Origin of the sequence: Streptomyces sp. NPDC002057, from assembly GCF_040296665.1 — a bacterium.
Lineage (GTDB): Bacteria > Actinomycetota > Actinomycetes > Streptomycetales > Streptomycetaceae > Streptomyces.
In genome coordinates this window covers 1-57,007 of record NZ_JBEOXR010000049.1, presented here as the reverse complement: position 1 = coordinate 57,007, position 57,007 = coordinate 1, and the positions used below count along the sequence as shown (strand labels likewise).

The window sequence follows — 57,007 nt, the reverse complement described above, 5'->3', positions numbered from 1 at the left end:
CGTCCTCGCCACCGCCCGGCTCACCGCGAGCGACCCGTCCTCCCTCGGCACGCTGATGGAGCTCTCCGCGATCACCGCCGTGGTGGTCGGCGGCACCCCGCTGAGCGGGGGATCCATCCGGGTGCTCGGGACCGTCGCGGGGGCGCTGCTGATGCAGTTGCTGCGCGCGACGCTCGTCAAGCACGACCTGCCCGACTCCACCGCCCAGATGGCCCAGGCGGCCATCATCATCGCCGCCGTCTACGTCGCACGGGAGCGCCGATCCCGATGAACCCCACCTCCTCGCTCGCCTCACCGGGTAAGGGCACGACCTCGTCCGCGCCCCTCGGCGGCGCCCCCGGCCGCACGGGGCCGGGTGTCTCCGGCCGGGAACGGCTCGCCGCCCTCGTGCGGAGTCAGGGCGTGCTCGCCGTCCTCCTCCTCGTCGTCGTGATCGCCTCCTTCGTCTACCCGACCTTCGCCACGCTGGACAACGCGCGCGGGGTGACGGTGCAGGCCTCGTTCCTGGCGATCGTCGCCCTCGGCATGACCCTGGTGATCATCACCGGTGGCATCGACCTGTCCGTGGGCTCGGTCTTCGCGCTGGGCGGAGTGCTCGCCGCGTGGGCCTCGCAGTGGGGCATCGTCCCCGCGCTGCTCGTACCGCTCGTGGTGTGCGGGGCGATCGGCCTGGTCAACGGGTTGCTGATCGCCCGGGCCGGCATGGCGCCGTTCATCGTGACGCTCGCCTCCCTGCTGGGGGCGCGCGGGCTGCTGCTCGCCCTGACCGACGAGGGCGCCACCACGTATCTCGTCCCCAAGGGTTCGGCGTTCGCGACGCTCGGGCAGGGCAGCGTCGGCGGCTTCGGGTACCCGATCCTCGTCGCGCTCGTCCTGTTCGGCGCCGGCGGGCTCGTGCTGCAGCGCACGTCGTTCGGCCAGACGCTGTTCGCCGTCGGCGGCAGCGCCGACGCCGCCACGCTGATGGGGCTGCCCGTCGCCCGCGCGAAGGTGACGGTGTACCTCCTGAGCGGGCTGCTCGCGGGACTCGCGGGTGCCGTCAACGCGGCCCGGCTCTCCTCCGGTGTCACGATCGTCGGCGCCGGCATGGAACTCGACGCGATCGCCGCCGTCGTCATCGGCGGAACCCTGCTCGTCGGCGGCGCCGGATCGGTCAGCGGCACCCTGTGGGGCGTGCTGCTGCTCGCCGTCATCCAGAACCTCATCAACCAGATCGGCTCGCTCAACTCCTCGTACCAGTCGGTGGTCAGCGGTGGCTTCCTCGTCCTGGTCGTGGTCGCGCAGCGCTCCCTGTCCCGCGGCCGAAGTACCGTCTGACGATGGACGGATCATGCCCGGGTGCCCGGTTCGCCGGGCTCCCCGGCGCACCGCCGGCGCGTCCCCGGGGTCCGGGGTCCACCGGGCCCCGGGCGGTCCCCGGTCCCTTACCGATCAGAGCCGAACCAGAGGAGTGCCGTGGGCGTCAGCCTCAAGGACGTCGCGCAGCGGGCGGGCGTGTCGATCAAGACCGTGTCCAACGTGGTGAACAACTATCCCCACGTCACACCGCAGATGCGTGCCAAGGTGCAGCGGGCGATCGACGAGCTCGGCTACCGGCCGAACCTCACGGCCCGGCACCTGCGCAAGGGGCGCACCGGCATCATCGCCTTCGCCGTGCCCGAACTCGGCAACCCCTACTTCGCCGAGCTGGCCGGCGCCATCATCGACGCCGCCGCCCAGCACGACTACACGGTGCTCGTCGACCACACGGCGGGGCTGCGGGAGCGGGAACTGCTGGTGTGCCAGGAGTTCCGGTCCCATGTGATCGACGGGCTGATCCTCAGCCCCATCCATCTGGAGACGGCGGACCTGCTCGCCCGGCAGGAGACCTCGCCGCTGGTGCTGCTCGGCGAGCGCGAGTACGCGGCCCCGTACGACCAGATCGCCATCGACAACGTGGCGGCCGCGCGGGACGCGGTCCGCCATCTCCTCGACCTCGGCCGGCGCCGTGTCGCGTTCCTCGGCTCGCGCACCGGCCGCGAGCGGCAGCCCGCGCACCTGCGGCTGCGCGGCTGGCGGGAGGAGCTCGCCGCGGCCGGGGTGGAGCCCGCCGAGACGCTGGTCGTCGCCACGGACGGGTACGGCCGGGCCGATGGGGCCGCCGCCATGGCGGCGCTCCTGGACCGGGGGGAGCGGCCGGACGCGGTCTTCGCGTACAACGACCTCATCGCGCTCGGCGCCATGCGTACCCTCCGTGAGCGCGGCCTGCGGGTGCCGGAGGACATCGCCGTGGTCGGCTTCGACGACATCGAGGAGGGTCGTTTCGGCGCGATCAGCCTCACGACCGTCGCCCCCGACAAGCACGCCATCGCGCGTCTCGCCGTCGACCGGCTCGTCGAGCGGCTCGGCGGGGGGTCCGTCTCCGAGCCGCGCAGGATCAGTCCCGGGTACGAGCTGGTCGTCAGGGAGTCCACCGGACGCGGTCTCCCTCCAGGGCGGAGCGGTACGCCGCCGGAGACGACGGGCTGACCCGCTCCCCCTCCCCCTCCCCCTCCCCCTCCCGCCGCCTCCCCTCCTTCCCTTCGTCTCGTCCCCTCCGTCCGGTCATCCGCTCGCCCCGAGGACTCGCCATGCCCCGACCCACCGTCCGTCACCGGCCGTTCGGCACCGCCCCGAGCGGAGAGGAGGCCGACCTCTGGCGGCTGGACTCCCCCTCCGGCGTGTACGCCGAGATCCTCACGTACGGGGGCGTCCTGCACGCCCTCGGTGTGCCCGACACCGGGGGCCGGACGGCCAACGTCGTCCTGTCGCTGGCCTCGGTGGAGGAGTACGCCGGGAAGAGCCCGTACCTCGGCGCGCTGGTCGGCCGTTACGCCAACCGCATCGCCCACGGCCGCTTCACGCTGGACGGAACGACGTACCAGGTCCCCCGCAACGACCGCGGCCACGCCCTGCACGGCGGGCCCGAGGGCTTCGACACCCGGGTGTGGGACGCGCGTCCCGGCGTGGAGGGTGACACGGCGGTGCTCCGGCTGTCCCTGCACAGCCCCGACGGCGACATGGGGTTCCCGGGCGCCCTCGATGTCACGGTGACGTACGCCCTGGACGCCGAAGGCACCCTGTCCTACGCCTGCGCGGCCGTCGCCGACCGCCCCACCGTCGTCAACCTCACCAACCACGCCTACTTCAACCTGACGGGCGGCGGGGACGTCCTGGACCACACCCTGCGGGTCGACGCCACCGCCTATCTGCCGGTCGACGCCGAGGGCATTCCGCTCGGCCCGCTCCACGACGTGACGGGTACGCCCTTCGACCTGACGAGCCCCCGGCTCCTCGGGGAGGGCGTCCGGGCGGCGGACGAGCAGATACGTCTGGCCGGCGGATACGACCACTGCTGGGTGCTCTCCGGGAGCGAGCCGGGGCCCGTGCGTCCCGCCGCCCGGCTGACGGCACCGGCGGAGAAACGTGTCATGGAGGTGTGGACCACGGCACCCGGTGTGCAGGTGTACACGGCCAACCACCTGGACGGCTCCCTCGTCGACGGCGCGGGGCGTCCGCTCGAACGCCACGGCGCGGTCTGCCTGGAGACGCAGCACCTTCCCGACGCGCCCAACCGGGCCGACTACCCCAGCGCCGTGCTGCGCCCCGGGACGACCGCCCGTCGCCGTACGGAGTTCCGCTTCCCGCACCTGGCCGGCGGGGCGGGCCGCTGACGGGCGGGCTCGTGACGATGTGACGGCCGTGCGGAGGAATCCCGGCCACCCGACACCGGGTCTGCCGATCTCCGTCACCTCTCCTCGACGGATCGGGGTCCGGGCTCGCCCCGAGGTGGCGATTTTCCCCCTTCCGTCCTCAACTGACGCTCTCATCGGTGCTGTTGACTGTGTCACTTACACGTTTGCGCTGCGCGCGAGCGTTCTGGAACTCTCCGTTCGACTTGTCCGGCACAGGAACAACGGAGGCAATCCCCCATGCCCACACGGCGCATACGTCGCGCTTGGCTCACGGCGGCCGTCGCGGCCTCGCTCGCGTTCACCGGCCTCGCCGCTCCCGCCCAGGCGGAGGAGGCCTCGACCAGCGCGTGGACCGCGCCCGGCGGCGCGGCCTCGCCCGGTGACTTCACGATGTCGCCCGGCGCGTTGAACGCCGACACCACCGCGCGGGTCGCCCGTCTGGACGCCGTGCTGCCCAAGTCGGGCGTGCAGGACCTGCTGGCCGGGGCGAACCGCACCGTCCAGCCGTGGTGTTCCCGCGACCCGTTCGGCACCGCCCCCGACCCCGACGTCAAGTACTGCCTGCAGAGCGACGACTCCACCTCGCGCGAGTGGGTCCCCCAGGGCATGACCGGCGTCTCCGACGCGAAGAACAACGAGCTGTGGGGCGAGGCGGCGAACATCCAGCTGTTCGCCTCCTACGACGGCTGGGACCCGGGCCGGGAGGACGACCCGCTGCCGACGGCCGGCGACTGCACCACGGCCGAGCTGGAGAGCAACGACGCCTGCAACCAGAAGGGCGTCCGGATCACCTTCGTGCAGAGCCGGACCAACCCGGCCACCGGCAGCCCCGAGGTCAAGTACCGGCACGTCCTGCTGGGCTGGACGTACGTAAACTCGGCCGACCACGTCTCCTTCGACGGGCTGCACGCCGCCGAGTACCCGATCCAGAAGGGCGTCCACGCGGGCGGCATCGTCTGGTACGGCAACTACCTCTACGTCGCGGACACCCGCAACGGCCTGCGCGTCTTCGACATGCGCACCATCATGGACCTGGACCCGGACGGCGACCCCGCCACGCACGACGCGATGGGGGCCGACACCGACGGCGTGAAGACCACCGCGAACACCGAGGACAGGACGAAGGTCGGCCGGCACGACAACGTCTGGTACAGCTTCGGCTACCGGTACGTGATGCCGCAGGTCGCCGCGTGGAAGTTCAAGGCGCCGCAGGGCAACCCCAAGGGTTCGTACGCCTGCGTCGACACCGGCGCCCCGAAGGCCTCCTACATCTCGCTGGACCGCAGCACCGAGCCGGACCGGCTGCTCATGGGCGAGTACTGCCGTCCGGAGAGCGGCCGCCCGTCCACCGGCCGCATCGCCTCCTACCCGGTCGCGGCCCTGGAGGGGCGCTCCGCCGACGTGAGCGCTCAGGGCTGGGCCAACTACCTGCCGATGGCCGGCGGTGGCGCCCAGGGCGCGGCGGCGTACGACGGCACGCTGTACGTGAACGAGTCGAAGGGCACGGACGAGCCGGGGAACCTCTGGCGCTACCGGTGGAGCGACGGCCGGTTGGTCCAGGACGGCCAGGCGGTCAAGACCGCGCGGGGTGCCGAGGACCTCTACATCGAGCGCGGCACGGGCCGGCTGTGGTCCCTGTCCGAGCACCGTCCGGGGGTGGACTCCGACTGCGAGGCGAACCCGGGCGCCGGCGACCCGGACGGGACGGACTACTGCCAGCGGGTGCTCTACGGGCACAAGCTGAGCTGGCTCGACGCCCAGCCGTAGCGCGGACCGCCGCTACCTCACGGCGGTCAGGGAGGCGTAGACGACCGTGTTGGCCTGGTATCCGGTGCGGTCGGACCAGCCGCCGCCGCAGGTGATGAGCCGCAGTTCGGGGCGGCCGGATTCGCCGTAGACCTTGTCGTCGGGGAACCGGCTCTTCGCGTGGTCCTCCACCGCCTCGACGGTGAAGAGGGCCGTGCGGCCGTCCGCACGGGCGATCGCGATCTCGGCGCCCCGTTCGAGGGCGCCGAGATCGTGGAAGACGGCGGGACCGGCGGGGGTGTCCAGATGTCCGGTGACGACGGCCGTCCCGCGTGATCCGGGCGCGGTCCCGTCGGCGTACCAGCCGGCGAAGGCGGGGAGGTTCACCGGCGGCGGCTCCAGCGCCCCTGCCTCGTCCAGGGCCAGCCGCATCAGGTGGGCGTCGACCCCGATGGCCGGGATCCGGATCCGCAGCGGGTCCGACGCGGGCAACGGCGCGAGGGCCGGGCGCTCCGGCGCGGCGGCCCGTACGGGGGTCCGTGCGGCCTCCGACCGGACCTGGCTCCCGGGCGGCGGAGGGTCGTCGCGCAGGGCGTCGGCGAGCAGCAGGGTTCCGGCGAGCGCGGTCCAGGCGAGCAGCTTGAACGACGGGGTGTACCGCGACGACGGGCCGCCGGCCCTCGTCCCGGAGTCTTTCCTCATGGTGGCGATGCCTTTGCTCGGTGCCGGGACGCACTCCGTCCCCGGGCCCTCGCGGGGCCGGGGACGGAGGCACGGGGCGGGTGGACGGTCAGGCCGGGCTCCCGGCGGCCGTGGCGCGCCGGCGCATCTTGACGGCGCCGCCCGCGACGGCGGCGCCCACCAGCAGCCAGCCGAGGCCGAACTCGGTGCCCTTGTCGGCGGTGCCGCCGAATCCGGCGTCGACGGCGCCGTTCGGGCGGCCGGCGATCTGGTAGGTGGCGGTCAGCTTGACCCGGGGCGGGCACTTGAGGGTCAGGGTGTCCGTGCCCGAGACGGAGTCCTTCGGCAGCTTGAACTCACCCACGAGGACGCCCGGCCGTTCGCCCGCGAAGAGGTGGAAGTTCCCGGCCGCCTCGGAGACGCCCTTGCCGTAGGTCTCCTTGCCGCAGGCGGTCGTGGTGACGGTGACGGTGCTGCCGGGGGCGGCGTTGCGCGGATGGACGCGGACGTCCCTCGACGCGGTCGAGGATTCGCCCTCGGCGGCCAGGGCGGTGGGGGCGGACAGGGCGAGGGTGCCGGCGATCAGGGCGAGCTGGAGACCGGTACGGGCGAGACGCATGGTTTTCTCTCCTCCGAGGGAGCAGTTCTCGGCCGGCGTGTCCGCGCGGCTCCTGTGCTGTGCTCCGTGCCCGAGGGAATCCCCGCTCCGGGACCGCCGCAACGCGAGAAGCGCGCGGGGGTGTCGCCCGGTCGGGCTCTTGACCGCCCTTCCCTGGTTCGTCACCGCAGGTCACGGTAGCTGACCCACCGTGACGAGAAGGTCCGCACCCGGGCGGCGAATGGGCTAGGGCGGCGCGGGGCCGGGGCGGCGGCCGCCGCGTGGGACTGACGGTCGCTCAGGTGAGGTGCGGACCGGTGCCGTTGCCCGCGGGCACGGCACGCTTCCGGGTCCGTTCGACATTCGGGTGGACGGGGCGCCCGAGCGGGTGATCACCGGTGGCGGGCCGGTGGGCCCGCTCATAACTTCGCCATATGACCAGACGACAGATTGCCTACCTGGCATGCACCGTGGCCGTGGTGACGACCGGCCTCGGCGCCGCCCCCGCGTCCGCCTCCCGGACGCTGCATCAGGTGAAGCCCGGCGAATCGATCCAGAGGGCCGTGGACGCCGCACGGCCGGGGGACACCATCGTCCTGTCCCCCGGTACCTACCGTGAGAGCGTCACGATCACGACCTCGAACCTGACCCTGCGGGGCTCGACCGTCTTCCCCACCGTCATCGTGCCCGGCGCCGCCGCGGCCGGCGACGCCTGCGCCAAGGCCGGTCACGGGATCTGCGTGACCGGCACGGACAGCCGCCCCGTCGAGGGCGTCACCGTACGGTCGCTGACCCTGAGGAACTTCACCAAGAACGGCCTGTGGGCCTCGCGGACCGACCGGCTGAGGGTCCACCGGGTGACCGCCGAGAAGAACGGCAACTGGGGCATCGCCCTGGAGCGGTCCGTCCGCAGCACGCTGAGCGGGAACACCGCCCGGGACAACGCCGACGCCGGGCTCTTCGTGTCCAACACCACCGACACCGAGTCGGGGGCGGTCGACGCCGAGGGGACGGTGATCAGTCACAACCGTCTCTCCGGCAACCGCATCGGCCTCACGGTGCGGCGTCTGCGCAACCTCACCGTCCAGTACAACGAGGCGACCGGGAACTGCGCCGCGGTGTTCGTGGTGGGTGACGAGTCCACCCCGCGCGCCGGGGCGATGACCCTGCGCCGCAACCACGTCCACGCCAACAACAAGCTCTGCCCCAAGACGCCCCGTCTGCCCTTCCTCCAGGGCTCGGGCATCGTCCTCACCGGCGCCGAGGAGACGGTGGTGGCGGAGAACAGGATCGTGGACAACGTGGGCGCCTCCCCGCTCTCCGGCGGCATCGTGCTGTTCAAGAGCTTCGTGGGTGCCCTGAACGAGCGCAACGAGATCCGCGACAACGTGGTCCTCCGCAACGGCTCGGCCGACCTGGCCAACCGGGACACCGGCAAGGGCAACACCTTCCGCGGCAACACCTGCGAGGTCTCGGAGCCCGCGGGAATGTGCTGAACGGTCCGAGGGAGCGTGCGGCACGGCACGTGGCGCACGCTCCCCCTCCCCTCCCCCACCCACGGCACGACAGAAGAGACAAGGCGACAGATGACGACTGTTGATCCGGCACCCACGACCCTCGAACCGGCGCCCCCGGCGCCCATGCGGCTGCGGGAGCTCGTCTTCGGGGCGGCGCGCGCCGCGGCCGTCCGCGCGGCCGTCCGCCTCGGCGTCGCGGACGCCCTCGGCGACACCCCCCGCACCGTCGAGGAGCTGGCCGCCGCGGTGGAGACCGAGCCGGGCACCCTGCGCCGACTGCTGCGCGCGCTGGTCGGCCAGGGCGTCTTCGAGGAGCGGCCCGACGGCACCTTCGCCCACACCGAGATGTCCCGGCTGCTGCGCGAGGACGACCCGCACAGCCTCCGGTACATCGCGCTGTGGTGCACCGAGCCGTGGACCTGGGACGTGTGGCCGAAGCTGGACGAGGCCGTACGCTCCGGCCGGGGCGTCTTCCAGGACGTGTACGGCAAGGAGTTCTTCCCGTACCTCAACGAGGACGCCCCCGAGTCGGCGTACGTGTTCAACCGGGCGATGACGACGTCGAGCCGGCAGTCCGCGCAGGACGTCGCCGACCTGCTCGATCTGACGGGGGTCTCCTCCGTCGCCGACATCGGGGGCGGTCAGGGGCACGTCCTGGCGAGCCTCCTGGAGCGCCACCCGGATCTGCACGGCACGCTGCTCGATCTGCCGGGGGTGGTGGAGAACGCCGATCCGCGCCTCCGGGAGGGCGGCTCGCTCGCCTCCCGGGTCCGGATCGTGCCCGGGGACTGCCGCGAGTCCATCCCGGTCGAGGCGGACGTGTACGTCATCAAGAACATCCTGGAGTGGGACGACGACAGCACCCGCAGGGCGCTGGCCAACGTCCGGAAGGCGGCCCGGCCGGGTGCCCGCGTCGTCGTGATCGAGAACCTCGTGGACGACACCCCGTCGATGAGGTTCACCACCGCCATGGACCTGCTGCTGCTCCTCAACGTCGGCGGTGCGAAGCACACCCGGCAGAGCCTGGTCGACCGGCTGACCGAGGCGGGCCTCCTCATCGGCGAGATCCGGCCGGTCAACGCGTACCTCCACGCCTTCGAGTGCACCGTCCCCGCCTGATCCCGCGGGGCGTACGGAAAATCCCGAGGCCGCCGGCCCCGTGTTCTCACGGAGTCGGCGGCCTCGGGATGTCCGCTGTGGCCTCGTTCAGGAACCGGCGTCCCGCTCCCAGCGGTAGAAGCACTGCGCCATGGCGTCCTTGGGGCTGCGCCAGGTCTCCGGGTCGTACGCGCTGACGTACGCCGACAGTCGCTCGCTGGCGCTCCGGAACTCGGGGTGCCCGGTCAGCTTCGCGATGGCGGGCGCCGGGTCCCGCTCCGACTCGATGAGGTGCAGGTAGACGTCGCCGAACTGGAACAGGCGGCGCCGGGAGACGCCGACCAGGTGCGGCAGTTCGCCGCGGTCGGAGTCGGTGAAGACGTCGGCGATCGCCGGCGCCGAACCGGGCGCCATACGGGCGACGATCAGGGCGTGGTGCATCGAGTGTCCTTCCTGGGTGTGGGGGTCAGCCGGGCAGGACCGGTGCGTGCCGGCGCTCACGGGCGACCTGCTCGATGCGGTCCCGGATGAGGGCCATCTGGGTGCGGGAGTTGCGGTTGATGTTGTCCGTCATCCAGTCGTCGTCGACCGGGGCGTCGGGCTTCATCGCGAAGTCCTGCACCCAACGCATGTGGACGCCGGCCGGTGTCTCCTCGTACTCCCACCGGATCCTCATGTGGTCGAACGGTCCGGTCTCGACGCGGCGGGCGTTGACGGTGCGCCTCTCGCGGTCCACGGTGCGTTCCGACACCCAGCTCCAGACCTTCCCGGACTCGTCCGGGTGCATGGTCAGGCGGAAGGTCGTCGAGTCGCCCTCGCGGGAGAGCACCTCCAGGGAGGCGTACTCGCTGAAGAGCCGGGGCCAGTTCTCGATGTCGTTGGTGATGTCCCAGACGAGGTCGAGGGGGGCGTCGATGGTGACGCTGTTGTCGGTGTGTCCCGGCACGTCAGACTCCCGTCCTGAACGAGTTGTTGACGAGGCCGATGAACTCGGCCGGCGTCTTGCAGCGCTCCGCGTCGGTGGGGAGCGACCGGCTGTACCGGTTCTCCAGCTCGCCGACGATGCCGAGCAGGCCGAGCGAGTCGAGGCCGATGACGCTGAAGGGCGTCTCCGACGTCCTCTCCAGCTCCCGGGGGTCGACGGTGACTCCGGCCGCCTGCTTCATCAGCGTGGCGAGTTCGTCGAAGGTGACTTCGGTGGTGATCATCTCTGTTCTCCTTCCCGCCCGGTCTACCGGGCGGTGTCGCCGCCGCGGCGCACTACCAGCGCCGCGTTGGATCCCATGAGTCCCCTGCTGAGGACGAGGGCCGTGCGCAGCTCGGCGGGGCGAGCGCGGGACATCACCAGATCGAGGTCGTGGTCGATGTCGAACACGTGGGGGGTGGGGGGCACCAGGCCGTGTTCCATCGCGAGGACGGCGGCCGCGGTGTCCAGGACGGGTGCGCCGCAGTAGGCGCGGCCGAACCCGGTCTTGGGCGCCGTGACGGGCACGCGGCGGGCGTGTGCCCCCAGGGCGTCGGCGATCGCCAGCGCCTCGGCGCGGTCCGCCTCGGGGACGCCGAGGGCGTCGGCGAAGACGACGTCGATCTCCTCCGGGGCGCAGTCGGCCTCGGCGAGCGCGACCCCGATGGCGCGGGCGAGTCCCTCCCGGGACTCCTCCCAGCGGGAGGCGCCGGTGAACGTGGCGCCGTGTCCGGCGACGACGGCCCGGACGGTGGCTCCCCGGTCGCGGGCGCGGTCCTCGTCCTCCACGACGAGCATGCCGCCGCCCTCGGCGGGCACGAAGCCGCAGGCTCCCGCGGTGAAGGGGCGGTAGGCGCGGTCGGGTTCCTCGACGGTGCTGAGCTCGGGGTAGCCGAGCTGGCACACCATCGAGTACGGGGCGAGGGGCGCCTCGGCGGCGCCGACGACCACGGCGCCCGTGCCGCGCCGTACGGCGCGGGCCGCGTGGGCGAGGGCGTCCAGGCCGCCGGCCTCGTCGCTGGCGACGACGCCGCACGGTCCCTTGAAGCCGCTCCGGATGGAGATCTGGCCGGTGCTCGCGGCGTAGAACCAGGCGATGGACTGGTACGGGCCGACGAACTTGGAGCCCTGGCCCCACAGCTTCTGGAGCTCACGCTGGCCGAACTCGCCGCCGCCGGACCCGGCGGCGGTGACGACTCCGATGGAGAAGGGATCCTCGGGGTCGTCCCGGCCGACGCCCGCGTCGTCGAGCGCGAGCTGGGCGGCGGCCATGGCGTAGTGGCTGAACCGGTCGGTCTGGACGAGGAAGCGTTCCTCGATGAGGGCGGCGGCGTCGAAGCCGCGGACCTCGCCCGCGACCTTGAGCGGAAGGTGCTCGCAGCCCTCGCGGGTGATCCGGTCCAGGACGCCGATGCCTTCCTGGACGGACTTCCAGTACGTCCCGGCGCTCAGTCCGTTGGGGGCGATCACCCCGATGCCGGTGACGGCGGCGCGCCGTGGGCGCTCGGTGCTCATGGTGTCCTCCCTGCCGGCTCCGTCAGGAGCACCGCGGACTGGAACCCGCCGAAGCCGCTGCCGACGGAGAGCACGTTCCTGAGCTTCCGGGGGCGGGCGGTGCGCGGCACGTAGTCCAGGTCGCACTCGGGGTCGGGGATCTCGTAGTTCGCCGTCGGCGGTACGACCTGGTGCTTCAGGGCGAGGACGCAGGCGGCCACCTCTATCGCGCCGATCGCTCCGAGCGAATGTCCCACCATCGACTTGATGGAGCTCATGGGCGTGTCGTAGGCGTGGGCGCCGAGGGACCGCTTGACGGCGGCCGTCTCGTGCCGGTCGTTCTGCCGGGTGCCGGAGCCGTGCGCGTTGACGTAGTCGATCAGTGTGGGGTCGAGCCGGGCCTGGTCGAGCGTGCTGTCGATCGCCCGGGACATCTCGAGTCCCTCACCGGTCAGACCGGTCATGTGGTACGCGTTGCCGAAGGTGGCGTAGCCGCCGATCTCGCAGTAGATGTGCGCACCGCGGGCCCGGGCGTGCTCGTACTCCTCCAGGACGAGGACCGCCGCGCCCTCGCCCATCACGAAGCCGTTGCGACGGTTGTCGAAGGGCTTGGAGGCGTGGGCGGGGTCGTCGTTGTCGGGCGACGTCGCCTTGATGGCGTCGAAGCAGGCCATGGTGATCGGCGATATCGGGGAGTCCGACGCCCCCGTGATGCAGACGTCCGCCCGGCCCTCCTGGATGGTGTGGAAGGCGTAGCCGACGGCGTCGAGACCGGAGGTGCAGCCGGTGGAGACGGTCTGCACCGGGCCGCGGGCGCCGAACCGTTCGGCGACGACCGAGGCGAGGGTGCTCGGGGAGAACGCCATGTGGAGTTTCGGGTCGGCGGCCCGGTGGTCCACGTCCCACCGCTGTCCGCCCGCGCTGACCAGGACGTAGTCGTGTTCGAGCCGGGTGGTGCCGCCGACGGCGCTGCCGAGGGAGACGCCGACGCGCCACGGGTCCTCCGTGTCGGTGTCGAGGCCGGAGTCCTGGACGGCTTCTCCGGCGGCGACCACGGCGAACTGGATGTACCGGTCGGCGTGGGCGCTGAGCTCCGGGTCGAGGCCGTGCGCGAGCGGGTCGAAGTCGCACTCGGCGGCGATGCGGGAGCGCAGGCCCGCCGGGTCGAACAGGGTGATGCCGCGGGTCGCGGTACGGCCTTCGGCGAGGAGGTCCCAGAACGCCGCCGCTCCGGTGCCGCCCGGGGCGACCACGCCGATCCCGGTGACGGCCACGCGCCGGTTCACTCGATCGCCCCGCTCCGCTCGGCCGGCTGCCCGGGATCGCCCACGGTCAGGTGCGGCCCGGCGGCGGCGAGCTCGGCCTCATCGGTGTCCTCCGTGTCGACGTGGCCGAGGCTCGGCCGGGGTGCGAGGGGGCCCAGGTGGAAGACCATCCGGGCCTCCTCGTCGCCGACGTTGCGGAAGCGGTGGCGCACGTCGATGGGGATCAGGAGCCCCTGCTCGGGCCTGAGCGCGTACGTCTCCCCGTCCAGGTCCACTTCGAGCGCGCCGGAGACGACGTACACGAACTCCTCGGAGTACGGGTGGTAGTGCTCACCGATGCGCTCGCCGGGCTGAACGATGGCCAGGCCCATGAAGCCGCTGGTGGAACCCACCGTGGCCGGGGTGAGCATGGCCCGCAGGTCACCTCCGCGCCTGCGGTTGGGCTCCGTCTCGCTCAGTTTCACGATGCGGGGACGCTGATGAAGCATGGTTGATACCTCCGAGTGTGGCGGTGACGTCCGGGAGAACGGTCACGGGTTGGGCCGCGGCGGCACGTCGGGAACCCTCAGGATTCCGCCGAGGTGCGGTCGGTGACGGGCAGCATGTCGGCGTGCGACAGGAGCCGGTTGATGTTGCGGTCCGTCGTCAGGGAGCCCTCGACGCCGATCGCGGCGCCGTCGAGGAGCCGCTCCAGCTCGGCGGCCTTCCGCGGGCCCTTGAGACCGAGCGAGGCGACGGGGTCGAGGTCGAGGTCGCCCGTGATGTCGATGAGGCGCACCACGATGTCGTCGCGGTGGAAGACGGTGCTGCCGTACACGGGGCTGTCCGGGTCCTCGGCCGCCTCGGCGTCCTGCCGGGCGAGGAGCTGGGCCAGCTCCATGCCGTGGCCTTCCTTGGCCGGGTAGTACAGGGCGTGACGCCGCAGCTCGGCCGGGGCCGGGCGGCTGGACACCACGTGCTGGACGGCCGGGAGCGCGGCCCGGGTGAAGAAGACGCGCGCCGATTCGGGGTCGGTCAGGTCCCGGTCCTGCTCCAGGTACGGGTTGATGGCCTCCTCGACCGCCCGCACCTCGGGCTGGCGGGCGACGTGGCGCAGGGCCACCAGGAGGTCGCCCTCCACCTCCACGGCCCGCACGACGCGGTTGCCGTGCATGAAGAGCGAGGTGCGGCGCAGCCGGGTGGTCTCGTCGACCTGGGCCTTCGGCGACTCGTACCCGGCCAGGAGCTCCGCGACCTTCGACTCGGAGCCCGGCTTGACGGTGAAGGTGAGGGCGTGGCGGGCCACTCCGTCACCCACGCGGGGCGCCACCTGCACGCCGGCCGAGGCCTGCGCGAGCGGTTCGCGGACTCCGGTCTCGCGCAGCACGCTGTAGCGCATCGACCGGGTGTCCCGGACGCAGCTGTGCATCGGCTTGACGGTTTCGACGTGCTCCTCGCTGTTCACCCAGGCGAGGAACGGCGGAGCACTCTCCCACTCGCTGGTGATGAGCCACTGCGAGGGGTTCTCGATGGACTGGCAGAGCTGGTCACTGATGTGACCGGGGACGGTGGCGACCTGGCGGCGCATGAGGTCGTACGCCTCCAGGAACTGCTGCTGCGCGCCCTCGTACAGGTCGAGCAGCAGGATCACCCGCAGCCTGGAGCCGTCGAACGCCGACTGGGAGATACGTGCCGACGTGGTCATCCGGCACACCTCTTCTCTCTTCGGGGAGGGTCGGAAGGATCCGCCCTGCCCGAGGAGGGCAGGGGTCGTCATGTGCCGATCGTCGGCGTGCCTCGGCGAGTCGCGCGAGTCCCACGGGGCGGATGAGTGAACCGCGCGTCATTCGGGTGCTCCGAACGCGGGAAGCGGTCCGCGCAGGGCATGGATCTCCTTCCCACCCCCGACTCGCGTCACAGGTGACGCTGGAGGCATTCGATGAACCGATTCGAAGGGACCGGCGAGGTCGGTCACCGCACGCCCGTGCTCATCGTCGGCGGCTCTCTGGTCGGCCTGTCCACCTCGCTGTTCCTGGGGCGTCTCGGTGTGCCGCACACGCTGGTGGAGCGCCACTCGGGCACGTCGGTCCATCCGCGCGGGCGTGGCAACAACGTGCGCACGATGGAGGTGTTCCGGACGGCCGGGGTGCAGCGGGCGATCCAGGAGGCCGCCTCGGTCCTGTCGGACAACAACGGCATCCTCCAGGCGCCGAGCCTGGTGGGTGACGCCGGCGAGTGGCTGTTCAAGGAGATCGACCCCGGGGGCGGACTCGCCCGGTTCAGCCCCGCCGGGTGGTGCCTGTGCAGCCAGAACAACCTGGAGCCGGTGCTGCTGGAGAGGGCGCGTGAGCTGGGCGGGGACCTGCGCTTCTCGACGGAGCTGATGTCGTTCGAGCAGGACGGCGACGGGGTGGTCGCGCAGGTCAAGAGCCGCGAGACCGGAGAGCACACCACCATGCGCGCGGAGTACCTCGTCGCGGCGGACGGTCCGCGCAGCCCCGTGCGCGAGCGGCTCGGCATCGCGCAGAACGGCCCCGGCGACCTGTTCCACAACGTGAGCGTCACGTTCCGCTCCCGCGGCCTCGCCGGCGTCGTCGGCGACCGGCGCTTCATCGTCTGCTACCTCACGGATCCCGGCGCCGACGGCGCCCTCCTGCCGGTCGACAACCAGGAGCGCTGGGTGTTCCACGCCCCCTGGCACCCCGAGCGCGGCGAGACCCTGGAGGAGTTCACCGACGAGCGGTGCCGGGACCACATCCGGCGGGCCGTGGGAGTCCCGGACCTCGATGTGGAGATCACGGGCAGAGCCCCCTGGCACGCCGCCGAGAGGATCGCCGAACGGTACGCGGACAGGCGGGTGTTCCTCGTCGGCGACTCGGCCCACGAGATGCCGCCCACCGGGGCGTTCGGCTCCAACACGGGCATCCAGGACGCGCACAACCTCGCCTGGAAGCTCTCCGCCGTCCTGGGCGGATGGGCCGGCCCCGGCCTGCTCGCGTCCTACGACGCGGAGCGCCGCCCCGTCGCGGAGGCGACCAGCGCCCGCGCCTCCTCACGCTCGGTCGAGCACAGCCACCCCGGGTACGCCCCCGATCCCGGGGCCGGCGGCCCGGCGGGCCGCAAGGGCGGGATCCTCAACGTGGTGCTGGGCTACCGCTATCCGCGGGGCGCGGTGGTGGACGGCGACGGCACGCAGCCGGTCGTGCCCGACGGGCTGCGGCTGACGGGCGAGCCGGGGACCCGGTCGCCCCACCTGTGGCTGGAGCGCGACGGCGAGCGGATCTCCTCCCTCGACCTGTACGAGCGGTCCCTGGTGCTCCTGAGCTCCGCGGGCGGCACGGGCGCCTGGCACACGGCGGCGGGGCGCGTCGCGCGACGGCTGTCCGTCCCGCTCGACTCGTACCGGATCGGTGCGGGACCGGACGCGGAGCTGTCCCCGGCGGCCGGCACCGACTGGGCCGAGGCCCACGGGGTCACCGCGGAGGGTGCGGTGCTCGTCCGTCCCGACGGGTTCGTCGCCTGGCGGTCCCCGGAGGCCTCCGCCGATCCCGAGACCGCGTTGCGGGAGGCCCTGACCGCGATCCTGGACAAGGGCTGATCCGATGGGCGAGTACGTCGACCTCTCCGGTGTGAGGACCTGGTACGAGACCCAGGGCGACGGCGATCCGCTGGTCCTGCTGCACGGTGGGTTCTGCACCAACGACACCTGGGGTGCCCAGCGTGCCGACCTGGCCGGGGAGTACCGCCTCTTCCTGCCGGAGCGGCGCGCGCACGGGCACACCCCGGACGTGGCGGGGCCGCTGTCGTACCAGGACATGGCGGACGACACGGTCGCGTTCCTGGAACGGGTGGTCGAGGGTCCGGCGCATCTGGTCGGGTGGAGCGACGGCGGCGTCGTGGCGCTGCTCGTCGCCGCCGCCCGGCCGGACCTGGTCCGCAGGGTGGTCCTGATCGGGGCGACCTTCCGGCCCTCCCCCGAGTGCTTCGCCGATCCGGGGATGCTCGACGCGATGACGTCAGACGGCCCGGACCTGGAGTTCTTCCGCGAGCTGTACGTGGCCGCCACACCGGACGGCGCGGACCACTGGCCGGTGGTGGCGGACAAGGTGATCGACATGTGGCGGACCCAGCCGACGCTCACCCCCGAGGACCTGGCGCGGGTGCGGGCGCCCACTCTGGTCATGTCCGGCGACGACGACATGATGACCCTGGAGCACACGATCGCCCTCTACCGCGCGGTCCCGGGGTCCCAGCTCGCCGTGGTGCCCGGGGCGTCCCACCTGGTCCCGCTGGAACAGCCGGACCGGGTCAACCGGATGATCCTCGACCACCTGGCGCAGGACGCGGTGGAGACGATGATGCCGATCCGGCGCGCGGTGTCACAGGGCGGGTAGTCACCGCCGGACGCGGGACGCGCTCGTCCCGTCCCTCGGCCTCCGCCCGGTCCGGGCGGAGGCCGAGGGACGGGGCGGGCGCGTTCGCCGTCGTCCTGGTCGCGCCGGGCGGGTCGACGGTGCCTCAGGGGGTCGTGCGGACGGGGAAGCTGAAGGTGCGTCCCTGCTCCTTCAGCCAGGGCAGCACCTGCCTCAGGGCGGCGACGGTCTGCGCGCGGTCGCCGCCGCCGTCGTGGAAGAGGATGGTCGGCCCGTTGGAGAGCTCGTTCTTGACGGTGCCGACGATGGCGGCGGTGCCCGGCAGTTCGAAGTCCTTGGTGTCGACGTTCCACCCCAGCGGACGCATCCCGGACAGGGCCGCGATCCGCCGGCTGTCGGGGGTGAACGCGCCGCCCGGCGCCCGGTAGTACTCCACCGTGGCTCCCCCGGCCGCGTCCTCGATCATCTTCTTCGCCTCCAGGATCTGCTGCTTCTGGTAGGCGACGGACTTCTTGTCCATGGTGGTGTCGTGGGAGATGGTGTGGTCGCAGAGGCGGTGGCCCTCCGCGACGACCCGCTTGACCAGGTCGGGGTGCTCCCGCGCCCGGGGACCGACCATGCAGAACACGGCCTTGACGCGGTGTTCCTTGAGGATGTCGAGGATCTGGGGCGTCCACCGGGGGTCGGGACCGTCGTCGATGGTGATGTTCACGGCCGTACCTCCGGCCTCGGCGGCGTGGGCGATCCCCTCGGGCATCCTCACCTTCGAAACCGGCGGAGGTGCCTGCCCGGGCTTGCCGTCCCGTTCCGCGGGCGCGGTCCCGTGCGAGCCCGTCCCCGCCCGGGCGGCGGCCTCGGTGTTCGTCAGCGCGGTGGCTCCCCACGCCGCCAGGCTTATCCCCACCGCCGAAGCCGCCACGGCCATGTGTGCGGTGTACGTGCCCTTCAGCCCCATGTCAGTGCCACTCCTCGTCCGTTCTTGACGCTCTCCCGGAGGGGAGGACGGAAGAGACCACCACGAGGTTTCACCCGTTCGGCGCTGTTCCGGTCCCGTGACACAGCGGTGCGCCGGCGCCGTTGTCCCAGGCCGGGTGAACGGGCGTGAAGTGGGCGACGTCACTCAGACGGAAGATCCGGCCCGCGCCTGGACCACGGAGGGCGGCATCAAGGGCGCGTACCTGTGCGTGGACGGCGTGTGGAGGGACCCGGCGGCCATCGGTTCCTCGGCCGCCCGGGACCGTGCCGGAGCCGGCACGGTCCCGGGCGGGGGCGACGACCGCTAGTCGCGTTCCGAGGTCTGTTCCTCCCGGCCCACGCCGGGGGTCTGACGCTTGGCGCGGTGGCCGTCCTCGCCCTCCCGGTCGGTGTCACCCGCACGGGAGGCGACGGCCTCCTCGGCGTCCTGGCGCGCCTTGCGGTCGCCGCTCTCGCCTTCCGCGTGCGCCGGAGTGGTCCGGGCGGGGCGGTCGTACCGCCGCTCGTTCTCGTTCATCGTGTCCTCATTCCGTCGTGTCCGGCCGCCGCTCACCGGTCCGGCCGGTCCTCCGGTGCCGTCCAGGAGTCCCGCTTCGCCTCGGCCGCCGGTGGCTGGGCGACGGGGGCGGACGCGCGGCGGCGGGCCGCACGCCGTGAGCCCCACCAGAAGGCGGCGACGAGCAGGAGGGCCACCACCACCCCGATGAGCATCAGCAGGAGCGCGGGTGACCCTTCGGCGGCCAGCGCGGGGGCGGAGAGAGTCGCGACATGCATGGAGCACCTTCCTGTCGTGACGGACGAAACGGATCAAACCGTCTGGCTCCTCCGGCTACCCCTTCGTCGGGGAATCAATCACCCGTCCCCCGCGCAGACTCATGACCAGGTCGCGGGGCAGTCCATGGGTGTCGTGGAGATAGCGCAGGTCGTCCTCCTCCAGCGGGCGCCGGAACCGGGGGCGGGCGAGGACCCGCCGGCCGCGTTCGAGGAGACGCACGAACCGCCGTTCCTCGTCGAGCAGCGTCCCGCGGACGTCTCCCGGGTCCACGTCCTGCCGGAAGTGGTCCAGGGTGTGCTCGATCAGCTCGGTCGGCAGGTCCTGGAGGGTGCGGGTGGGGTCCTCGCGCCACAGCACGGTGAGCACCCGGCGGACCAGGCGGCGCAGCACGTACCCCTGACCGGTGTTGCCCGGGCGCACCCCGTCGCCGATCACCACGACGGCCGACCTCAGATGGTCGTAGGTGACGCGCAGGGACGGCTCGTCCAGCGGCCACAGCGGGGGGACGAGCCGGCGCCACGGGTCGAAGACGTCGCACTCGTACACGGACCGCTTCCCCTGGAGCAGGGAGGCGAGCCGCTCCAGGCCGAGGCCGGTGTCGATGTTGCGCTGGGGCAGCGGCACGAGGGAGCCGTCGTCGAGGCGCCGGTGGCGCATCATCACGTGGTTCCAGACCTCCACCCAGCGGTCGTCCCGGGTGGGTGTCGAACGGGGCGGGGTGTCCCCGCTCCACAGGAAGATCTCCGAGTCGGGGCCGCAGGGGCCCGTCGGCCCGTTGGACCACCAGTTGTCGCGCACGGTGCGCTCGACCGGGACGCCGCGGCGCTGCCAGAGCTCCAGGGAGGCCTCGTCCGGGCCCGTCCGGTCGTCCCCGCCGAACACGGTGGCGTGGAGGAGGCCCGGATCGACGCCGAGCCCCTCGGTGAGCAGGCCGTATCCCCAGTCGAGGCTCTCGGGGCCCTCGTAGTCGCCGAGCGACCAGGTCCCGAGCATCTCGAAGACGGTCAGATGGGTGGCATCGCCGACCTCCTCCAGGTCCGTCGTCCGCAGACAGCGCTGGACGTTGACGAGACGTCTGCCGTCCGGGTGGGGGCGCCCCTCCAGGTACGGGGTGAGGGGGTGCATGCCGGAGGTGGTGAAGAGCACCGGGTCGCCGGGCGGGGGCAGGAGCGTCGAGCCGGTGACGCGGCGGTGGCCGCGCTCCTCGAAGTACTCGACGAACGTGCGGGCGATGTGTTCGGTCTTCATGGGGTGACTCCTGTGCGTGACGGCGAGGGAGGCACCGGAGAACGGACCGGCACGGTCGTCGTACGGGCGGAGAAGCCACGGAACCACCGGCGGGCCGTTTCCGGTCGCCAGTGGGAAGGGGGGAAGTCAGACGGCGGCAACCGGCGAGCTGGTCGCTCGCGCGGTGGCGGTGAGGCTTCGGCCGGTGACGTTCATGGGACCGACGATAACCCGTCCCCGTCCGGCGGGCACGCGGTTTTCCGCCCCGCCCCGCCTGGCGCCGCCGGCGCGGCGACCGTACCGGCGAGGCCCTCGCTCGTCCGCGCGATCATGACCCTCATTCGGGTGGATCTTTCTCCCTTACGGGGAACGGTGCTGGTCAGATGGGGTGAAAGGGGCGCGTGGCTCGTTTCCTGGCACCGGGAGGCAGGCGTTGATGGGGATGTGAGCACCTCAAGCACCGCACCGATACTGTCCGACACTCTCGTGATCGACGCTCTTCCCTCCGTGCACGACTCGGGCGCGGACACCGCGCCCGGCGTCATACTCGTCCGCTCCTGCACCACGCTCGGCCCCACCCTGGTCGTCCACGTCGCCGGGGAGGTCGACCGCTTCAGTTCGGCCCCGCTCCGGGCGCTCCTGGCCTCGGCGGCGGCCGACGGGTACACCGGTCTCGTGCTGGACACCTCCCTGGTCACCTTCTGCGATTCGGGGCTCCTCGCCGCCGTCGCCTGGTGGCCCCGGAAGGGACGCCGCCTCCGGCTCGTCAACAGCTCCCGGGCCGTGAGGCACCTCCTGGCCGCGGCGGCCTCGGGGTCACGGCGTGCGTCCCGGCGGGGCGCACCGACCGCAACGACCGCGGCGGCGGGGCCCGGCCGCGCGGCGCTCCCGCCGCGGCTCGTGGGCTCCCCGGCCTAGCGGACCGGCGCGGAAGTCGGCGCGGGTCACCGGTGACGGCCGGCCGCGCCGCGCCTCCCACCGGTCCCGGCCGCCGGTCCCTCCCACCGGTCCCGGCCGCCGGTCCCGGCCACTTCCACGGCCGGTCCCGGCCACTTCCACGGCCGGGACCGGCGGCTCCCCGGCCGGGCCGGTGGCACGCGGGCCGGACCTGCGGCGCGACGGGCGGGGCCGGTGGCGCGACGGCCGGGGCCGGTGGCGCGACGGCCGGGGCCGGTGGCCGCGCATCTACTTGCACATCCGGATTCCGCATGCATGCTGCGCCGGGAACGCTTCCGGTGCATGCTGTGGACCAAGAGGCGTCGAGTGGGTGTCGGGAGGCCGAAAGAGTGTACGGCGGCAGCAGAAAGCGACTCCTGACCAGCCGGGCCTCGGCCGGGAGGAGCGCGGCGGCGCATCGCTCGGCCGCCGCCCGTCGACGCCTCGACCGGAGCGGCGGCGGTGACTCCGTCGACCGGCTCACCACCCGCGGCCGACTGGCCTGGCTGAATACCGCGACCGCCCGGATCGGCACGACGCTGGACCTGGAGCGCACCGCCCAGGAGCTCGCCGAGTTCACCGTGCCCGACCTGGCCGACGGCGCCGCCGTCGACATCCTGGAGAGCATCCTGCGGGGCAACGAGGGCTCGCGGTGGACCGGCACCGGTGTCCCCCCGATGCGGGCCACCGCGCTCTGCGCCGTGGAGGAGCTGTCCTCGCTGGAGCCCACACCGGTGGGCGAGACCTTCGTCCGGGCCGAGCAGCAGCACGAGACGCTGCTCCACCGGTACTGCCTGCGGCAGGGCAGGTCGGTCCTGCTCAGCCGGATGCGGAACGACGACTTCATCAGGGTCGCCCCGACCCCGAGCGCCGCGTCGCAGATGCGTGCGGCCGGGGTCCACAGCTACATGGCGGTGCCGCTGATCGCCCGCGGGCTGCTGCTCGGCAGCGCGGACTTCGTCCGGGGCCCCGGATCGCCGCCGTTCTCCGCCACGGACCTCGCGCTCGCGGAACAACTGGCCTCCCAGGCCGCCGTCTTCATCGACAACGCCCGGCTGTACGGCCGTGAGCGGGAGCACGTCGTGTCGTTGCAGCGCAGTCTGCTGCCGCGCGCGACACCGGTGACGCCCGGACTGCGGGTGCACGCCGAGTACGCGCCGTCGACGGCCCATCGGGGGGTGGGCGGGGACTGGTACGACGTCATGGCCCTGCCCGGCGGGCGCACGGCCCTCATGGTGGGCGACGTGATGGGGCACGGTCTGTCGGCCGCCGCCACCATGGGCCGCCTGCGGACGGTCGCCCGCACCCTGATGACCCTGGACATGGCCCCCGAGCGCGTCCTGGCACGGCTGGACCTCGCCACCCGTGACCTGGAGGACGAGCAGGTCGCCACCTGTCTCTATGCCGTCCACGACCCGGCGGACTCCAGCTACGTGCTGGCCAGTGCCGGACACCTGCCGCCGCTGCTCCTCGACGGGCGGGGCGCGGCCGATTTCGTCGGCCTCCCGATCGGCGCGCCGCTCGGCGCGGGCGTCATCCCGTACGACCCCGTCCGGCTGCGGGTGCCGGAGGGCGGCGACCTGGTGATGTACACGGACGGTCTCGTCAAGTCCCGCCACGCGGACCTGGACCACCAGCTGGACCGGCTGCGCACGGCCGCCCGCGACCTGGCGCCCGAGGCGCTCGAAGGGGGCGGCCTGGTGGAGTGCGCGCCGGCCGGCGCCGCCCGTTTCGACGAGGCCGTGCTCCTCACCGCGACGACCACCAAGGCCGGTTCCGCCGACCTCCAGGTGTGGCCCCTGCCGCGGGAGGGGCGCGCCGCGTCCGTCGCCCGGGGGCTGGTCAGGGACCAGCTCGCCGCGTGGCAGCTCACGGAGCTGGTGGACGTCTGCGAGCTGGTCGTCTCCGAACTCGTGGGCAACGCCCTGCGCTACGGCAACGGCCCCGGTGAACTCCGGCTGCTCCGCGGCGACCGCCTCGTCGTGGAGGTCTCCGACACGGGCCCCGACCTGCCCCAGATCCAGCACGCGGAGCTGAGCGACGAGGGCGGTCGCGGCCTCCAGCTCATCAACATGCTCTGCCGCAGATGGGGTTCCTGCCGGACGGCCACCGGCAAGGTGGTCTGGGCGGAGCAGAACCTGCCGGACTGAGGCCGCGTCGGCGCGACGGGCCCGTCACTTGTGGAGGGGCGCCCACGCCCCTTCGCCGGTACGACCGCTCGCCGGGGACTCCTCGACCGCAGGCGCGGTGGCGACGCGGGGCAGGGCGTACGGGTGGCGGCGGGCGAGCCAGGCGACCAGCTGCTCGCGTACGGCGCACCGGGTGGTCCACAGGTCGTCGGGGTCCTTGGCCGTGACGACGGCGCGGACCGTGATGCCCGTGGGCGTGGTGTCGGTGACGGCCAGGTCCCAGCCCCGGCCGTCCCAGGTCGGGCAGGCTTCGAGGATCGTGCGCAGCTCCGTACGCATCAGGGACACGGGCGTGGAGTGGTCGCAGTGGACCATGACGGTGCCGGTCATCTCGATGCCGCCGCGGGACCAGTTCTCGAACGGTCGGGCCGTGAAGTACGAGACGGGCATGGTGACCCGCCGTTCGTCCCAGGTGCGGACCGCGAGGAAGGTCAGCGTGATCTCCTCGACGGTGCCCCATTCGCCGTCGACCACCACGGTGTCGCCCAGGCGGACCATGTCGCCGAAGGCGATCTGGAAGCCCGCGAAGAGGTTGCCGAGGGTGGACTGGGCGGCCACGCCCGCCACCACGCCGATGATGCCGGCCGAGGCGAGGAGCGAGGTGCCCAGGGCACGGAAGTTCGGGAACGTCACCAGCATGACGGCGGCGGCCACGACCCCGACGGCCACGGTCACGACCCGCATGATCAGGGTGACCTGGGTGCGGACGCGGCGCACCTTGGCCGCCTCCCGGCTCCCTGACGCGTAGCGCGCGTAACTCGACTCGACGACGGCCTCGACGATGCGGATCGCGAGCCAGGCGCCCGCGCCGATCAGCACGAGCAGCAGCACGTGCCCGATCAGCGCCTGGTGCTCGCGCACCGGGGGCCAGTCGATCGCCCGGTGGGAGCCGCGGAGCAGCGCCGCGAACAGCACGATCTGGAAGGCGGTGCGGCAGCGGCGCAGCAGGCCCCACAGCGGGGTCTCGCGGTGGCGGGAGTCCGCGCGGCGCAGCAGGAGGTCGGCGAGCAGGCCGCCGGCGACGGTGACCAGGAGCGAGCCGCCCACGACGACGGTCAAACGAAGAACGCTGTCCATGTCTCCTCGGCAAGGGTGTCGGATGGGTACGTCTCCTCGCCTGCCCAGCTTCGGCGCGGGGAACCGGCATCGGTCCCGGCGCGGTTACCGCGTCGCCGACCCGCGCGACGCCCGCCGTGTCGTCCGCCGCCGAGGGGTCACCCGCCGAATCCCCCGTACTGTTGCCGTGATCACCATCGGAACGACGACACACGGGGCACGCATGACCATCCACCGTCCGGGAGTACCGGAGGACCTTCCGCCGGGCGAGGCGCTCTGGGCCCGGTGGGCCCTGCTCGCCGCCGTCGACGCGACCACCGAGGACGAGCGGCGCGGGAGCGGCTACCGCACCGGTCTCTGGATCGACGACGAGGGACTCCACCACGACGACTCCGGCTGCACCTGGTGGACCCTGTCCCGCATGGGCCAGGGCCGGTTCGTGCTCTACGGCGAGGACGAGTCGAGCGGCGTGAAGTGGCACGAGCCGCCGATCGACATGCTGGCCGGGGCACCGGAGTGGCTCCCGTACGAGGAGCTGCGCGACCGGCTCCAGGGGGACGAACTGGGCTGTGTGTACTGGTACGAGAACGGTGCCTGGGCCCGTGCCCCGTACCCCGAGGACCTCGACGACGACGGTCTGGACTGCGGCCTGACCGGTTTCGTGGACCGCGAGCAGGTGCTCGGCGTGCTCTCGGACCGCGTCGACGCCACGACCGGCGGGCCGGGCGCGGACGTGCTCCTGGCCGACGCCGAGGCACACCGCCTCGACCCGGCGCTCCTGCTGGACCGCCTGCTTCCCTCCCATCCCGAGGAGCCGCTCGACCTGCCGGCCGTCGCCAGGGCTCTCGCCCTCGCGGATCTCGGCCCGGGCACGCCCGACCCCACGGGCCCGGTCGTGGCCCTGCCGATCGGAGGCACGAAGTGACCCCGACGGTGGGCGGGCGCGTGAGGCTGGCGGTGGAACTCGCATGGCCGGGTCCGGTCGCCCTGGCCGCGGAGTCCCCAGCGGAGCCGGGCGCTGTCGTCGGGTTCCTGTCGCTGGCGGCGGGCACCGAGGGCACCGTCGAGCGGGTGGACGTCGACCGGTCCCAGAGCCAGGAGGTCCGCGAGTACGAACGGCTCAAGTCCCTCCTGGACGACTTCGGCCACCAGATGCCGTCGGGGAGCAGGGGGCAGCTGGAGGAGCGGATCGGCGCGCTCGAACCCGCGTGGCTCGCCCACCAGGAGCGCGGGCTCCTGGCCACCCTCCGGGTCCGCCTCGACAACGGGTTCGTCCTCCGCGACATGCCCGAGGACGTGTTCACCGCCGTCTGACGGGGCGCCTGCCGGACCGCCGTCGGACGGGGGCGGCCGGACCCGTCGTCCGACGAGGGCCCGGCCGCACCCGCCGTCAGACGAGGGTCCGGCGGCACCCGTCTTCTGGCGAGGGTCCAGCCGCACCCGTCTCCTGGCGAGGGCCGGTGGGGGCGGCGGGGGCTGTCGCGGACGCCCTGGGGGCGGACGGCGCAGGACGCGGGTCAGGGGCTCCCCTTCGGCACCGGTCGCCGGATCAGGTACGCGGCGGCGGAGACGACCAGCACCAGCATGCAGCCGATGAAGACGAGCCCCGCGCCTTCGAGGCCGAGCGGATCGGCGAGGAGACCCACGCCGATCACCGGGATCGAGATGCCCGTGTACGCGACCACGAACAGGGTCGAGATCACCGCGGCGCGCCGGTCCGCCGGAGCCGCCGCCGCGACGGAGGACAGGGCCGCGCGGAAGGCGAGGCCCTGTCCGACACCGCCGACGACGGCGGAGAGGACGATGAACACCAGGAGGTCCGTGGCGAGCGCGACCCCGAGGAGGACCAGGCCGGCGAAGAGCACGGCACAGCCCAGGGGCAGGGAGCGCCTCACCCCGACGCGGTCGACGGCCAGTTGTCCGGCGGTGGAGGCGAAGAAGGCCAGCGCCACCACCAGCCCGCTGACGGCGTGGTTGTCCACGTGCAGGAACCTGGCGAGGAACGCGGGACTGACCGAGGTGAACACCCCGAAGAGGGCGAAGCCCGCGAACGAGGCGATCGCCGCCGGCACGAACACCCCTCTCACCTGAGGGGGCAGGGCGGGCCTCCGCGGCCGTACGGCGGACAACCCCCGGCGCTCCCGCACGGTCTCGGGGAGCCACAGCAGGACGGCGAAGCCGACGGCGACGAGGCCGAGGTGGACGGCGAAGGGGAGCAGGAGCGGCTCGGGGGCGTACTCCGCGAGCAGCCCGGCGAGCAGGGGGCCGCAGCCGAGCCCGCCCATGTTGGCGGCCGTCGCGACGAACGTCGCCCGGGACGCGCCGCCGCGCGGGGCGAGTTCCATGACGTACGCGGTCGCGGCGCCGGTGAAGAGACCGGCCGAGAGGCCCGAGAGCAGCCGTCCCGCGTAGAGCCAGCCCAGGGAGTCGGCGACGAGGAAGCAGACGGCGCTGGCCGCCGAGAAGCCCAGGCCCCAGAGGAGCGTGGGGCGTCGGCCGATGGTGTCCGACGCGTTGCCCGCGAGGAGGAGGACGCCGATGACCCCGAAGGCGTACACGGCGTACACGACGGTCACGGTCAGCTCGGAGAACCCGAACTTCTCCTGGTAGAGGGGGTAGAGCGGGGTCGGCAGGGTGGTGCCGGCCATGCACACGACGAACACGGCCCCGGCGAGCAGGCACCGCAGCCAGCCTTGACGCTCAGCTTCCATGCAGCGGACCGTAACCCCGGGGGCCGTCGCCCCGGGGGCACGAACTGCGGCGACCGCGAGAACGTCACCCGCCTCGCCCCGACGACGGCCTTCCCGCGGGTCGGCCGGAAGCCGGCGGACCCGGGTGGTCCGGTCGCCCCCGGCCATGACGGACGTGGCCCCACCCGCCGTTCGTACCGGGGTCGTTCCGTCGAGGTCCGCCGTTCACCCTGGTCACGGCCGCACGTGGCGCGAAGCCAGGGGTCGGCGCCGCCCCGCACGGCCGCCACGGCTCACTTCGGGTGGTCGGAAAAGAGCCATTCTTCGGCTGGGAGGCACCCCGCCGGACCTCCGTCCGGGGGTGAGGCCGCTTCCCGGCCGCCGTCCGGATAACGGACCCCAGGTGTCATGACCTCACCAAGTCCTCACGCCGCCCCCACCACGCCCGCGTCGTTGCACGGGCGCCCCACGCCGTCAACCGCGCACCCACAGATGTCCGGAAGAACGCAGGCCCCGTCCCCTTTCCGCCACACCCCCTGTACCTTCCTCCTGACCCTGGCGCCGACCGGGGTCACCCCCACTCCCGCTCCCCCGCCCAGGCCGCCCGTTCGGCCGCAGCCGCCCAGCGCGTCGCCCCTCCCCCTCTGCCTTCCCCGGTGGTTCGCCATGCCCGCTGCACCCGCCCGGCCCCCGACCCCTCGCCCCCGGCCGTACGACCACGGCCGCCTCCGGACGCGCTGAACGGCACGAGCGCGTCGCGGCACCACATCGTCGGGGGCCCGCCGAGGCCCCACCCGGCACAAGCGGACGAGGAAGGCGAACACGACGGTGCGATTCCAACTGCTGGGGCCCCTGAGCGTCACCGACGGACGGGACCTCGTGGTCCTCCCGCCCTCCAAGCCGACGGCCCTGCTCGCCGCGCTGCTCCTCCGCCCCGGTTCCATCGTCCCCACCGACCGCCTGCGCGACATCGTCTGGGGCGAGGAGCACCCGCCGACGGCGAAGACCGCCCTGCAGAGCTGCGTGCTGCGGCTGCGCCGGCTCTTCGCCAAGTACGGGATCGAGGACCAGGCCGTCGTCGCGGTGGCCGGCGGGTACCGCATCGACGCCGACGCGGAGACGCTCGACCTGCTCCACTTCCGCCGGCTCGTCGCCCGGGCCGGCGCGTCCGGAGCCGAGTCCGAGCTGTACGCGCTGCGGTCCGCCCTCGCCCTGTGGCAGGGCGGCCTGCTCTCCAACGTCCCCTCCGACCTGCTGCACCGCGACGAGGTGCCCCGTCTCGCGGAGGAGCGGCTGAGGGTTCTGGAGCGGGTCTGCGACATCGAGCTGGAGCGGGACCGATGTCGCGAGGCACTCGTCGATCTATGGGAGGTTACGCGCGTATACCCCGCCCACGAGCGGTTCGCCGAGCAGCTGATGGTGGCCCTCTACCGGACGGGCCGGCAGACCGAGGCCCTGGCGGAGTACCGCAGGGTCAAGGGCCATCTGCGGGACCGGCTCGGAGTGGATCCCCGGCCCGAACTGAGGCGGCTGGAGCTGGCCATCCTGCGGGGCGAGGACCTCGGCCCCCTCGACCCGGCACACGGTCCCGTCACGCTCGCGGCCTCCCCGGAGGAGCCGGACCACGACACCCCCGCGACGCCGCCCGCCCCCGCCACACCTCCCACCGCGCCGCCGCCCACGGCGTCGCTAGCCACCGTGCGACCGCCCACCGCGCCGCTTCCCACCGTGCCCGGCTTCACCGGACGGGGCGCCGAAGTCGCCACCCTGGTGGGCCTGTTCACGGACCCGCCCGAAGGCGGTGGGGCGTCCGGCGGGAGCGCGGGCGGCGGGTCCGAGCGGTCCCCGTTCGCCGTCCTCTCCGGAGCCGCCGGCATCGGCAAGACCGCACTCGCCCTGCACGTCGCCCATCTGGTGGGCGCCCACTGTCCGGGCGGCCGCGTCCTGGTGCCGCTCACCCACCCGGACGGCACTCCGCGCCGGGCCGAGGAGGCCGCCGAGGATCTCCGCCGCGCGCTGCCCGGCGCGCCCGGGACGGGCCGGGGCCGCGCCCTGCTCGTCCTGGACGACGTCGTCCACCCCGATCAGGTGCGTCCCCTGCTGACCGCGTACGCGGGCGACGCCGCGATCGTCACCAGCCGGATGGGGCTCGCCGCCCTGGTCGCCACGCACGGCGGCGCCGTGCTGCGGCTCGGCGCCCTCGGTCCGGAGCAGTCCCAGGAGTTGCTGACCGCCGTCCTCGGCCGGGAGCGGGTCGCCGCCGAACCCGCCGCCGCGCTCTCCCTCGCGTCCGCGTGCGGACACCATCCGCTCGCCCTGCGGATCGCCGCCGCCCGGCTGCTCACCCGGCCGCGGCTGCGCCTCGCCGACTACGCCGACTGGCTCCGGCACGACCCCGTCGGCCGGCTCAGCCTCGCCGACGACCCCCGGATGTCCGTGCCGCACCGGCTCGACGAGGCCCTGAGGCGGCTCCCCCCGGCGCTCGCCGACGCCCATCTGCGCCTCGCCGCCTCGCCCCACGACCCGCTCACCACCGCCCGGGGCTCCTCCGTCCTCGGCCTTCCGGAGGAGACGACGGAACAGCTCATCGAGCGGCTCCTCGACGCCGGATTCCTGGAGGAGGGACAGCCGGGCGCCTTCTGGACGCACGACCTGCTGCGGGCCCACGCCCGCCGTGCGGCGGCTCCCTCGTCCGGCCACGCCCCGGCCCTCCTGCGCCCGCCCCGGCACGGGGAACATCCCCAACTCCCCCACCTGCCCCGCACGGACGGTGCCAGGCCCGCCGCCCTGAGGTGACGGCGGGACCCCTCCCGCACCTGCCGCCGACCGGACCGGGCCCCACCGGACCGGACCCGGAACCCCTGTACCCCCGCACCCCCGCACCCCCGCACCCCCGCACCCCCGCACACCCGGCACCCCCGCACACCCGCACCCCACCAGCACCAGTAGGCCCCCCACCCCCGGGCGCCATCTCGCCCCGCAACGAGAGGTGTGACGCACGCATGACCGCAACGTCGTACGCGGAGATCGCCGCAACCCGGCCACGAGTCCGTCGCGATGTCCTGTTCACCCAGACGCCCCACGGCGTGATCTTCCACAACGCCGACGGCGGCTTCCAGCTCACCGCGAAGTCCGGCTACCGGTTCGCCACGCTCCTCATGCCGTACCTGGACGGCAGCAGACCCGTCGAGGAGATCTGCGCGGGATTCGGCGACGCCCAGAAGGCGATGGTGGGCGAACTCGTGCAGGCGCTCTACGCGCGGGGATTCGCCCGCCCCGTACCGGCGCCGGAGGAGACCGCCGCCCCGCCGGAGACACCCCCCGCCGTCGCGGCCCGCTTCGCCCCGCAGATCGCCTACATCGACCACTACGCCGACGCCGCCGACACCCGCTTCGCCCGCTACCGGGGGACCAGGGTCGCGGTCCTCGGCGACGGCCCGGTGGCCCGCTGGTGCGTGCTCTCCCTGATCCGGAACGGCTGCGCGGTCGTGGGAGTCGAGAGCGCCCTCGCCGAGGGCGGCGGCGCCGTCACCCCGGAGGAGTTCGCGGCCGTCCACGGGGAGGCCGCCGCGCTGGCCGGGGAGGGCTGCCCCGTCGAACTGCGGCTCCTGCCGGGGCCGGACGCGCGCCGGGGTCCGGCGGGCTGGCCGGCGTACGACGGGTACGACGTGGTGGTCGCCACCGGGCCCGGCGTCCCCGGCGTGGTGCTGCCGCTGCTGCGGGAGGGCGTGCCGCGGGGCCGCACGCTGCTGCCCGCCTGGACGTTCGGCGGCTCGGCCGTCGTCGGCCCGGCGATGACGGCCGCCTCGGCGTCCTGCTGGGCCTGCGCCGCCCTTCGGCTCGGTGCCGCCGACGGCACGTCCGCCGCCGACGCCGCCGAGCTGTGGAGCGGTCTGGCGCTGGGCACCGGCACGCCCGGGGCCCAGCCGACCGGGCCGCTCGCGGCGATGCTGGGGAACCTGCTCGGGTACGAGGTGTTCCGCCTGGTCACCGGAGCCCTGCCGGCCGAGACCCGGGACCGGGTGCTCGTCCAGTCGGCGGCCACCTTCGACGTCGCCTCGGAGCCGCTCCTCGCCCACCCGCGGTGCCCCTTCTGCGCCTCCCCCGCGGGACGTCCCGAACCGGTCGACCTGACGTCGGCCCCGGCCCGCCCCGCGTTCCTGCCGACGGTCGGCACCGCCCCCGACGACGACGCCGCCCAGGGACCGCTCGCCGCACTCGAACGGCGCTCGGCACTCGTCCGCCCGTTCACCGGGGTCTTCACGGCCTACGCCGACGAGCCGCTGACGCAGACCCCCCTCAAGGTGGGCTCGGTCGTCCTCGGCCTCGGTGCGCGGGGCACCCGGACCGTCACCGCCTTCGACGTGCACCACACGGCCGGGGCCCGGCTGCGGGCCCTCGACGCCGCCGCGACGGTCTACGCCGAGCACGTGGTCCCCGCCGTCCGCCCCGTCGAGGGGGCGCTCGACGCCCTGCCCGCGGTGGCCCCGGAGACGCTCACCCTCGCGTCGGGGACCGGCGGTTCCGGCGGTGCCACCGCGTGGACCCCCGCCACCTCCCTGATCACCAAGGAGGCCGTACGGGTCCCCTCCGGCGCCGTCCGTCCCTTCGGGCGGGACAACGCCGACCGCCGGTTCGAACCGACCCGGGCCGGGGCGGGGGCCGGTTCGGACCTGCCTGCGGCGGCGGCCGCCGGTCTGCTGTCGGCGCTCGCCCACGACGCCCTGCGCCGGGCCGTCGCGGGCGCCGGGGACACCGCCCGGATCGCGCCCGAGGCCTTCGGCGAGGACCCCGAGACGACGTTCCTCCTCCGGTCGGCCGCGCTGCTCGGGCTCACGGTCGAGCTGCTCGACCTCGGCGAACGGGCGCACTCCGGGGCCGGTGTCGTCCTGGCGAGGACGACCGGTGCGGCCGGCGGGGGACGTTGGGCCGTGGGAGCCGCCCTCGACCTGACCTCGGCCGCCGTCGACGCGGTGCGGGACCTCCTCGGGGAGGCCCAGCTGGCCGGGGAGGGCGTCGTCACCGACGACGGCGATCCGCTGCTGCGGGACCTGGTCGCGGCGCTGGTGCCGGTCACCCGCGCGGAGCCGGTGCGGAGGCCGGGCGAGGCCGTGGAGTGGACGCGGGTCCTGGACCGCCTCGCCGCCGCCGGCCGGGACGCGCTGGTCGTCCCGACGCACGCCGCCGACCTGCCGACCGCGGGCATCCACACCGTGCGCGTCCTGCTCACCCGGGCGGCCGCCGATGAGAGCTGAACAGGTGGCCCGGGTGCGCGCCGAGCACGTGGCGCGCCTGAAGGCCGGGGGCGCGGCTCCGGCGGGCACCGGTCGGACGGACGGCGCCGCCCCGGCGGACACGCGCACCGTCGGCCTGTCACCGGCAGGTGCCGAGGGCACGGACCGCGCCGACCGTACGGCCCCGCCGCGCGCCGACTCCCCGGACGGAGCGGACCCGGCGGACGGAGCGGACCCGGCCGCCGCGCGCTCCGCGTGCTCCTCCCGCTTCGCCGATGCCCTGCGCGTGGCGCTCGGAGAGATCCCGTTCCCCGCCGGGACGCCGGTTCCCGAGGTGTCCGTCGGCCCTCTCGGGGTGCGGGACGCCTACGCCTCCGGCGGGCACGTGGGCGGGCGGCTCCCGGTCCGTCTGTACGGGCGTCAGGTCGTCGTCGGCCCCTGGCCGGCGGACGGGGGCGCCGCCGGGTGCGCGACCTGTCTGGAGCGGCGGTGGCAGGGCGTGCGGTCCGTGCCGCTGCGCGAAGGGCTCGAACTCGGTTCGCAGACGCGGGCGGTGGGCGCCTGGCCCTACGACGTCCCGTTCACCGCCACCGCGGTGGCCGCACTCGTGGCGCGGGTCGCGGAGGCGGGTCCGGAGCCCGGCCCGTACCCCCGGGTCCGGCTGCTCGACCTGGACGCCCTGACCGTGCGGAGCCATCCGCTCGTGCCCGACCCGGAGTGCCCCTCGTGCGGGACGCCGGGGGCGGACACGCCCGAGGGCGCCGCGCTGACCCTGCGGCCGGCGCCCAAGTACCGGCCCGGGGTGTTCCGGGTGCGCCGGATCGAGGACTACCGGCTGCCCGTGGACGCCTTCGCCAACCCGCACTGGGGGGCGATCGGCCCCTCGGTCGTCTGCGACGTCGCCTCGACCACCACGTCGGCCACCGTCGGCTGCTTCTCCTCCCGCTCCGGGGAGTACCTGCGGGAGACGTTCTGGGGCGGCCACGCCGACACCTTCGCGCGCAGTCAGCGCATCGGGGTCCTCGAAGGGCTCGAACGCTATGCGGGGATGCGTGCCCGGACCAGGCCCGCCCGGCTCACGGCGTCCCTGGACGAGCTCGGCGCGGTGGCCGTGGACCCGCGGAGGACGGGCCTGTACGCGGACGGCTTCCACCGCGACAACCCGCGGGTGCGGCCGTTCGCCCCGGACCGGCGGATCCCCTGGGTGTGGGGCTGGTCGCTGCGTGACGGCGAGCCCCGCGCGGTGCCCGAGATCCTGGCGTACTACCACGCGCCCGGTCTCGAGAACCGTTTCGTGCAGGAGAGCTCCAACGGGTGCGCGTCGGGCGGCAGTACGGAGGAGGCCGTCTACTTCGGCCTGATGGAGGTCGTCGAGCGGGACGCCTTCCTGCTCGCCTGGTACGGGCAGGTCCCGCTGCGCGAGATCGATCCGTCGACCAGTGTCCGGGCGAGCACCCGGCACATGGTGGACCGGCTGGCCATGTACGGCTACCGGGCGCGGTTCTTCGACACCCGGCACGACCTCCCCGTGCCGGTCGTCACGGCCTGCGCCGAACGCTTCGACGGCGGGGTGGGCCGCATGTGCTTCGGGGCGGGGGCCGGGCTCGACCCCGAGTCGGCCCTGGACGCGGCGCTCTGCGAGATCGCCACCGACTCCGTCAACCTCGTCGGCCGGACCCGCCGCGACGAGGCCCGGCTGCGGGCGATGGCGGCCGACGTCACCCGGGTCACCACGCTCCACGACCATCCCCTGGTGTACGGCGTCCCGGAGATGGGCCGGCACGCGGACTTCCTGCTGCGGCAGGAGGACCCGCGTCCGCCGCTGGCCGTCGCCGACCTGGCCTGGCCGGACGCGGACGGGGCCGCCGTCTCCACGGACCTGCGCGAGGACCTGTCGCGCGCGGTGGGGGCGGTGACGGCGGCCGGCTTCGACGTGGTGGTCGTGGACCAGACGCTGCCCGAACAGCGGGCCCTCGGGCTGCACACCGTGAAGGTGCTGGTGCCCGGTCTGCTGCCCATCGACTTCGGCTGGTCCCGGCAGCGGGCCCGTCACATGCCCCGGACGCGTGCGGCGCTGGGCGCCGCCGGTCTCCACCCCGCACCCCATCCCTTCCCGTAGCGGAGTGCGTCCCGCCCGCCGTCCGAAAGGAGCCGACCCCCATGGGGTACGCCCACGAGTACGCCGACGCCGTCCTGCACCGCGGCCGCGTCCCGATGGAACCCGCCGACTTCGTCCCCGACTGGCCCGACGGCCCGCGCAGGGGGAAGTTCTATCCGGGGGTGGAGTCCTACGCCCTGCCGGACGGTGACGGGCTGCCCGACGCGCCCGCGCGGGCCGGTCTCCTCCCGCCGCCGGGCGGGGACGCCCGGGCCGGCCGGGACGGCGGATTCACCCTGCCGCTGCTCTCCGCGATGCTCAAGGACTCGTACGGGATGACCGGACGCCGTCTGGGCGTCCAGGCCAACAGCGACCTGTCCGGGCTGCCGTTCTACACCCACGCCAACTGGTCCCGGGGCACGGCGGGCGGCGGCGGTCTCTATCCGGTCGGCGTCTACTGGGCGTCGGGCCCTTCCGGCCCGCTCACCCCCGGCATCCACTACTACGACGTCCACCGGCACGCCGTGCAGCGGCTGTTGACGGGGGACGTCACGGCGCGGGTGCGCGAGGCGCTGGGGCCGGACGCGCCGCCCGGGGCGCTCGACACCGACCAGTACCTGATCCTCGGCGTCAAGTACTGGCAGACGGCGTTCAAGTACAACAGCTTCGGCTACCACGTGGTCTGCACCGACGTGGGGACCCTCGTCCAGACCTGGCGGATCTGGGCGGCGGCCCACGGGCTGCGCACCGCGCCGGTGCTGTGGTTCGACGAGCCCCGGCTGAACGGTCTGCTCGGCACCGTCGGCGAGGAGGAGGGCGTCTTCGCCGTCGTGCCGCTGCGCTGGGAGGACGACGGCGGGCGGCGCACGGCGGTGACCGACGGCCCCGATCCGGCGGTGCGGCACCGGGACGTCGAACGCTCCCGTACGGTCGTCGCGTTCCCCACGGTGCTCGCGATGCACGCGGCGACGGTGGCCGGCGCCGCCGACCGGCCGGAGCCCGGGGCGCTCGCCCCCGCGGCGGCGCGTCCCGTCCCCGCCGGGGGCACCCGGGTGGCCTTGCCCCCGCCCGTCCTCCCCGAGGTGCCGGTGCGCCGCGTCCTGCGGAGCCGGCGCAGCAGCTTCGGACGGTTCGACGCGGCCCGTCCGGTCACGCCCGGGCAGCTGTCCGCCGTGCTCGCGGCCTGCGCGGCGACCTCGCTGGGCGGGGAGGCGGACCCCGGCGGCACGGCACGGCAGGTACGTCTGTACGCCTTCGTCAACCATGTCGAGGGCATCGCGCCCGGGGCCTACGTCCACGACCCCGACGCGGGCGAGCTCCGGCTCGTCGTCCCCGGCCCGCAGGGGGCGTTCCTCCAGGAGAACTACTTCCTGGCCAACTACAACCTGGAGCAGGCCGGCGCGGTCCTCGTGCCGACGGTGCGGACCCCGGCCGTCCTGGACGCGGTCGGCGACCGGGGCTACCGGCTCGCCGTCGGCACGGCGGGGGCGGTGGCGCAGACGTTCTACCTGGCGGCCTCCGCGCTCTCGCTCGGCGCGGGGGTGGCCCTGGGCTTCGACAACGTGTCGTTCGTGGAGAGGCTCGGTCTGGAGGGCACCGCCGAGGCGCCGCTGCTGATCATGCCGCTCGGCAACGAACGCCCGGCGCCGGCCGACTTCCGCCACGAGATCGCCTGAGGGGAGAGCCGCGATGACATCGGGAAGAGCACACGTGACACTCCTGACCACCGACACGGGCCGTCCGCGCCCCGCCGCGTGGGAGGTCGGCCGGCGCTTCCTGCTCCGGGCCGCCGGACTGCCCGTCGAGACGGTGCACGGGCTGCGCTGCCCGCGCACCCGCGCCTGGGCCGACGACGTCCTGGCGCGGGAGGAACGTCTCGCCGACGGCGGCGCCGCCCTGAGCGACGCGCTGCACGCCCTCGTCGAGGCCGCCGACGCGGCCGGCGACGAGGCCCGCCGGGAGCTCCTCGCCCTGCGCCGCCAGATCTTCAACAACCGGCTGCCCGCCGACCCCGGTGCGGCCGTGCGCCTGGTGGCCGGACTGGACGGGCCGACCGGCGCGCGGGTCTCCGCCTGGCTGGACGAGCGCGTCCGGCACGGCGAACTCCTCACCGCTGGACCCGCGCTGCTCGCGGAGGAACTGCGCCTGGCACGGGCCGGGTTGCGGGCCGCGCTCGCCCAGGAGCCGCTGCGCCGGGGGCTTCTCCTGGCCTCGCCGACGCTCGACGGCCGGCTCGACGCCTATCTCGACGCCCCTCTCGGCGACGCGGGCGCCGGGGCGGGGAAGCGGATGCGCAAGATCGAACGGTCGGCGCTCACGTACCTGTACCGCACGGCGTGCAAGACCAGTCCGTTCAGCACGCTCACCCCGGTGGCGGCCGGAGTCTTCGACGCCGAGCCCGGGGCGGACGACGGCGCCGCCCTGCACGTCGGGGACGCGTGGACGGCGCACGTACGGCTCAACGTCGTCGCCCTGGGCCGGATCGCGGAGCTGATCCTCGCCGACCCCGTGCGCCGGCAGGACCTGCCCGTCGTCCTGTCCCCCGGCTGGGGCCGTGACGAGGACCGGATCCGCTACGTGCGGCAGTGGGTGACGAGCGGCGACGACGACGCGTCCGTCACCTTCGACTCCGTCCGCGACCGGCTGTTCTACCTGCGCGGCAGCGGCACCCTGGAACGGCTCCTGGCGTTCCTCGGCGACGGCGGCCGCACGGGGCTCCGCCACCGCGATCTGGTCGCCTGGCTGCGGGCCGAGCACGGCGCCGACCCGGCCGAGTGCGAGCGGTACGCCGCAGCGCTGCTCCAGCTCGGCATGGTCCAGGTGCCGTGTCTGCGGACCGACGTGCACAGCGCCGACCCGCTGGGCTCCTTCCAGCGGGCCCTGCGCGCCCTGGCGGCCCCGTGGGCCGACTCCGTCGCCGAAGCCCTGGACGGCCCGGCGGCCGCTCTGGCCGCGTACCCCGCCGCCGGTCTCGCCGAGCGGCGCGGCCTGCTGCGGACCCTGCGCGAGCGACTCCTCGACGTGCAGCGGGAACTGGGCGCCACTGAGCCCACGCTCCCCCGGACCCTCGTCTACGAGGACGTGAGCGCGGGGGACGACCTGGTCTGCGGTTCGGGGCTCCTCGCGGGTGCGACGGGGCGGGCGTTGCGCGCCGTCGAGGGCGTCCTGCCGATGTTCGACCTCACGCTGCCGCAGCGGATCACCCTGCACGGTTTCTTCGTGGCCCGGTACGGGCGGGGCGGCCGCTGCGACGACCTGCTCGGCCTCGTGCACGACTTCCACGAGGACGTCTTCGACCAGTACGTCTCCTTCACGGCCAAGCGCACGGCCTTCGACGAGAAGGGGGAGTACGTCCCGGAGGAGAACTGGCTGGGCCGGCCGGAGCTGCGGAGCCTGGACGAGGCCCGGCGCCGCTTCGTCGGCGGCATGAGGACGTTGTGGGAGGGGCACGGCGACCCGGCGGACGAACTGCGCCTGCCCGCCGGGCTGCTCGCCGAGGTCGCCGCCGAACTGGAGCAGCTCGCGGCCGACTTCGTACCGCAGAGCCATCACCTCCAGGTGGCCGCGCCCGCCCCCGGCGGGGAGGCGGGTCCCCGGGTGGTCCTCAACCGTTCGTACGGCGGACTCGCCTTCCCCTTCAGCCGCTTCACCCACGTGTACGACGGGGAGGCGGAGCCCGGACGGCCCGCGCGGGGACTGTTCTCGGGGCAGCTGCGCGCCGAGCTGCGGGCCCGGCAGCCCCGGGGGGCCGTCTTCGCCGAGCTGACCGGCGGTCCCGTCACCAGCAACCTCAATCTGCACGGGCGGCTGACGGACCACCAGATCGTGTGCCCGGGCGAGACGGCCACGGTTCCGGAGGACGCCCGGCTGCACCTGGACGACCTGTACCTGGAGCACGACGCGGAGGCCGACCGGCTCGTCCTGCGGTCGCGCCGGCTCGACCGCGAGGTGATACCCGTCTACCTCGGCTACCTCGTGCCGGTGGCCCTGCCGGCCATCCCCCGCACCCTGCTGCTGCTGTCGCCGAGCACCATGACCCCGACCGACGTGTGGGGCGGTGTTCCCGAGGGGGAGGCCGTGGACGGGGTCACCCGCAGACCGCGGGTGGTCCACGGGGACGTCGTCGTGAGCCGTCGCAGCTGGACGGCGCAGGCCGCCGTGCTGCCGGTGCGCCGCCCGGGCGCTGACGAGGCCTCGTGGTTCCTGGAGTGGCGGCGCTGGCGGCGGGCGCACGGACTGCCCGACCAGGTGTTCGCCACGGTCCTGCGTGACGGCCGCCGGGCCCTGGGCGCCAAGCCGGTGTACGTCGACTTCGCCAGCCCGCTGTCGCTGACCGCGTTCGACGCCCTGGTGGACCGCGAGCCGGGCACCGGCGTGACGCTGCGCGAGGCGCTCCCGGCCGAGGACGCCCTGCATCTGACGTCCCCCCGGGGGCGTCACGTGGCCGAACTGGCCGTGGAGACCTTCACTTCCCGCCACCGCACCGAGGACGGCCCGACATGCCGGAACTGATCTCCCCCACCCCCCTGCCGGGATCCCCGTCGTCCGGGACACCGGCGACGGAGGCGGAGCCGGGGGCGTGGATCGCCCTGCACGTCTTCTACGCCGCGAGCCCCCGGCCGATGCTGGTGGACTGCGTCCGGCCGCTGGTCGCCCGGCTCACCGAGGAAGGCCTGATCACCGGTCACTTCTTCATCAACTACTGGCTGGAGGGCCCGCACGTGCGGCTGCGGCTGCGGCCCGCGAGCCCGGCGGCGGCCCCCGAGGTGCGGCGTCGCGCCGGGGAGGCGCTGACCGCGTTCCTCGCGGGCCGTCCGGCGCTGTACGAGGTCGACTCCGGGTTCCTCAAGGATTTCTACAACGCCCTGTTCGACATAGAGTTCCCCGGCGAGGACCGGGGGCGGTACATGGGGGAGGACGGCCGGATGAGGCTGCGGCCGAACAACTCCTTCAGCGAGGAGCCGTACGCCCCCGAGTACGCCAAGTACGGCGGTCCGGCGGGGGTCGAGCTCGCCGAGTGGCACTTCCGCCACTCCAGCGAGCTGGTCGTCGACGCCTTCCGCACCATGAACCTCCACCTGCGCACGGTGCTGCTCGGCACCTCCGCCCAGCTGATGATGGTGATGTCGAGCTGCTTCCTGCCGGAGGAGGACCGGCTCGCCGACTACCTCGACGGCTACTACGCGTTCTGGCACCGCGCCTTCCCCGGCACCGGGTTCATCGGGTCGGAGGAGTACGAACGGAACTACGCGGAGATGGCGCCCTCCCTGGGCCGCCGGTTCGCGGCCGTCCGGGCCGCGGTCGCGAGCGGCGAGCTGGGGCGGCTCCCCTCCTTCCTGCGGGGCTGGGCCGAGCACTGCCTGGAACTCCGCTCCCGCGTGGTGGAGTCGGCCGGGCGGGGCGACCTGCTCTTCCCGGTCCACGAGGGACCGGCCCGCGAGGACACCGGGCAGCCGCGCGCCGAGCCGGCGGGCGCCGCCGCGGTGGAGCCGCTGACCCATGTGCCGTCGGTGCTGCCCCGGCTCCTCTCCCCGTACATGCACATGACCAACAACCGGCTGCACGTGACGATCCGCGACGAGGCCTACCTCTCGTTCGTCCTCGGCCAGGTCCTCCGGGACCCGCGCGGCGGGGCCGCGGACGGACGCGCGGTGCAGGCGGCGGGCGCGTGACCGCCGCCGCCGCCGCGCGGGCCCACCGTCCGGCGCTCCGGCCCGGCGTGCTCCTCAGCACGCCCCTGCTGCGCGGGCCCCGCACCGTCCACCTCGTCAAACACCCGGTGACCGGGGCCGCGTTCGAGGTCGGCGTCAAGGAGTACTTCCTGATCTCCCGGCTCGACGGGACACGGAACCTCGACGACCTCGCACCCGCCTACGCGGACCGGTTCGGCCGCCGGCTCGGCGAGGAGCACTGGTACCGGCTGCTCGGTCTCCTCGGCACCCGGGGCCTGCTGGCCGGGGCCCCCGAGCCGGCCGCCCCCGAGCCCGCCCCGAAACGCCCCAACACCTTGTGGCGCGGCAGCCGGCCCCTGGTGGCGGACGCGGACGCGACGACCGCCCGGCTCCACCGCGCACTGCGCCCCCTCCTCCACCCCGCCGTCCAACTCCCCCTGCTGTCGGCCGTGCTGGTTCTCGTCGCGGCGCTCGTGTGGCAGGCGGGCGCGCTGCTCGACGGCACGGCCACCATGGTCCGGCAGCCGGTGGCGCTCCTGGGCGTCGCCCTGTTCCTCTGGGCGAGCATCACCCTCCACGAGCTGGCGCACGGCGTCGCCGCCCAGCACTACGGGGGACGCGTCACCGAGATCGGGCTGCGGTGGCGGTTCCCCGCCGCCCTGCTCTCCTGCACCGTCGACAACTACCTGTTCCTGCCGGGCCGGCGCGCCAGGCTGGTGATCGCCGGAGCGGGCGCCCACCTCAACATGGTGCTCCTGCTGCCCTTCGGGCTCTGGTGGTTCCTGCTCCCCGCCGGAGCGCCGGAGCGGTCCCCGCTGGCCGGCCTGCTGGTCCTCGGCACCGTCCAGGCGCTGAGCAATCTCGTACCGCTGCCGCCGCTCGACGGGTACCGGATGCTCGGCCACGCCCTGGGCACCGCCCACCTCGCCCCCGAGACGCGGGCCTATCTGGCGCTGCGCCGCGGTGGCGGGGCCGGGGCCGTCGCGGGCTATCCGGCCCGGGCCCGGCGGATCTACACCGCGTACGCGATCGGCTCGGCGGTCCTCGTCCTGCTCGCCGCGGCGGCCGCCTGCGCCTTCGTGCTCGTCCTGCTCGGCTGACCCCGCGCGGCCGGGCTCCGCCACGCCCTCCCCTCCCCCGACCACAAGGAATCCACGCACCACATGAGTGAGGTATCGGCCATGCCAACCACATCCGCCGCGGACGGTTCGCCGCCCGCCGCCGTCCAGGTCCGGGGCGTCTCCAAGCGGTACGGAGACCGACAGGCGGTGGACGACGTCTCCCTGGAGATCCGCCGGGGCGAGTTCTTCGGCCTGCTCGGCCCCAACGGTGCGGGCAAGTCCACCCTGATCGAGATCATGGAGGGACTGCGCAAGGCCGACTCGGGTACGGTCGCCGTCCTCGGGGAGTCCCCCTGGCCCCGCAACACCGCGCTGCTGCCCCGGCTCGGCGTGCAGACCCAGAGCTCCGCCTTCTTCGTGCGGCAGACGGCCGACGAGCACCTGCGCACCGTCGCCGCGCTCTACGGCGCCCCGAGAAGCGCCGTGGACGCCACCTTCGAGTCCGTGGGCCTCACCGCGCAGCGGGGCGTCCGGGTCGAGAACCTCTCCGGCGGCCAGCGGCAGCGCCTGGCCATCGCCTCCGCCCTCGTGCACGGACCCGAGCTGATCTTCCTCGACGAGCCGACGGCCGCCCTCGACCCGCAGGCCCGGCGGGCCCTGTGGGAGGTCCTGCGCGGGCTGAAGGCGGAGGGCCGCACCATCGTCCACACCACCCACCACCTCGACGAGGCGGAGGCCCTCTGCGACCGGATCGCCATCCTGGTGGACGGACGGATCGCCGTGACCGACTCCCCGCACAACCTGGTCGGCGCGTCGAAGGCCCCCAGCCGTCTCCTGCTCCCCCTGGGCCGTCTCGACGAGGGGCGGGCGGCGGCCATCGAGGGCGTCGAACGGGTCACCGTCGAGGGCGGTTCGCTCGTCCTGGAGACCCACGCGGCCGGCCGGGTCCTCGCCGCCGTCGACCGGCTCGCCGGACTCGACGGCGTCCAGACCCGTACCGCCAGCCTCGAAGACGTCTACCTCGACCTGACCGCCCGCCTCACCGGCGCCGGGCGGTCCGGCCGCCCCCACGCCGAGACCACGGAGCCGTGACCATGAGCGCCTACGCCGCACTGACCGGGGCGGGCTACCGGGCCCAGGTCCGCGACAAGACCACCCTCTTCTTCACGTTCGCCTTCCCGCTCCTCTTCCTCGTGGTCTTCGGCCTGATCTTCAAGGGCCGGGCCGTCGAGGAGAGCGGCCTGTCCTACCTCTCGTACACCGCGTCCGGGGTGCTCTCCTGGGGTGTCGCCAACGCCGCCGTGTTCGGCATCGCGTTCACCCTCATGCAGTGGCGCAACGACGACATCCTGCGGCTGATCCGGATGTCCCCGGCCCCGCTCCCGGCGGTCATCGGCTCCCGGTACGCGATCGCCCTGGTCGTCGGCGCCGTCCAGTCGCTGCTCTTCGTCGGGGTCGCGATGCTGCCGGTGTTCGGCCTGAGACCGGCCTCCGGCTGGCCGCTGCTGATCCCGGTCCTCCTCCTCGGCATCACCACCTTCCTGCTGCTCGGCGTGATCATCGGATCCCTCGCCGACACCCCCGAGTCCGTCGCGGCCGTCGCCAACTTCCTCATGCTGCCGATGGCGTTCCTGTCCGGGTCGTTCTTCCCGCTCGACTCCATGCCGTCCTGGCTCCAGAACATCTCGCTCGCGATGCCGCTGCGCTACCTCAACGACGCCGTGTCCCACGCGCTCGCCGGCCGCGGCGACTCCTCGGACGTGTGGGTGGGCTGCGCCGGACTGCTCGTGTTCGCCCTCGTCTTCGGCGCGGTCGCGGCGAAGACCTTCCGCTGGACCAGGTCGTCGTGACCACCGCCGAGTGGGACCTGCCGCTGCCCATGGACCGGGCTCGGGCCTCCCTCCGGTCCGCGCTCGCCGGGCGCCTCGGCCGGGACGTCCCCGTCGTCCCGGTCGGCGCCACGGACGCCGCCGCTCCCACCGGCGGCCGGGGCGCACCGGACCCCTGGGCGGCCGAGCGGGCCGGGGCGCGCGTCCACCTCACCGCCTCCGCCGTGCTCGTCGGCCCCTGGGGCGGCGACGGGAGCGCGCCCGCCTGCGGACGCTGTCTGGCGCTGCGCTGGCAGCGACTGCGCAGCCGCAGCGAGCGCGACGCCCTGGAGACCGGCGGTCCCGAGGGCCCGCGCCCGGCCGGCGTCTGGCCGCTGCTCACCGACCATGTGTACGACACGGTCGCGGCCCTCTGTCAGGCGGTCCTCGACGGCCCCGGCGCCGAGCCCGCCGCGTCGGAGCCCGCCGACCGGGCGCTGCCGCAGGTGTCCCGGATCGACCTGGCGACGCTCGCGGTCCGCACGTACCCGCTGCTCGCCGATCCCCTCTGCCCCGACTGCGGCCCGGCGCGGGTCCCGGCCGCACCCCGCTCCCTGGACCTCGTCGAACGGCCGAAGCCCGACCCGGGGACGTACCGGCTGCGCGCCGCGTCCTCGTATCCGCTCCCGCGCGAGGCCCTGGCCAACCCGGTCTGCGGCGCGCTCGGCGGCGGCACCTGGATCAGCGTCACCTCGCCGACGACGGCCCCGGTCGCGGGCAGCGTCTTCGTGCGGGGGTACGCCGGTCTCAACGACGTCACCTGGAGCGGCCAGGAGAACGCCTTCTCCACCAGCCGCACCCTGGCCTTCCTGGAGGGTCTGGAGCGGTACGCCGGCACCCACCGGCGCGGCCGGCACACCCCCGTGACCGGTTCCTGGAACGAGCTGCGGGACCACGCCGTCGACCCCGCCGCGTGCGGTTTCTACGACCCGCGCACCTACCGCGACGACCCGCTGGTCGACCCGTTCGACCCGGACCGCGCCATCCCCTGGGAGTGGGGCTGGTCGCTCCGCGACGAGCGCCCGGTCCTGGTCCCGTCCCGGCTCGTGTACTACAGCGCCGGGCTCGCGGCCGACAACTTCGTCTTCGAGTGCTCCAACGGCTGCGCCATCGGCGGCTGTCGGGAGGAGGCGGTCCTCGGCGGGCTGCTCGAACTCGTCGAGCGCGACGCCTTCCTCAACGCCTGGTACGGCGACGCCCGGCTCACCGAGATCGACCTGTCCACCGTCGGCGGCCCGACCGCCGCCGCCATGGCGGAGCGCGCGGCGCTCCAGGGGTACGACGTCCACGTCCTGGACAACCGCATCGACCTGCCCGTCCCCGTCGCCACCGCGGTGGCCGTCCGCCGCGACGGAGGCCCCGGCACCCTCTCCTTCGCGGCGGCGGCCTCGCTGGATCCGCGCGCGGCCGTGGAGGGCGCCCTCTCGGAGGTGCTCACCTACATCCCGCACCTCTCCCGCCAGACCCTGGAGCGCGGGGCCGAACTGGAGGCCATGGCCGACGACTTCCACCTGGTGCGCCACCTCAAGGACCACGCCCAGCTGTACGGGCTGCCGCGGATGGCGGAGCACGCCCGCGGCTATCTGGAGCCCCTGGCGGTGCGCCCGTTCGACGAGGTGTACCGGGAGTGGGAGTCGGACGGCAGGCCCCGCACGGGCGATCTGCGGGACGACGTCCGGGCCGTGACGGACCTGCTGGCCGGGGCGGGACACGACGTGATCGTCGTCGACCAGACCACGCCCGAGCAGGAGCGCATGGGGCTGTGCACGGTCAGCACCCTCGTACCGGGACTCCTGCCGATCGACTTCGGCTGGAACCGGCAGCGGGCGCCGCTGATGCCCCGGCTGCGCACGGCCCTGCGCCGCGGCGGCCACCGCTCGACGGATCTCGCCGACGGGGAGATCCGCATGGTCCCGCACCCGTTCCCCTAGGGGGTGGCTCGTCGGTCGCGCCGCGAGCCCGGCCGGACCGGCACAGCAAGGGAACGCGCCCGGCGGCCGGGGAACCGGCTGCCGGGCGCGTGTTCCGGCCGGCCGGGGGCCGACCGCCGGTGATCAGGCCGAGCAGGAGGTGGTGCTGGTCGTGGAGCTGCACGTCGAGGTCGAGCTGGTGCTGGTGGAACCGGCCAGCACGACCTCGCTGGCGTCCGAGTAGTCGGAGATCTCGAAGGTCTCGGCCTCGAGCTCGAGGATCTCGTCGGCGAGCGTGCTCAGGTCCTTGTTCATGGCGCCTCCTCATGACCGCGGTCCCGCACCGGGACCGACCGGGGTACGTCACCCATTCCACCGCCCGCCGCTCACCGTTCGGCACGTCTCCCGCACGCACATCGCTGGCGCGCGACGCCAGCGACCCGCCTCCTCCCTCCTTGGAGCCCCGTGAACCGGCCAGCCCCCCTCCCCAGCGCCTCCGCCGTCCCCGCCGTCCTGGCCCCGGTCGACCGGGTGGTCCGCCCCGCCCTCACCCTCTACCTCGACGTCCACCGCACCCCCGAGGTCTCCGGCGAGGAGCGCCGGACGGCCGCGCTCCTCGCCGACCGGCTCGCGGCCCTGGGCCTGGAGGTCACCCGGGGCATCGGCGGCCACGGCGTGGTGGGCGTCCTGCGCAACGGCGAAGGACCGCGGGTGTACCTGCGGGCCGAACTGGACGCCCTGCCGCTGACGGAGCGGACCGGTCTGCCGTACGCGAGCGGGAACGGCGCCATGCACGCCTGCGGCCACGACCTCCACCTCGCCGCGGCGACCGGTGCGGCGGAGCTCCTCGCCCGGGCCGCCGCGCACTGGCGGGGGACGCTCGTCGTGCTCGGCCAGCCGGCCGAGGAGACCTTGACCGGCGCCCGCGCGATGCTGGAGGACGGCCTGTACGAGCGCTTCGGCAGACCGGACGTCGTCCTCGCCCAGCACGCGGCGCCGCTGCCCTCCGGCATGGTCGCGCACGGCACCCCGTACGGTCCGGTGACGGCGGCGAGCACCGCCCTGGACGTCGTGCTGCACGGGCGCGGCGGCCACGCCGGCACCCCCCATCTCGCCGTGGACCCCGTGGTGACGGCGGCGGCCGTCATCACGCGCCTGCAGACGGTCGTCTCCCGCGAGAGCTCCCCCGCCGACCAGGTGACCCTCACGGTCGGCACGCTGCGGGCGGGCACGGCGGTGAACGTGGTCCCGGACACCGCGGAGCTGGGCATCGGGCTGCGGGCGCTGACGGACGCGTCGCTGGACCGGGCGCTCACGGCGGTGGAGCGCATCGTCAGGGCCGAGTGCGCCGCCTCCGCGTGTCCCCGGGGGCCCGAGATCACGACGGTCTCCCGCACCCCGGCCCTGTGGGGCGACACGGCCGCGACCCTGGCCGTCAGGGCGGCGCACACCGCCCTCCACGGCACGGCGCGGGTGGTCGACTGGCCGCCGTCGCTGGCCTCGGAGGACTTCCCGCTCTATGGCGACGGGGGCGTCACGTCCCACGGCGAGAGCGGTGTTCCGCTGGTCTACTGGATGGTCGGCGCCGCGGGCCCCCGGCAGTGGGCGGACTCCGCCGGACAGCTCCCGCCCAATCACTCGCCGCTCTTCGCGCCCGACGTGCGCTCGGCCCTGCCGCACGCGATCACCACCCTGACGGCGGCGGCGCTGGACCGGCTGGGCGCGGAACCGGTCTGACCCGTCCCCGCCCCGGGGGACGGTCGCGGGTATATCCGGTGCGGTGCGGGCCGGTGGCGGGGCAGACTCACCGCATGGTGGACCTGACGCATGGCACGGCGGAGATCGGGACGTTCAGGGACGCGGTCGACCGGTGGGCGGCCGGCGGTCCCGGCGGACCGCCGGGTGAGCTGGCCGGGCGCCTGGGCCTGCGCACGGCCGTCCTGCTCGAAGGCCCCAGCGACCTCGCGGCCGTCGAGACCCTGGCCGCGAGGCTCGGGAGGGACCTGGTCGCCGAAGGGGTGTGCGTGGTGTCGATGGGCGGCGCGATGAACGTCGCCCGCTATGCCGGCCTGCTCGGCCCGCCCGGTCTCGGCCTGCGGCTGACGGGACTGTGCGACGAGCGCGAGCAGCGCTACTACGACCGCGGCCTGGAGCGCGCCGGGGCGTCGGACGGGCGGTTCTTCGTCTGCGTGGCGGACCTGGAGGAGGAGCTGATCCGCGCGCTGGGGACGGAGACGGTCGAGGAGATCGTCCGGGCCGAGGGTGACCTGCGTGCCTGGCAGACCTTCCTGAGCCAGCCCGCGCAGCACGGTCGGCCCCGGCGGCAGCAGCTGCGGCGCTTCCTCGGCACGAAGAAGGGCCGCAAGATCCGCTACGGCCACCTCCTGGTGGCCTCCCTCGACCCCGGACGCGTACCGGCCCCGCTCGACGGCCTCCTGACGAGTCTGTGACCCGGGGACGCGACCCGAGCGAGTGGTTCGGGGCGGGAGGGCGCGCGGCCCGAGCGGCTCGTTCCGGCGGCGCGGCCCCGGCCGGCGGCGGTCAGCGGCGCTCGGCCGCCCTGTCGAGTTCCTCGTCGAGGGCCATCGCCGCCGTGATGAGGGCGAGATGGGTGAACGCCTGCGGGAAGTTGCCGAGTTGTTCGCCGGTCGGTCCGATCTCCTCGGCGAAGAGCCCGACGTGGTTGGCGTACGTCAGCATCTTGTCCATCGCGTACCGCGCCTGTTCGAGGCGGCCCGCGCGGGCGAGCGCCTCGACGTAGAGGAAGCTGCAGAGCGAGAAGGTGCCCTCGGAGCCGCGCAGTCCGTCGGGGGAGGCCTCGGGGTTGTAGCGGTAGACGAGGCTGTCGGTGACGAGGACGCGGTCCATGGCGTCCAGGGTGGACAGCCACGAGGGGGCCTTCGGGGAGATGAAGCCGACCAGGGGCATGAGCAGCAGGGAGGCGTCGAGCACGTCGCTGTCGTAGTGCTGGACGAACGCCCCGAGTTCGGGGTTCCAGCCGCGTTCCATCACCTGGATCAGGATCGCGTCGCGCTGCGCGGTCCAGCGGGGCACGTCGGCGGGGCGGGCGTACTGGGTGGCGAGGCGGATGCCCCGGTCGAGGGCGACCCAGCACATCACCCGGCTGAACGTGAAGTCCTGGCGGCCGCCGCGGGTCTCCCAGATGCCCTCGTCGGGACGGTCCCAGTTGCCGGCGAGCCAGTCGAGGACCCCCGCGATCCCCTTCCACCCCTCGTAGCCGGCCAGGTCGGCCAGGTCCGGCGAGTGGGTCATCGCGTAGGCGAACTCGCCGTAGATGTCGAGCTGCAACTGGCCGGCCGCCCCGTTCCCGGCCCGTACGGGGAAGGAGTCGCGGTAGCCGGAGAGGTGGTCCAGGATCTCCTCGGACAGCTCGGGGTCACCGTCGATCCGGTACATGATCTGCATCGGTTCGCTGCCGGGCGGGCGCGGTTCGCGGAAGCGGTCGCCGAGCCAGCGGCGGAAGGCGTCGGCCTCCTCCACGTATCCGAGATCGAGGAGGACGCGTACGGAGAGGGAGGCGTCGCGGATCCAGGTGTAGCGGTAGTCCCAGTTCCGTTCGCCGCCGATCTGTTCCGGGAGCCCCATGGTGGCGGCGGCGATCGGCGCGCCGGTCGGGGCGTAGATGAGCAGTTTGAGGGTGATGGCCGAGCGGTTGACCATCTGCTGCCAGCGGCCCTGGTAGAGGCACCGGCGGATCCACCGGTGCCAGAACGCCTGGGTCTCCGCCATCGCCGCCCTCACCGAGTCCTCGGTGAGGGGTTCGGGGCCCGTGCCACCCGGGGAGCAGGTCTCCAGGACGATTCCGGCGGTCCCGCCCTGCTGGAGGGTGACGGTGGCGTGGACGTCCCGGCCGTCGCCCTCCAGGGGGACGGAGCTCCTCAGGTGGACGTCGAGGCCGGGGCCGTGGAAGGTGGCGGCGGCGCCGTCGAGGGTGAGGGTGTGCGGGGCGCGGCCGTAGTCGAAGCGCGGCCGGCACCGCACCTCGAAGGTGAGGGTCCCGCGCACCACGCGCAGGGCCCGCACCAGGCGGTGGCGGTCGGTGGGGGCGTCCGGCCGGTCGCTCACCGGCATGAAGTCGACCACCTCGCCCACCCCTTCCGGGGTGAGGAACCGGGTGATCAGGACGGCCGTGTCGGGCAGGTAGAGCTGTCGGACGGTCACGTCGTCGCCGACGGGGGCGATGGTGAAGTGGCCGCCCCGCTCCCGGTCGAGCAGCGAGGCGAAGATGCTCGGCGAGTCGAACCGGGGGGCGCAGAACCAGTCGACGGAGCCGTCGGCGGAGATCAGGGCGGCCGTCTGCAGGTCGCCGATGAGTCCGTGGGCTGCGATCGGGGGGTACTCGGGCACGAGCGACCTCGATTCTCCCGCGGCTCCGGACCGTCGGTGCCACTCCTCGGATCCACGCAACCCGTCGTCCGCCGGCCCGGCAAGGCGGCGGGACCGGGCGGGTGAACGCCGTCGGCTCCCCGGGCGGCCGGTGTGCACCTCCCTGTCCGCCGGTCCTACCCGTCGGTAGGCCGCTCGCGACCGCCGAGCGACCCGGAGTCGGGGGTCTCCCTGGGGTACGTGACGAACCGAGGGGGCCCGAACATCGCTGACGGCCGCCGGAAAACGACGCCGATCGACGCGGTCCACGGGGCTCTCCGACGAGATCCGGACACCCGGTCGGCCGGGACGGAAGGGAAGGATCGAGGCATTGGGGGGCGTCCGCCCCCGTGCCGCGGGACCGGCGGTCCCCCCTCCCTCCGCCCCGGACGGCACGTCCGGCCGGCCCGGGCCGGACCGAGGACGCGGCCGGTTCTGTGCGCCCGCTACCGCTCCGCCGGGCGGGCCGGCGCCCCCGTCCGCCGGGCCGGGCCGGCGCCACGGGCGGGGGAACCGGATCAAGGTGAGGGCGGACCGTCCCGGGCGGTTGAACTGGTGAAACGGCACAGCCCCTTCCGCTTCTCCCGTAGCGCCCGAGAGCCCATCCCCCCTAGCGCCCGGGCCTCCTGAAGAAGCGTCAGTAATTTGCTGCAAGCGTTTGCGCGACCCGGCGCCGCCCCACCCGCCGGAAGCGCACCGCCGGGCCCGGCCGGAACCCGCCACGGCCGAGGCCGAGGGAACGCGCGTAGATCGGCCGAAAGGCGTCCTTGCCGCAAGGTGGGCCCGGATTCGAGGATTCCCCCTGTCGGATTTGACAGGTCCATGTCGATCACCCACTCGTCCGGACCCGTCCGCTCCGCGCCGAGGGATCGCCCACCCAGCGATTCCCCCCACTCCCCCACCGGAGGATCAAGTGAACCTCAAGCGTCTGTCCCCCTTCGGCGGCGCCGCCAAGGGCGCACGGCTGATCGCCGTGGCCTCCGCGCTGCTCGCCGCCTCAGCGCTTGCCGTCCCCGCCTCGTCCGCGGCCACCGCCGACACCGGTCGAGCCGGCGCCGCCCACCTCGCCGCCGCCGACGCGGCCGTGCGCGGAGCCGACGTACCCGGCACCGCCTGGTACACCGACCAGGCGACGGGGAAGGTCGTCCTCACCGTCGACTCCACCGTCTCCGCCGCCGAGATCGCCACGATCAAGAAGGCGGCCGGCGACCGTGCCTCCGCCCTGGAGATCAAGCGCACGCCCGGCACGTTCAACAAGCTCATCGCGGGCGGCGAGGCCATCTACGCCGGCGGCGGGCGCTGCTCGCTCGGCTTCAACGTCCGCAGCGGCTCGACCTACTACGCCCTGACGGCCGGCCACTGCACCAACATCGGCAGCACCTGGTACACCAACTCGGCCAACACCACCGTGCTCGGCACCAGGGCGGGCAGCAGCTTCCCGACCAACGACTACGGCATCATCCGCCACTCCAACGCCTCGGCGGCCGACGGGCGGGTCTACCTCTACAACGGCACCTACCGTGACATCACCTCCGCCGGCAACCCCTCCGTGGGCCAGTCGGTGCAGCGCAGCGGCAGCACCACCGGGCTGCGCGGAGGCACGGTCACCGGGCTCAACGCGACCGTCAACTACGGCAGCGGCCAGATCGTCTCCGGTCTGATCCAGACCAACGTCTGCGCCGAGCCGGGCGACAGCGGCGGCGCGCTCTTCTCCGGCACCACCGCGCTCGGCCTCACCTCCGGCGGCAGCGGCAACTGCTCCTCCGGCGGCACCACGTTCTTCCAGCCGGTGACCGAGGCCCTCAGCGCCTACGGCGTGAGCGTCTTCTAGCACCACGGGTACAGGCACCACCGGGACCCGCGGAGTCGGTGGCCTCCAGGGATCCCCACGCACCACCGCGCGGACTCACGGGCCGGCGGTCCCCTCGGGGGCCGCCGGCCCCCTCGCGCTCGCGGCCCGGCGGGGCGCCGGCGCCGGCCACGCCCGCGGGTAGGGCACGCGCAACGACGCCGCCGTCACGGGGGCGTGGTCCGCCGCGGCGTGCAGCCGTCCTCCGCGCAGGACGACGGCGCCGCTGCCGAGCATGGTCTTCACCAGTTCGGCGGCGAGGTCCTCGGGCGCGCGGCCCAGCAGCCGTGCGGCGTCGGTCAGCCACGCCCGGCGGTGCAGGTACGGCTCCACCTCGTCGGCCGGGATCCCCTCACGGATCATCAGGGCGAAGGCGAGGATCCGGCGGGCGCCGTACCAGACCGCCCCGTCCGGGTCGTCGACGAGCCGCTGGGCCCTGCGCAGGGCGTCGGCGAGGGCGCGGCCCGCGTCGGCGGGGATCGCGCCGTGGGAGGGGAGGACCACGCGCGGGGCGAGGTCGGCCATCCGCCGGAGGGAGGCGAGGGCGGTGGTCGCCGCGTCGGGGCCGTCCAGCGCGAGGTTCACCCAGCCGACGTCGTAGGCCGACAGCGCGTCCCCCGCCACGAGGAGCCGCTCCTCCGGCTGCCACAGGGCCAGATGGCCCGGCGTGTGCCCGGGGGTGCCGACCACCTCCCAGTCGGCGTCGCCGAGCCGCAGCGCCTGCCCGTCGGTGAGCGGGACGTCGACCGTGTACGGCGCGACCGGCTGGTCGAGGTACTCCGCCGCGCAGCATCCCGGGTCCCTCCGCGCGATCGCCTCGGCCTCCGGGGCTCCGGCGGCGACGGCGGTGCCCCCGGCCTGGAGGGCCGCGTTGCCACCGACGTGGTCGGAGTGCCAGTGGGTGTTCACCACCAGGTCGATGTCGCCCGCGTGCGCGTGGGCCCAGGCGGCGGTCTCGGCGGCGTGGCCGACGAAACCGCTGTCGACCAGAGCCGGCCGCCGCCCGTGGAGCAGGAGCGTGTTGGCGTCGGGGAACGGCCGCTGCCACCAGGTCGCCCAGGGCGGCAGCTCCGGCCGGGGGCTCACGCTCCGGTCCTGTTCACCGGGACACGGCCCGGCTCCGCCTGTTCCCGGTGCGTCGGGTCTTCCACGTGCACTCCTTCGGGTCCGTCGGCCGCGCGGGCCTTCCGTCAGCGGGGATCCGCCCCGACGGTCATTCTCTCCCCGGGAGCGGCAGTGCCCCCGGGTCGCCGGGTCAGCGGTCCAGCCGCTTGTGGGCGGTCTCCGGCAGGCGGAGGTAGACCGCCGAGGACACGAGGCACAGGACGGCCACGTACCAGGGGAAGAGACCGGGCCGGTCCAGCTCCTTGAAGAGCGTGCCGACGTACGGCGCCGTGCCGCCGAAGACGGCGACGGTCAGCGAGTACGGGAAGCCGATCCCGGCCGCCCGCACCCGCGCCGGGAACAGTTCGGCGTTCACCGCGGCCGAGATCGAGGTGAACCCCGTGAGCAGCACCATGCCCGCGCACTGCACCAGGAGCAGGGAGAGGAACGAGCCGTCGAGGGCGCGCAGCAGGGGCACGCCGAGGGCGGCGAAGCCGAGGCCGAAGAAGAGCAGGGACGGTCTGCGGCCGAAGCGGTCCGAGAGCAGCCCGCCGACGGGCTGGAGGAGGGCGAAGAACCCCAGGGACAGGGTCCCGGCGAGCAGCGCGTCCGCCTTGTCGATACCGGTGTTGAGCACCGCGTACGTCGGCAGGTAGGAGGTCCACGTGTAGTACGCGAGGGTTCCGCCGGCCGTGATGCCCGCGATGAGCAGCGAGGCGCGGGGGTGGTCGCGCAGCGCGTCGAAGAGCCCCGGCCGGGGCGCCTGGCTCTGCTCGGCGCTCCGGGTCTCCTCGGCGCCCCGGCGGATCCAGAAGCCGGCGAGGCTGAGGACCGCGCCGATGAGGAACGGGATCCGCCAGCCCCAGCCGTTCATCCGGTCCTCGCCGAGGACACCGATGAGCAGGGCGGCGATGCCGGAGGCGGCGAGCTGTCCGGCGGAGGTGGAGACGTACTGGAACGAGGAGAACAGGCCGCGCCTGCCGGGGCCGGCCGACTCGACGAGGAAGGTGGTCGAGGCGGCGAACTCCCCTCCCACCGAGAGGCCTTGGAGCAGCCGGGCGACGACGAGGACGATCGGGGCGAGGATGCCGGCGGAGGCGTACGTCGGGGTCAGGCCGAGCAGCAGGCTGCTGCCGCCCATGAGCAGGATGGTGACGGTGAGGGCGGTCCGTCGGCCGCGCCGGTCCGCGAGCGCGCCCATGAGGAGTCCGCCGACGGGACGCATGAAGAAGCCGACGGCGAAGACGGCGAACGTCGACAGGAGCGGGACGAGGGAGTTCCCGGACCCCGGGGGGAAGATCTGGTGCGCGATGTAGGCGGCGAGGAAGGTGTACGCGTACCAGTCGTACCACTCGACGGCGTTGCCGACGGAGGCCGCGAGGAGCTGCCGTAACGGCCGCCGGGTGGGGGGCGGTGGCGGGGAGACGGGCCCGTCGGTGGCGTCGAGGTCCGCGGAAGGAGGCATGCCTGTCATGATCACGACCTGCCCCGGCCCGGCCCTCCGTACTCCTCACCGCCACCGCCCGGCGGAGGCGGTGCCGGGCGCTGCGGGCCGCGGGCCGCGGGCCCGTGGCAGGGTGCGGGGGCGGAGCCCGGTCTTCCCGCGGCGGACGGTGGGCGCTACAGCGGGTCGGCAGGTGGCGGACGGTGCCGGAGCCTCAGTCGACCGGCCAGGTGTGCGCCGGGGCGTTCATGTGCATGTACTCGACGTACCGCTGCGTCATCCGCCGCAGCGCCTCGTGCCGGCCCGCGTGGTCGATGTCGTGGATGTGGTGGAACATCTCCGACTGCCACGTCGCGCCGTTGCGCCCGCTGACACAGCGCTGCTCGATCACGCCGAGCAGCGGTTCCCGCCGGGCCGCGTCCAGGCCCATCCGTTCGAGGCCGCGGTCCGCGAGCGGCAGCAGGCGCCGCAGGACCAGTTCGGTCACCGGCACCTCGCCCATCCCCGGCCAGTACACGTGCGCGTCGATGCCGTGCCGCGCGGCGGCGTGCAGGTTGTCCTCGGCGGCCGAGAAGGACATCCGCGACCAGACGGGCCGGTCCTCTTCGACCAGGGCGTGGACGAGGCCGTAGTAGAAGGCGCCGTTCGACAGCACGTCGGCCACCGTGGGACCGGCGGGCAGCACCCGGTTCTCCACCCGCAGGTGGGGGACGCCGTCGACGACGGCGTAGACCGGCCGGTTCCAGCGGTAGACCGTCCCGTTGTGCAGGGTGAGTTCGGACAGGCCCGGGGTGCCGCCGGCGTCGAGCGTCGCCTCGGGGTCCTCGTCGTCGCACAGGGGCAGGAGCGCCGGGAAGTACCGCGCGTTCTCCTCGAAGAGGTCGAAGACGGAGGTGATCCACCGCTCGCCGAACCACACCCGGGGCCGCACGCCCTGCACCTTGAGCTCGTCGGGCCGGGTGTCGGTGGCCTGCTCGAAGAGCGGGATGCGCGTCTCGCGCCAGAGTTCCTTGGAGAACAGGAAGGGCGAGTTCGCCGCGAGGGCCACCTGCACGCCCGCGATCGCCTGCGCGGCGTTCCAGTGGTCCGCGAACTCGTCCGGCGAGACCTGGAGGTGGAACTGGGTGCTGGTGCAGGCCGCCTCCGGCGTGATCGTCTCCGCCCGGGTCCGCAGCTTCTCCACCCCGTCCACCGCGATCAGCAGGTCCTCGCCGCGGGCCGCGAAGATCTGCTCGTTCAGCAGGTGGTAGCGGGGATCCCCGGACAGCGACGAGGGGCCCGCGTCCTTCACCTCCAGCGTGGGCAGGATCCCGATCATCACCAGGTGCGCGCCGATCGCCGCCGCCTTCTCCTCGGCGTGGTTGAGCGCGTCGCGGATCTCCTGCTCCCAGGAGTCGGGGCCGCCGCCCGTGTGGAGCCGCCGGGGTTCGACGTTGATCTCCAGGTTGAACCGGCCCAGCTCGGTCGCCCAGGCGGGATCCGCGATCGCCTCCAGGACGTCGGTGCTGCGCATGGCCGGCTCGCCCGCGGCGTCCACGACGTTCAGTTCGATCTCCAGGCCGACCTGCGGCCGCTCGAAGTCGAAGCGCGACTCGCGCAGCATCCGCGCGAACACGTCGAGGCAGGCGTGCGTCTTGTTCCGGAACCGGCGACGGTCGTCACGGGTGAACTCCAGCGCCGGGACGTCGCGTCCCATGGTCCCTCCCGATCTGGTCGGCACGGACTCCCACCCTTAGCGTCCCACTCCCGGGGCGGCCCAACCACCGAAGCGGCCCGGATCCGCTCGCGCGGGGGCGACGGCGGGCACCGGGCGGGCCTCCCCGGCCCGCCCCGGGCGTAGGCTTCGCCCCAGCACGGACACGGCGCTGGGGGCGGGGCACATGACGGTGGCGGCACGGACGGTCACGGCACAGAGGTGGGGATCCACCCTCGATTCGGTCGTGGTGTACGCGCAGGGCGCGCTCTGCCGCCGCCTGGCCCGGGGCGTCGTGCCGCCGGACGGCCGGGTGCGGGTGACGGGACTGCCCCGCACGCTGGACCCCGGCTCGCTGCGCGCCCGCGTCCTGGGCGCCTCCGGGGTACGGGTCACCGAGGCGCGGGTGGAGGTCGAGGCCGGACCGCTCGCCACCGACGCCGATACCGCCCACGGCACGCCCGAAGAGTTGCGGCGCGAGGTCGAGCGGCTGAGCGAGGCGTACGAGGCGGCGGCGGGCCGCCGGGACCGGCAGCTGGGGCTGATCGCCGAGGTCAGCGGTCTGCAGCCGGTGCCACCGCCCCGCAGGCGCGACGATCCGCAGCACCGCCGCACCCCGGTCGACGCCTGGCTGGAACTCGCCGACTTCGTCGACGAGCGGCTTTCCGGGCTGCACGCCCGCCTCGCCGAGCTGGAGGAGACGCTGCTCCAGGCCGGGCACGCGCTCGCGGTCGCGGCCGACCGGCTCGCCCGCGCCTCCACCGACACGCCGTCCGCGCACGTGGAGACCACCGTCTGCGCGGTCCTGACGCTCACCGGCACGAGCGCGGCGGACGCCGGGCCGGACGGCACGACGGTGGAACTGGAGCTGGAGTACGGGGTGCCGGGCGCCGTCTGGGTGCCGACCTACCGCCTCACCCACCGTCAGGGCGACGGCACCGGCCGTCTGGTGCTGCGCGCCTCGGTCGCCCAGCGCACCGGCGAGGACTGGACCGGGGTGCGCATCGCCCTGGCCACCGCCGACCTCCGGCGCCGCACCGACCTGCCGAAGCTCCGCTCGATCCGGATCGGACGACGTCAGGCCGCGCCCGCCCCGTCCGGCTGGCGGGAGCCTCCCGCCGGACTCGCCGATCTGTTCACCGGGTACGCGGCAGCGGGCCCCCGGCCCGCGTCGGCCGAGGTCACGGCGGTCGGCGGCGCCCCCCTCGCGGTGTCCGGGCCCGTCGCGGGAGGCACCGCGCACACCCCCGTCGCACCACCGGCGCAGAGCTACGGGGGTCCTCCGCCGCCCCCTCCGGCACCGCGGGGCTTCGGCGCCCCGCCGGGCTGCCGGTTTCCGATCCTGGTGGGGGTGAAGTCCGCGAGCGCGGTGCGCCAGGCGTCCTCGGCGGCCCTGACGTCCACGTGGGACA

48 protein-coding genes (1 of these 48 cut by a window edge) are annotated in these 57,007 nt (G+C 74.0%); 28 read left to right on the top strand and 20 right to left on the bottom strand.

Features of this window, described 5'->3' with window-relative positions:
• The 5 genes from ABT129_RS29660 to ABT129_RS29640 form a co-directional block, all read left to right on the top strand.
• A protein-coding gene (locus tag ABT129_RS29660) for an ABC transporter permease (RefSeq protein ID WP_351907723.1) crosses the window boundary here: on the top strand, window positions 1–271 show its end. It extends 737 nt beyond the left edge of the window; 271 of the gene's 1,008 nt are visible here — the last part of the coding sequence; its start codon lies beyond the left edge, outside the window; it ends in the stop codon at window positions 269–271.
• Window positions 268–1,317 (top strand): ABC transporter permease, encoded by a 1,050-nt coding sequence (locus ABT129_RS29655; protein ID WP_351907721.1) that lies wholly within the window; start codon window positions 268–270, stop codon window positions 1,315–1,317. Before ABT129_RS29660 ends, ABT129_RS29655 begins: the two co-directional genes overlap by 4 nt.
• Window positions 1,318–1,455: 138 nt before the next feature.
• Window positions 1,456–2,508 carry a LacI family DNA-binding transcriptional regulator gene (locus ABT129_RS29650; RefSeq protein WP_351907719.1) on the top strand — a complete coding sequence of 351 codons (1,053 nt, stop codon included), beginning with the start codon at window positions 1,456–1,458 and terminating at the stop codon, window positions 2,506–2,508.
• A 101-nt stretch (window positions 2,509–2,609) separates the two neighbouring features.
• Window positions 2,610–3,692, top strand: coding sequence for an aldose epimerase family protein (locus ABT129_RS29645; RefSeq protein ID WP_351907717.1), 1,083 nt, complete (start codon window positions 2,610–2,612; stop codon window positions 3,690–3,692).
• 258 nt (window positions 3,693–3,950) lie between these two features.
• A complete protein-coding gene (locus ABT129_RS29640; protein WP_351907715.1) occupies window positions 3,951–5,480 on the top strand; it encodes a hypothetical protein in 1,530 nt (509 codons plus the stop codon).
• A gap of 12 nt (window positions 5,481–5,492) precedes the next feature.
• On the opposite strand, the gene ABT129_RS29635 is transcribed toward ABT129_RS29640, so the two are convergent.
• Both ABT129_RS29635 and ABT129_RS29630 read right to left on the bottom strand, forming a co-directional pair.
• Complete coding sequence (locus ABT129_RS29635) at window positions 5,493–6,161, bottom strand: class F sortase (RefSeq protein WP_351907713.1); 669 nt, start codon at window positions 6,159–6,161, stop codon at window positions 5,493–5,495.
• An 88-nt stretch (window positions 6,162–6,249) separates the two neighbouring features.
• Window positions 6,250–6,759: a sortase gene (locus tag ABT129_RS29630; RefSeq protein WP_351907711.1), complete on the bottom strand. Its 510-nt coding sequence runs from the start codon at window positions 6,757–6,759 to the stop codon at window positions 6,250–6,252.
• A 413-nt stretch (window positions 6,760–7,172) separates the two neighbouring features.
• Here ABT129_RS29630 and ABT129_RS29625 point away from each other — a divergent pair, with 413 nt between their 5' ends.
• Together ABT129_RS29625 and ABT129_RS29620 are read left to right on the top strand one after the other, a co-directional pair.
• Window positions 7,173–8,234: a right-handed parallel beta-helix repeat-containing protein gene (locus ABT129_RS29625; RefSeq protein WP_351907709.1), complete on the top strand. Its 1,062-nt coding sequence runs from the start codon at window positions 7,173–7,175 to the stop codon at window positions 8,232–8,234.
• A 90-nt stretch (window positions 8,235–8,324) separates the two neighbouring features.
• Complete coding sequence (locus ABT129_RS29620; protein ID WP_351907707.1) at window positions 8,325–9,374, top strand: methyltransferase; 1,050 nt, start codon at window positions 8,325–8,327, stop codon at window positions 9,372–9,374.
• Window positions 9,375–9,461: 87 nt separating this feature from the next.
• Here ABT129_RS29620 and ABT129_RS29615 read toward each other — a convergent pair whose 3' ends face one another.
• The 7 genes from ABT129_RS29615 to ABT129_RS29585 form a co-directional block, all read right to left on the bottom strand.
• A complete protein-coding gene (locus ABT129_RS29615) occupies window positions 9,462–9,794 on the bottom strand; it encodes a TcmI family type II polyketide cyclase (protein ID WP_351907706.1) in 333 nt (110 codons plus the stop codon).
• 25 nt (window positions 9,795–9,819) lie between these two features.
• Window positions 9,820–10,299 carry an SRPBCC family protein gene (locus ABT129_RS29610; RefSeq protein WP_351907704.1) on the bottom strand — a complete coding sequence of 160 codons (480 nt, stop codon included), beginning with the start codon at window positions 10,297–10,299 and terminating at the stop codon, window positions 9,820–9,822.
• Window position 10,300: 1 nt separating this feature from the next.
• On the bottom strand, window positions 10,301–10,561 hold the full coding sequence (locus ABT129_RS29605; RefSeq protein WP_351907702.1) for an acyl carrier protein: 261 nt from the start codon (window positions 10,559–10,561) through the stop codon (window positions 10,301–10,303).
• A 23-nt stretch (window positions 10,562–10,584) separates the two neighbouring features.
• The gene (locus ABT129_RS29600) at window positions 10,585–11,832 is read right to left on the bottom strand and encodes a ketosynthase chain-length factor (RefSeq protein ID WP_351907700.1); all 1,248 of its coding nucleotides are present in this window, start codon (window positions 11,830–11,832) and stop codon (window positions 10,585–10,587) included.
• Window positions 11,829–13,097, bottom strand: coding sequence for a beta-ketoacyl-[acyl-carrier-protein] synthase family protein (locus tag ABT129_RS29595; protein WP_351907698.1), 1,269 nt, complete (start codon window positions 13,095–13,097; stop codon window positions 11,829–11,831). The genes ABT129_RS29600 and ABT129_RS29595 overlap by 4 nt, the downstream gene beginning before the upstream one ends.
• Window positions 13,094–13,564 (bottom strand): cupin domain-containing protein, encoded by a 471-nt coding sequence (locus tag ABT129_RS29590; RefSeq protein ID WP_351907696.1) that lies wholly within the window; start codon window positions 13,562–13,564, stop codon window positions 13,094–13,096. The genes ABT129_RS29595 and ABT129_RS29590 overlap by 4 nt, the downstream gene beginning before the upstream one ends.
• Window positions 13,565–13,641: 77 nt before the next feature.
• Window positions 13,642–14,760, bottom strand: a complete 1,119-nt coding sequence (locus ABT129_RS29585; protein ID WP_351907695.1) for a SchA/CurD-like domain-containing protein — start codon at window positions 14,758–14,760, stop codon at window positions 13,642–13,644.
• Between the two features lie 234 nt (window positions 14,761–14,994).
• Between ABT129_RS29585 and ABT129_RS29580 the strand changes: the two genes are divergently transcribed.
• Together ABT129_RS29580 and ABT129_RS29575 are read left to right on the top strand one after the other, a co-directional pair.
• Window positions 14,995–16,653: an FAD-dependent oxidoreductase gene (locus ABT129_RS29580; RefSeq protein ID WP_351907693.1), complete on the top strand. Its 1,659-nt coding sequence runs from the start codon at window positions 14,995–14,997 to the stop codon at window positions 16,651–16,653.
• Between the two features lie 4 nt (window positions 16,654–16,657).
• Window positions 16,658–17,449, top strand: coding sequence for an alpha/beta fold hydrolase (locus ABT129_RS29575; RefSeq protein ID WP_351907691.1), 792 nt, complete (start codon window positions 16,658–16,660; stop codon window positions 17,447–17,449).
• A 124-nt stretch (window positions 17,450–17,573) separates the two neighbouring features.
• Here ABT129_RS29575 and ABT129_RS29570 read toward each other — a convergent pair whose 3' ends face one another.
• Window positions 17,574–18,383, bottom strand: a complete 810-nt coding sequence (locus ABT129_RS29570) for a polysaccharide deacetylase family protein (RefSeq protein ID WP_351907689.1) — start codon at window positions 18,381–18,383, stop codon at window positions 17,574–17,576.
• Between the two features lie 151 nt (window positions 18,384–18,534).
• Between ABT129_RS29570 and ABT129_RS29565 the strand changes: the two genes are divergently transcribed.
• Window positions 18,535–18,711: a hypothetical protein gene (locus tag ABT129_RS29565; RefSeq protein ID WP_351907687.1), complete on the top strand. Its 177-nt coding sequence runs from the start codon at window positions 18,535–18,537 to the stop codon at window positions 18,709–18,711.
• Here ABT129_RS29565 and ABT129_RS29560 read toward each other — a convergent pair.
• The 3 genes from ABT129_RS29560 to ABT129_RS29550 are packed head-to-tail and all read right to left on the bottom strand — an operon-like array spanning window position 18,708 to window position 20,426.
• Window positions 18,708–18,920: a hypothetical protein gene (locus tag ABT129_RS29560; RefSeq protein WP_351907685.1), complete on the bottom strand. Its 213-nt coding sequence runs from the start codon at window positions 18,918–18,920 to the stop codon at window positions 18,708–18,710. The two genes, ABT129_RS29565 and ABT129_RS29560, sit on opposite strands and share 4 nt — an antisense overlap.
• A gap of 32 nt (window positions 18,921–18,952) precedes the next feature.
• The gene (locus ABT129_RS29555; protein WP_351907683.1) at window positions 18,953–19,177 is read right to left on the bottom strand and encodes a DUF6479 family protein; all 225 of its coding nucleotides are present in this window, start codon (window positions 19,175–19,177) and stop codon (window positions 18,953–18,955) included.
• 55 nt (window positions 19,178–19,232) lie between these two features.
• On the bottom strand, window positions 19,233–20,426 hold the full coding sequence (locus ABT129_RS29550; protein WP_351907681.1) for an alanine--tRNA ligase-related protein: 1,194 nt from the start codon (window positions 20,424–20,426) through the stop codon (window positions 19,233–19,235).
• Between the two features lie 465 nt (window positions 20,427–20,891).
• Between ABT129_RS29550 and ABT129_RS29545 the strand changes: the two genes are divergently transcribed.
• The gene (locus tag ABT129_RS29545) at window positions 20,892–21,323 is read left to right on the top strand and encodes an STAS domain-containing protein (protein WP_351907679.1); all 432 of its coding nucleotides are present in this window, start codon (window positions 20,892–20,894) and stop codon (window positions 21,321–21,323) included.
• A gap of 368 nt (window positions 21,324–21,691) precedes the next feature.
• Entirely contained in the window at window positions 21,692–23,491 is a 1,800-nt protein-coding gene (locus ABT129_RS29540) for an ATP-binding SpoIIE family protein phosphatase (protein WP_351907678.1), read from the top strand.
• A gap of 24 nt (window positions 23,492–23,515) precedes the next feature.
• On the opposite strand, the gene ABT129_RS29535 is transcribed toward ABT129_RS29540, so the two are convergent.
• A complete protein-coding gene (locus tag ABT129_RS29535) occupies window positions 23,516–24,607 on the bottom strand; it encodes a mechanosensitive ion channel family protein (protein WP_351907676.1) in 1,092 nt (363 codons plus the stop codon).
• A gap of 202 nt (window positions 24,608–24,809) precedes the next feature.
• On the opposite strand from ABT129_RS29535, the gene ABT129_RS29530 reads away from it, so the two are divergent.
• Together ABT129_RS29530 and ABT129_RS29525 are read left to right on the top strand one after the other, a co-directional pair.
• Window positions 24,810–25,511: a hypothetical protein gene (locus tag ABT129_RS29530; RefSeq protein WP_351907674.1), complete on the top strand. Its 702-nt coding sequence runs from the start codon at window positions 24,810–24,812 to the stop codon at window positions 25,509–25,511.
• A 20-nt stretch (window positions 25,512–25,531) separates the two neighbouring features.
• Window positions 25,532–25,900 carry a hypothetical protein gene (locus ABT129_RS29525; protein WP_351907672.1) on the top strand — a complete coding sequence of 123 codons (369 nt, stop codon included), beginning with the start codon at window positions 25,532–25,534 and terminating at the stop codon, window positions 25,898–25,900.
• A 203-nt stretch (window positions 25,901–26,103) separates the two neighbouring features.
• On the opposite strand, the gene ABT129_RS29520 is transcribed toward ABT129_RS29525, so the two are convergent.
• On the bottom strand, window positions 26,104–27,297 hold the full coding sequence (locus tag ABT129_RS29520) for an MFS transporter (protein ID WP_351907670.1): 1,194 nt from the start codon (window positions 27,295–27,297) through the stop codon (window positions 26,104–26,106).
• Between the two features lie 807 nt (window positions 27,298–28,104).
• Here ABT129_RS29520 and ABT129_RS29515 point away from each other — a divergent pair.
• The 10 genes from ABT129_RS29515 (at window position 28,105) to ABT129_RS29470 (ending at window position 45,140) form a co-directional block, all read left to right on the top strand.
• Complete coding sequence (locus tag ABT129_RS29515; protein WP_351907668.1) at window positions 28,105–30,072, top strand: AfsR/SARP family transcriptional regulator; 1,968 nt, start codon at window positions 28,105–28,107, stop codon at window positions 30,070–30,072.
• Between the two features lie 206 nt (window positions 30,073–30,278).
• Window positions 30,279–32,531 (top strand): TOMM precursor leader peptide-binding protein, encoded by a 2,253-nt coding sequence (locus ABT129_RS29510; RefSeq protein WP_351907666.1) that lies wholly within the window; start codon window positions 30,279–30,281, stop codon window positions 32,529–32,531.
• Window positions 32,521–34,629, top strand: a complete 2,109-nt coding sequence (locus tag ABT129_RS29505; protein ID WP_351907664.1) for a TOMM precursor leader peptide-binding protein — start codon at window positions 32,521–32,523, stop codon at window positions 34,627–34,629. Before ABT129_RS29510 ends, ABT129_RS29505 begins: the two co-directional genes overlap by 11 nt.
• A 41-nt stretch (window positions 34,630–34,670) precedes the next feature.
• Entirely contained in the window at window positions 34,671–36,284 is a 1,614-nt protein-coding gene (locus ABT129_RS29500; protein WP_351907662.1) for a nitroreductase family protein, read from the top strand.
• A 13-nt stretch (window positions 36,285–36,297) separates the two neighbouring features.
• Entirely contained in the window at window positions 36,298–39,120 is a 2,823-nt protein-coding gene (locus ABT129_RS29495; RefSeq protein WP_502981954.1) for a lantibiotic dehydratase, read from the top strand.
• On the top strand, window positions 39,108–40,280 hold the full coding sequence (locus ABT129_RS29490; RefSeq protein WP_351907658.1) for a lantibiotic dehydratase C-terminal domain-containing protein: 1,173 nt from the start codon (window positions 39,108–39,110) through the stop codon (window positions 40,278–40,280). The genes ABT129_RS29495 and ABT129_RS29490 overlap by 13 nt, the downstream gene beginning before the upstream one ends.
• A complete protein-coding gene (locus ABT129_RS29485) occupies window positions 40,277–41,380 on the top strand; it encodes a metalloprotease (protein ID WP_351907656.1) in 1,104 nt (367 codons plus the stop codon). The genes ABT129_RS29490 and ABT129_RS29485 overlap by 4 nt, the downstream gene beginning before the upstream one ends.
• Before the next feature lie 81 nt (window positions 41,381–41,461).
• The gene (locus ABT129_RS29480; protein WP_502981953.1) at window positions 41,462–42,433 is read left to right on the top strand and encodes an ABC transporter ATP-binding protein; all 972 of its coding nucleotides are present in this window, start codon (window positions 41,462–41,464) and stop codon (window positions 42,431–42,433) included.
• Window positions 42,434–42,435: 2 nt separating this feature from the next.
• Window positions 42,436–43,191 carry an ABC transporter permease gene (locus tag ABT129_RS29475; RefSeq protein WP_351907653.1) on the top strand — a complete coding sequence of 252 codons (756 nt, stop codon included), beginning with the start codon at window positions 42,436–42,438 and terminating at the stop codon, window positions 43,189–43,191.
• Between the two features lie 29 nt (window positions 43,192–43,220).
• Entirely contained in the window at window positions 43,221–45,140 is a 1,920-nt protein-coding gene (locus ABT129_RS29470; RefSeq protein ID WP_351907731.1) for a TOMM precursor leader peptide-binding protein, read from the top strand.
• Between the two features lie 123 nt (window positions 45,141–45,263).
• Here the strand turns inward: ABT129_RS29470 and ABT129_RS29465 are convergent, their stop codons facing one another.
• A complete protein-coding gene (locus ABT129_RS29465) occupies window positions 45,264–45,434 on the bottom strand; it encodes a thiazolylpeptide-type bacteriocin (RefSeq protein WP_030757923.1) in 171 nt (56 codons plus the stop codon).
• 150 nt (window positions 45,435–45,584) lie between these two features.
• Between ABT129_RS29465 and ABT129_RS29460 the strand changes: the two genes are divergently transcribed.
• Window positions 45,585–46,856 carry an amidohydrolase gene (locus ABT129_RS29460; protein ID WP_351907651.1) on the top strand — a complete coding sequence of 424 codons (1,272 nt, stop codon included), beginning with the start codon at window positions 45,585–45,587 and terminating at the stop codon, window positions 46,854–46,856.
• Between the two features lie 74 nt (window positions 46,857–46,930).
• Window positions 46,931–47,569 (top strand): TOPRIM nucleotidyl transferase/hydrolase domain-containing protein, encoded by a 639-nt coding sequence (locus ABT129_RS29455; RefSeq protein WP_351907649.1) that lies wholly within the window; start codon window positions 46,931–46,933, stop codon window positions 47,567–47,569.
• A 91-nt stretch (window positions 47,570–47,660) separates the two neighbouring features.
• Here the strand turns inward: ABT129_RS29455 and ABT129_RS29450 are convergent, their stop codons facing one another.
• Window positions 47,661–49,487, bottom strand: a complete 1,827-nt coding sequence (locus ABT129_RS29450; protein WP_351907647.1) for a glycoside hydrolase family 15 protein — start codon at window positions 49,485–49,487, stop codon at window positions 47,661–47,663.
• 931 nt (window positions 49,488–50,418) lie between these two features.
• Here ABT129_RS29450 and ABT129_RS29445 point away from each other — a divergent pair.
• A complete protein-coding gene (locus ABT129_RS29445; protein ID WP_351907645.1) occupies window positions 50,419–51,336 on the top strand; it encodes a S1 family peptidase in 918 nt (305 codons plus the stop codon).
• A gap of 75 nt (window positions 51,337–51,411) precedes the next feature.
• On the opposite strand, the gene ABT129_RS29440 is transcribed toward ABT129_RS29445, so the two are convergent.
• The 3 genes from ABT129_RS29440 to ABT129_RS29430 all read right to left on the bottom strand — a co-directional run bounded on the left by ABT129_RS29440 (window position 51,412) and on the right by ABT129_RS29430 (window position 55,598).
• Window positions 51,412–52,440, bottom strand: a complete 1,029-nt coding sequence (locus tag ABT129_RS29440; RefSeq protein WP_351907643.1) for an MBL fold metallo-hydrolase — start codon at window positions 52,438–52,440, stop codon at window positions 51,412–51,414.
• Window positions 52,441–52,609: 169 nt separating this feature from the next.
• Entirely contained in the window at window positions 52,610–53,923 is a 1,314-nt protein-coding gene (locus tag ABT129_RS29435) for an MFS transporter (RefSeq protein ID WP_351907641.1), read from the bottom strand.
• 193 nt (window positions 53,924–54,116) lie between these two features.
• Complete coding sequence (locus ABT129_RS29430) at window positions 54,117–55,598, bottom strand: glutamate-cysteine ligase family protein (RefSeq protein ID WP_351907639.1); 1,482 nt, start codon at window positions 55,596–55,598, stop codon at window positions 54,117–54,119.
• 184 nt (window positions 55,599–55,782) lie between these two features.
• On the opposite strand from ABT129_RS29430, the gene ABT129_RS29425 reads away from it, so the two are divergent.
• A partial coding sequence (locus tag ABT129_RS29425; protein WP_351907637.1) for a DUF4139 domain-containing protein occupies window positions 55,783–57,007 on the top strand: 1,225 nt, incomplete at its 3' end.

What these genes read in the sequence shown, in the direction of transcription:
- ABT129_RS29435 (WP_351907641.1), bottom strand. Translation starts at nt 53,923, where the DNA reads ATGCCTCCTTCCGCGGACCTCGACGCCACCGACGGGCCCGTCTCCCCG.
- ABT129_RS29475 (WP_351907653.1), top strand. Translation starts at nt 42,436, where the DNA reads ATGAGCGCCTACGCCGCACTGACCGGGGCGGGCTACCGGGCCCAGGTC.
- ABT129_RS29570 (WP_351907689.1), bottom strand. Translation starts at nt 18,383, where the DNA reads ATGGGGCTGAAGGGCACGTACACCGCACACATGGCCGTGGCGGCTTCG.
- ABT129_RS29590 (WP_351907696.1), bottom strand. Translation starts at nt 13,564, where the DNA reads ATGCTTCATCAGCGTCCCCGCATCGTGAAACTGAGCGAGACGGAGCCC.
- ABT129_RS29560 (WP_351907685.1), bottom strand. Translation starts at nt 18,920, where the DNA reads ATGAACGAGAACGAGCGGCGGTACGACCGCCCCGCCCGGACCACTCCG.
- ABT129_RS29655 (WP_351907721.1), top strand. Translation starts at nt 268, where the DNA reads ATGAACCCCACCTCCTCGCTCGCCTCACCGGGTAAGGGCACGACCTCG.
- ABT129_RS29635 (WP_351907713.1), bottom strand. Translation starts at nt 6,161, where the DNA reads ATGAGGAAAGACTCCGGGACGAGGGCCGGCGGCCCGTCGTCGCGGTAC.
- ABT129_RS29495 (WP_502981954.1), top strand. Translation starts at nt 36,298, where the DNA reads ATGACATCGGGAAGAGCACACGTGACACTCCTGACCACCGACACGGGC.
- ABT129_RS29625 (WP_351907709.1), top strand. Translation starts at nt 7,173, where the DNA reads ATGACCAGACGACAGATTGCCTACCTGGCATGCACCGTGGCCGTGGTG.
- ABT129_RS29580 (WP_351907693.1), top strand. Translation starts at nt 14,995, where the DNA reads ATGAACCGATTCGAAGGGACCGGCGAGGTCGGTCACCGCACGCCCGTG.
- ABT129_RS29455 (WP_351907649.1), top strand. Translation starts at nt 46,931, where the DNA reads ATGGTGGACCTGACGCATGGCACGGCGGAGATCGGGACGTTCAGGGAC.
- ABT129_RS29600 (WP_351907700.1), bottom strand. Translation starts at nt 11,832, where the DNA reads ATGAGCACCGAGCGCCCACGGCGCGCCGCCGTCACCGGCATCGGGGTG.
- ABT129_RS29480 (WP_502981953.1), top strand. Translation starts at nt 41,462, where the DNA reads ATGCCAACCACATCCGCCGCGGACGGTTCGCCGCCCGCCGCCGTCCAG.
- ABT129_RS29645 (WP_351907717.1), top strand. Translation starts at nt 2,610, where the DNA reads ATGCCCCGACCCACCGTCCGTCACCGGCCGTTCGGCACCGCCCCGAGC.
- ABT129_RS29620 (WP_351907707.1), top strand. Translation starts at nt 8,325, where the DNA reads ATGACGACTGTTGATCCGGCACCCACGACCCTCGAACCGGCGCCCCCG.
- ABT129_RS29470 (WP_351907731.1), top strand. Translation starts at nt 43,221, where the DNA reads ATGGACCGGGCTCGGGCCTCCCTCCGGTCCGCGCTCGCCGGGCGCCTC.
- ABT129_RS29575 (WP_351907691.1), top strand. Translation starts at nt 16,658, where the DNA reads ATGGGCGAGTACGTCGACCTCTCCGGTGTGAGGACCTGGTACGAGACC.
- ABT129_RS29505 (WP_351907664.1), top strand. Translation starts at nt 32,521, where the DNA reads ATGAGAGCTGAACAGGTGGCCCGGGTGCGCGCCGAGCACGTGGCGCGC.
- ABT129_RS29500 (WP_351907662.1), top strand. Translation starts at nt 34,671, where the DNA reads ATGGGGTACGCCCACGAGTACGCCGACGCCGTCCTGCACCGCGGCCGC.
- ABT129_RS29530 (WP_351907674.1), top strand. Translation starts at nt 24,810, where the DNA reads ATGACCATCCACCGTCCGGGAGTACCGGAGGACCTTCCGCCGGGCGAG.
- ABT129_RS29605 (WP_351907702.1), bottom strand. Translation starts at nt 10,561, where the DNA reads ATGATCACCACCGAAGTCACCTTCGACGAACTCGCCACGCTGATGAAG.
- ABT129_RS29535 (WP_351907676.1), bottom strand. Translation starts at nt 24,607, where the DNA reads ATGGACAGCGTTCTTCGTTTGACCGTCGTCGTGGGCGGCTCGCTCCTG.
- ABT129_RS29640 (WP_351907715.1), top strand. Translation starts at nt 3,951, where the DNA reads ATGCCCACACGGCGCATACGTCGCGCTTGGCTCACGGCGGCCGTCGCG.
- ABT129_RS29465 (WP_030757923.1), bottom strand. Translation starts at nt 45,434, where the DNA reads ATGAACAAGGACCTGAGCACGCTCGCCGACGAGATCCTCGAGCTCGAG.
- ABT129_RS29520 (WP_351907670.1), bottom strand. Translation starts at nt 27,297, where the DNA reads ATGGAAGCTGAGCGTCAAGGCTGGCTGCGGTGCCTGCTCGCCGGGGCC.
- ABT129_RS29630 (WP_351907711.1), bottom strand. Translation starts at nt 6,759, where the DNA reads ATGCGTCTCGCCCGTACCGGTCTCCAGCTCGCCCTGATCGCCGGCACC.
- ABT129_RS29510 (WP_351907666.1), top strand. Translation starts at nt 30,279, where the DNA reads ATGACCGCAACGTCGTACGCGGAGATCGCCGCAACCCGGCCACGAGTC.
- ABT129_RS29430 (WP_351907639.1), bottom strand. Translation starts at nt 55,598, where the DNA reads ATGGGACGCGACGTCCCGGCGCTGGAGTTCACCCGTGACGACCGTCGC.
- ABT129_RS29490 (WP_351907658.1), top strand. Translation starts at nt 39,108, where the DNA reads ATGCCGGAACTGATCTCCCCCACCCCCCTGCCGGGATCCCCGTCGTCC.
- ABT129_RS29550 (WP_351907681.1), bottom strand. Translation starts at nt 20,426, where the DNA reads ATGAAGACCGAACACATCGCCCGCACGTTCGTCGAGTACTTCGAGGAG.
- ABT129_RS29555 (WP_351907683.1), bottom strand. Translation starts at nt 19,177, where the DNA reads ATGCATGTCGCGACTCTCTCCGCCCCCGCGCTGGCCGCCGAAGGGTCA.
- ABT129_RS29615 (WP_351907706.1), bottom strand. Translation starts at nt 9,794, where the DNA reads ATGCACCACGCCCTGATCGTCGCCCGTATGGCGCCCGGTTCGGCGCCG.
- ABT129_RS29585 (WP_351907695.1), bottom strand. Translation starts at nt 14,760, where the DNA reads ATGACCACGTCGGCACGTATCTCCCAGTCGGCGTTCGACGGCTCCAGG.